Source organism: Deinococcus sonorensis KR-87 (assembly GCF_040256395.1).
Classification (GTDB): Bacteria; Deinococcota; Deinococci; order Deinococcales; family Deinococcaceae; genus Deinococcus; species Deinococcus sonorensis.
Genome location: NZ_CP158299.1, coordinates 2,705,001 through 2,759,307, shown reverse-complemented (window position 1 = coordinate 2,759,307; position 54,307 = coordinate 2,705,001). Strand labels below are relative to the sequence as shown.

Annotated in this window: 58 protein-coding genes and 1 pseudogene (2 of these 59 only partly in view); 28 read left to right on the top strand and 31 right to left on the bottom strand. The window is 69.4% G+C overall.

Features of this window, described 5'->3' with window-relative positions; genetic code table 11:
* The 4 genes from ABOD76_RS18805 to ABOD76_RS18790 all read right to left on the bottom strand — a co-directional run.
* On the bottom strand, positions 1 to 588 hold the beginning of the coding sequence (locus ABOD76_RS18805) for a (Fe-S)-binding protein (protein ID WP_350243486.1). Its footprint begins 2,331 nt before the window's first position; the window shows 588 of its 2,919 coding nt (coding positions 1-588); its start codon is at positions 586 to 588; its stop codon lies off the left edge, out of view.
* Between the two features lie 111 nt (positions 589 to 699).
* Complete coding sequence (locus tag ABOD76_RS18800) at positions 700 to 1,158, bottom strand: hypothetical protein (RefSeq protein ID WP_350243485.1); 459 nt, start codon at positions 1,156 to 1,158, stop codon at positions 700 to 702.
* Between the two features lie 20 nt (positions 1,159 to 1,178).
* Complete coding sequence (locus ABOD76_RS18795) at positions 1,179 to 1,601, bottom strand: hypothetical protein (protein WP_350243484.1); 423 nt, start codon at positions 1,599 to 1,601, stop codon at positions 1,179 to 1,181.
* Between the two features lie 47 nt (positions 1,602 to 1,648).
* Positions 1,649 to 4,768: a DEAD/DEAH box helicase gene (locus ABOD76_RS18790; protein ID WP_350243483.1), complete on the bottom strand. Its 3,120-nt coding sequence runs from the start codon at positions 4,766 to 4,768 to the stop codon at positions 1,649 to 1,651.
* A 131-nt stretch (positions 4,769 to 4,899) separates the two neighbouring features.
* Here ABOD76_RS18790 and rpe point away from each other — a divergent pair, with 131 nt between their 5' ends.
* Both rpe and ABOD76_RS18780 read left to right on the top strand, forming a co-directional pair.
* Positions 4,900 to 5,574 (top strand): ribulose-phosphate 3-epimerase, encoded by a 675-nt coding sequence (rpe, locus tag ABOD76_RS18785; protein WP_350243482.1) that lies wholly within the window; start codon positions 4,900 to 4,902, stop codon positions 5,572 to 5,574.
* The gene (locus ABOD76_RS18780) at positions 5,571 to 6,317 is read left to right on the top strand and encodes a 2-phosphosulfolactate phosphatase (RefSeq protein ID WP_350243481.1); all 747 of its coding nucleotides are present in this window, start codon (positions 5,571 to 5,573) and stop codon (positions 6,315 to 6,317) included. The genes rpe and ABOD76_RS18780 overlap by 4 nt, the downstream gene beginning before the upstream one ends.
* 41 nt (positions 6,318 to 6,358) lie before the next feature.
* Here ABOD76_RS18780 and ABOD76_RS18775 read toward each other — a convergent pair whose 3' ends face one another.
* The 4 genes from ABOD76_RS18775 to ABOD76_RS18760 all read right to left on the bottom strand — a co-directional run bounded on the left by ABOD76_RS18775 (position 6,359) and on the right by ABOD76_RS18760 (position 9,771).
* Positions 6,359 to 7,027 carry a DUF1648 domain-containing protein gene (locus tag ABOD76_RS18775; RefSeq protein ID WP_350243480.1) on the bottom strand — a complete coding sequence of 223 codons (669 nt, stop codon included), beginning with the start codon at positions 7,025 to 7,027 and terminating at the stop codon, positions 6,359 to 6,361.
* Complete coding sequence (locus tag ABOD76_RS18770) at positions 7,024 to 7,323, bottom strand: autorepressor SdpR family transcription factor (RefSeq protein WP_350243479.1); 300 nt, start codon at positions 7,321 to 7,323, stop codon at positions 7,024 to 7,026. Before ABOD76_RS18770 ends, ABOD76_RS18775 begins: the two co-directional genes overlap by 4 nt.
* A gap of 1 nt (position 7,324) precedes the next feature.
* The gene (locus ABOD76_RS18765) at positions 7,325 to 8,293 is read right to left on the bottom strand and encodes an alpha/beta hydrolase (RefSeq protein WP_350243478.1); all 969 of its coding nucleotides are present in this window, start codon (positions 8,291 to 8,293) and stop codon (positions 7,325 to 7,327) included.
* Between the two features lie 188 nt (positions 8,294 to 8,481).
* Entirely contained in the window at positions 8,482 to 9,771 is a 1,290-nt protein-coding gene (locus ABOD76_RS18760) for a glutamate-5-semialdehyde dehydrogenase (RefSeq protein WP_350243477.1), read from the bottom strand.
* 88 nt (positions 9,772 to 9,859) lie between these two features.
* Between ABOD76_RS18760 and ABOD76_RS18755 the strand changes: the two genes are divergently transcribed.
* On the top strand, positions 9,860 to 11,212 hold the full coding sequence (locus ABOD76_RS18755) for a glycogen synthase (protein ID WP_350243476.1): 1,353 nt from the start codon (positions 9,860 to 9,862) through the stop codon (positions 11,210 to 11,212).
* A gap of 15 nt (positions 11,213 to 11,227) precedes the next feature.
* On the opposite strand, the gene ABOD76_RS18750 is transcribed toward ABOD76_RS18755, so the two are convergent.
* Positions 11,228 to 11,863: a uracil-DNA glycosylase gene (locus ABOD76_RS18750; RefSeq protein WP_350243475.1), complete on the bottom strand. Its 636-nt coding sequence runs from the start codon at positions 11,861 to 11,863 to the stop codon at positions 11,228 to 11,230.
* Positions 11,864 to 11,883: 20 nt separating this feature from the next.
* Positions 11,884 to 12,252: a hypothetical protein gene (locus ABOD76_RS18745; protein ID WP_350243474.1), complete on the bottom strand. Its 369-nt coding sequence runs from the start codon at positions 12,250 to 12,252 to the stop codon at positions 11,884 to 11,886.
* 435 nt (positions 12,253 to 12,687) lie between these two features.
* On the opposite strand from ABOD76_RS18745, the gene ABOD76_RS18740 reads away from it, so the two are divergent.
* Positions 12,688 to 13,335: a C40 family peptidase gene (locus tag ABOD76_RS18740; protein WP_350243473.1), complete on the top strand. Its 648-nt coding sequence runs from the start codon at positions 12,688 to 12,690 to the stop codon at positions 13,333 to 13,335.
* Between the two features lie 59 nt (positions 13,336 to 13,394).
* On the opposite strand, the gene ABOD76_RS18735 is transcribed toward ABOD76_RS18740, so the two are convergent.
* Entirely contained in the window at positions 13,395 to 14,072 is a 678-nt protein-coding gene (locus tag ABOD76_RS18735; RefSeq protein WP_350243472.1) for an outer membrane lipoprotein carrier protein LolA, read from the bottom strand.
* A gap of 189 nt (positions 14,073 to 14,261) precedes the next feature.
* Entirely contained in the window at positions 14,262 to 15,167 is a 906-nt protein-coding gene (locus tag ABOD76_RS18730; protein WP_350243471.1) for a hypothetical protein, read from the bottom strand.
* An 84-nt stretch (positions 15,168 to 15,251) separates the two neighbouring features.
* Here ABOD76_RS18730 and ABOD76_RS18725 point away from each other — a divergent pair, with 84 nt between their 5' ends.
* Together ABOD76_RS18725 and ABOD76_RS18720 are read left to right on the top strand one after the other, a co-directional pair.
* Positions 15,252 to 15,743: an LEA type 2 family protein gene (locus ABOD76_RS18725; protein WP_350243470.1), complete on the top strand. Its 492-nt coding sequence runs from the start codon at positions 15,252 to 15,254 to the stop codon at positions 15,741 to 15,743.
* The gene (locus tag ABOD76_RS18720) at positions 15,740 to 16,900 is read left to right on the top strand and encodes an amidase (protein WP_350243469.1); all 1,161 of its coding nucleotides are present in this window, start codon (positions 15,740 to 15,742) and stop codon (positions 16,898 to 16,900) included. Before ABOD76_RS18725 ends, ABOD76_RS18720 begins: the two co-directional genes overlap by 4 nt.
* Positions 16,901 to 16,906: 6 nt before the next feature.
* Here the strand turns inward: ABOD76_RS18720 and ABOD76_RS18715 are convergent, their stop codons facing one another.
* A complete protein-coding gene (locus tag ABOD76_RS18715; protein WP_350243468.1) occupies positions 16,907 to 17,605 on the bottom strand; it encodes a FadR/GntR family transcriptional regulator in 699 nt (232 codons plus the stop codon).
* A 114-nt stretch (positions 17,606 to 17,719) separates the two neighbouring features.
* Between ABOD76_RS18715 and ABOD76_RS18710 the strand changes: the two genes are divergently transcribed.
* Complete coding sequence (locus ABOD76_RS18710; protein WP_350243467.1) at positions 17,720 to 18,289, top strand: SMI1/KNR4 family protein; 570 nt, start codon at positions 17,720 to 17,722, stop codon at positions 18,287 to 18,289.
* A gap of 165 nt (positions 18,290 to 18,454) precedes the next feature.
* Positions 18,455 to 20,578, top strand: a complete 2,124-nt coding sequence (gene recQ / locus ABOD76_RS18705) for a DNA helicase RecQ (protein WP_380130071.1) — start codon at positions 18,455 to 18,457, stop codon at positions 20,576 to 20,578.
* A 50-nt stretch (positions 20,579 to 20,628) separates the two neighbouring features.
* Here the strand turns inward: recQ and ABOD76_RS18700 are convergent, their stop codons facing one another.
* The 4 genes from ABOD76_RS18700 to ABOD76_RS18685 all read right to left on the bottom strand — a co-directional run bounded on the left by ABOD76_RS18700 (position 20,629) and on the right by ABOD76_RS18685 (position 24,843).
* A complete protein-coding gene (locus ABOD76_RS18700) occupies positions 20,629 to 20,826 on the bottom strand; it encodes a hypothetical protein (protein ID WP_350243466.1) in 198 nt (65 codons plus the stop codon).
* Positions 20,827 to 20,849: 23 nt separating this feature from the next.
* Positions 20,850 to 22,619: an SLC13 family permease gene (locus tag ABOD76_RS18695; protein WP_350243465.1), complete on the bottom strand. Its 1,770-nt coding sequence runs from the start codon at positions 22,617 to 22,619 to the stop codon at positions 20,850 to 20,852.
* Between the two features lie 114 nt (positions 22,620 to 22,733).
* Complete coding sequence (locus ABOD76_RS18690; RefSeq protein ID WP_350243464.1) at positions 22,734 to 23,834, bottom strand: [LysW]-lysine hydrolase; 1,101 nt, start codon at positions 23,832 to 23,834, stop codon at positions 22,734 to 22,736.
* Positions 23,812 to 24,843, bottom strand: a complete 1,032-nt coding sequence (locus ABOD76_RS18685) for a hypothetical protein (protein WP_350243463.1) — start codon at positions 24,841 to 24,843, stop codon at positions 23,812 to 23,814. The genes ABOD76_RS18690 and ABOD76_RS18685 overlap by 23 nt, the downstream gene beginning before the upstream one ends.
* 131 nt (positions 24,844 to 24,974) lie before the next feature.
* Here ABOD76_RS18685 and ABOD76_RS18680 point away from each other — a divergent pair, with 131 nt between their 5' ends.
* Genes ABOD76_RS18680 through ABOD76_RS18665 form a run of 4 tightly spaced genes read left to right on the top strand, consistent with a single transcriptional unit; the run spans position 24,975 to position 26,298 of the window.
* On the top strand, positions 24,975 to 25,244 hold the full coding sequence (locus ABOD76_RS18680) for a hypothetical protein (protein ID WP_350243462.1): 270 nt from the start codon (positions 24,975 to 24,977) through the stop codon (positions 25,242 to 25,244).
* A gap of 30 nt (positions 25,245 to 25,274) precedes the next feature.
* On the top strand, positions 25,275 to 25,664 hold the full coding sequence (locus ABOD76_RS18675) for a hypothetical protein (protein WP_350243461.1): 390 nt from the start codon (positions 25,275 to 25,277) through the stop codon (positions 25,662 to 25,664).
* The gene (locus ABOD76_RS18670) at positions 25,661 to 26,050 is read left to right on the top strand and encodes a hypothetical protein (protein ID WP_350243460.1); all 390 of its coding nucleotides are present in this window, start codon (positions 25,661 to 25,663) and stop codon (positions 26,048 to 26,050) included. The genes ABOD76_RS18675 and ABOD76_RS18670 overlap by 4 nt, the downstream gene beginning before the upstream one ends.
* A gap of 2 nt (positions 26,051 to 26,052) precedes the next feature.
* Complete coding sequence (locus ABOD76_RS18665; protein ID WP_350243459.1) at positions 26,053 to 26,298, top strand: hypothetical protein; 246 nt, start codon at positions 26,053 to 26,055, stop codon at positions 26,296 to 26,298.
* A 6-nt stretch (positions 26,299 to 26,304) separates the two neighbouring features.
* On the opposite strand, the gene hisD is transcribed toward ABOD76_RS18665, so the two are convergent.
* From hisD to ABOD76_RS18650, 3 genes are read right to left on the bottom strand one after another with little or no spacing between them, the layout of a single operon-like run.
* A complete protein-coding gene (gene hisD / locus ABOD76_RS18660) occupies positions 26,305 to 27,615 on the bottom strand; it encodes a histidinol dehydrogenase (RefSeq protein WP_350243458.1) in 1,311 nt (436 codons plus the stop codon).
* 29 nt (positions 27,616 to 27,644) lie between these two features.
* A complete protein-coding gene (locus ABOD76_RS18655; RefSeq protein ID WP_350243457.1) occupies positions 27,645 to 28,292 on the bottom strand; it encodes a hypothetical protein in 648 nt (215 codons plus the stop codon).
* Between the two features lie 13 nt (positions 28,293 to 28,305).
* Complete coding sequence (locus tag ABOD76_RS18650) at positions 28,306 to 29,478, bottom strand: phosphopentomutase (RefSeq protein WP_350243456.1); 1,173 nt, start codon at positions 29,476 to 29,478, stop codon at positions 28,306 to 28,308.
* Positions 29,479 to 29,542: 64 nt separating this feature from the next.
* Between ABOD76_RS18650 and lptB the strand changes: the two genes are divergently transcribed.
* From lptB to treS, 3 genes and pseudogenes are all read left to right on the top strand, one after another.
* A complete protein-coding gene (gene lptB / locus ABOD76_RS18645) occupies positions 29,543 to 30,319 on the top strand; it encodes an LPS export ABC transporter ATP-binding protein (RefSeq protein ID WP_350243455.1) in 777 nt (258 codons plus the stop codon).
* 86 nt (positions 30,320 to 30,405) lie between these two features.
* On the top strand, positions 30,406 to 30,846 hold the full coding sequence (locus ABOD76_RS18640; RefSeq protein ID WP_350243454.1) for an OsmC family protein: 441 nt from the start codon (positions 30,406 to 30,408) through the stop codon (positions 30,844 to 30,846).
* 130 nt (positions 30,847 to 30,976) lie between these two features.
* Positions 30,977 to 32,642 (top strand): annotated as a pseudogene (gene treS / locus ABOD76_RS18635) (maltose alpha-D-glucosyltransferase).
* A gap of 143 nt (positions 32,643 to 32,785) precedes the next feature.
* Here treS and ABOD76_RS18630 read toward each other — a convergent pair.
* From ABOD76_RS18630 to ABOD76_RS18620, 3 genes are all read right to left on the bottom strand, one after another.
* Entirely contained in the window at positions 32,786 to 33,112 is a 327-nt protein-coding gene (locus tag ABOD76_RS18630) for a barstar family protein (protein WP_350243453.1), read from the bottom strand.
* Between the two features lie 124 nt (positions 33,113 to 33,236).
* The gene (locus ABOD76_RS18625) at positions 33,237 to 34,322 is read right to left on the bottom strand and encodes an enolase C-terminal domain-like protein (protein ID WP_350243452.1); all 1,086 of its coding nucleotides are present in this window, start codon (positions 34,320 to 34,322) and stop codon (positions 33,237 to 33,239) included.
* Positions 34,319 to 35,086 (bottom strand): ATPase, encoded by a 768-nt coding sequence (locus ABOD76_RS18620; protein ID WP_350243451.1) that lies wholly within the window; start codon positions 35,084 to 35,086, stop codon positions 34,319 to 34,321. Before ABOD76_RS18620 ends, ABOD76_RS18625 begins: the two co-directional genes overlap by 4 nt.
* A gap of 112 nt (positions 35,087 to 35,198) precedes the next feature.
* Between ABOD76_RS18620 and ABOD76_RS18615 the strand changes: the two genes are divergently transcribed.
* From ABOD76_RS18615 to ABOD76_RS18605, 3 genes are all read left to right on the top strand, one after another.
* A complete protein-coding gene (locus ABOD76_RS18615) occupies positions 35,199 to 36,392 on the top strand; it encodes an acyl-CoA dehydrogenase family protein (protein ID WP_350243450.1) in 1,194 nt (397 codons plus the stop codon).
* A 61-nt stretch (positions 36,393 to 36,453) separates the two neighbouring features.
* A complete protein-coding gene (locus tag ABOD76_RS18610) occupies positions 36,454 to 37,404 on the top strand; it encodes a DUF58 domain-containing protein (RefSeq protein WP_350243449.1) in 951 nt (316 codons plus the stop codon).
* A complete protein-coding gene (locus ABOD76_RS18605) occupies positions 37,401 to 39,377 on the top strand; it encodes a transglutaminase TgpA family protein (RefSeq protein ID WP_350243448.1) in 1,977 nt (658 codons plus the stop codon). Before ABOD76_RS18610 ends, ABOD76_RS18605 begins: the two co-directional genes overlap by 4 nt.
* Position 39,378: 1 nt before the next feature.
* Here ABOD76_RS18605 and ABOD76_RS18600 read toward each other — a convergent pair whose 3' ends face one another.
* Together ABOD76_RS18600 and ABOD76_RS18595 are read right to left on the bottom strand one after the other, a co-directional pair.
* On the bottom strand, positions 39,379 to 40,074 hold the full coding sequence (locus tag ABOD76_RS18600) for an amino acid ABC transporter permease (protein WP_350243447.1): 696 nt from the start codon (positions 40,072 to 40,074) through the stop codon (positions 39,379 to 39,381).
* 4 nt (positions 40,075 to 40,078) lie between these two features.
* Positions 40,079 to 40,843 (bottom strand): ABC transporter substrate-binding protein, encoded by a 765-nt coding sequence (locus tag ABOD76_RS18595; RefSeq protein WP_350243446.1) that lies wholly within the window; start codon positions 40,841 to 40,843, stop codon positions 40,079 to 40,081.
* Positions 40,844 to 40,864: 21 nt separating this feature from the next.
* Here ABOD76_RS18595 and ABOD76_RS18590 point away from each other — a divergent pair, with 21 nt between their 5' ends.
* The 4 genes from ABOD76_RS18590 to ABOD76_RS18575 all read left to right on the top strand — a co-directional run bounded on the left by ABOD76_RS18590 (position 40,865) and on the right by ABOD76_RS18575 (position 44,654).
* Positions 40,865 to 41,317 carry a TlpA family protein disulfide reductase gene (locus ABOD76_RS18590; RefSeq protein ID WP_350243445.1) on the top strand — a complete coding sequence of 151 codons (453 nt, stop codon included), beginning with the start codon at positions 40,865 to 40,867 and terminating at the stop codon, positions 41,315 to 41,317.
* 163 nt (positions 41,318 to 41,480) lie between these two features.
* Positions 41,481 to 42,764 (top strand): ABC transporter substrate-binding protein, encoded by a 1,284-nt coding sequence (locus ABOD76_RS18585; RefSeq protein ID WP_380130079.1) that lies wholly within the window; start codon positions 41,481 to 41,483, stop codon positions 42,762 to 42,764.
* Positions 42,765 to 42,862: 98 nt separating this feature from the next.
* Complete coding sequence (locus ABOD76_RS18580; protein WP_350243443.1) at positions 42,863 to 43,852, top strand: carbohydrate ABC transporter permease; 990 nt, start codon at positions 42,863 to 42,865, stop codon at positions 43,850 to 43,852.
* Entirely contained in the window at positions 43,842 to 44,654 is an 813-nt protein-coding gene (locus tag ABOD76_RS18575) for a carbohydrate ABC transporter permease (protein ID WP_350243442.1), read from the top strand. Before ABOD76_RS18580 ends, ABOD76_RS18575 begins: the two co-directional genes overlap by 11 nt.
* A 44-nt stretch (positions 44,655 to 44,698) precedes the next feature.
* Here the strand turns inward: ABOD76_RS18575 and argR are convergent, their stop codons facing one another.
* The 5 genes from argR to ABOD76_RS18550 form a co-directional block, all read right to left on the bottom strand.
* A complete protein-coding gene (gene argR, locus ABOD76_RS18570) occupies positions 44,699 to 45,160 on the bottom strand; it encodes an arginine repressor (RefSeq protein WP_350243441.1) in 462 nt (153 codons plus the stop codon).
* Positions 45,161 to 45,215: 55 nt separating this feature from the next.
* Positions 45,216 to 46,454: a bifunctional phosphopantothenoylcysteine decarboxylase/phosphopantothenate--cysteine ligase CoaBC gene (gene coaBC / locus ABOD76_RS18565; RefSeq protein WP_350243440.1), complete on the bottom strand. Its 1,239-nt coding sequence runs from the start codon at positions 46,452 to 46,454 to the stop codon at positions 45,216 to 45,218.
* Between the two features lie 86 nt (positions 46,455 to 46,540).
* Positions 46,541 to 46,840 carry a DNA-directed RNA polymerase subunit omega gene (locus ABOD76_RS18560; RefSeq protein ID WP_350243439.1) on the bottom strand — a complete coding sequence of 100 codons (300 nt, stop codon included), beginning with the start codon at positions 46,838 to 46,840 and terminating at the stop codon, positions 46,541 to 46,543.
* A 130-nt stretch (positions 46,841 to 46,970) separates the two neighbouring features.
* A protein-coding gene (gene prfB, locus ABOD76_RS18555; protein WP_350243438.1) for a peptide chain release factor 2 occupies positions 46,971 to 48,066 on the bottom strand; the annotation gives its coding sequence in 2 pieces (ribosomal slippage) (positions 46,971 to 48,020 and positions 48,022 to 48,066; 1,095 coding nt in all).
* A gap of 80 nt (positions 48,067 to 48,146) precedes the next feature.
* Positions 48,147 to 48,953 carry a VC0807 family protein gene (locus ABOD76_RS18550; protein ID WP_350243437.1) on the bottom strand — a complete coding sequence of 269 codons (807 nt, stop codon included), beginning with the start codon at positions 48,951 to 48,953 and terminating at the stop codon, positions 48,147 to 48,149.
* Positions 48,954 to 49,053: 100 nt separating this feature from the next.
* Here ABOD76_RS18550 and glyA point away from each other — a divergent pair, with 100 nt between their 5' ends.
* The 5 genes from glyA to ABOD76_RS18525 all read left to right on the top strand — a co-directional run bounded on the left by glyA (position 49,054) and on the right by ABOD76_RS18525 (position 53,098).
* Positions 49,054 to 50,289, top strand: coding sequence for a serine hydroxymethyltransferase (glyA, locus tag ABOD76_RS18545; RefSeq protein WP_350243436.1), 1,236 nt, complete (start codon positions 49,054 to 49,056; stop codon positions 50,287 to 50,289).
* A 181-nt stretch (positions 50,290 to 50,470) separates the two neighbouring features.
* Positions 50,471 to 51,409 carry a transaldolase gene (gene tal / locus ABOD76_RS18540; RefSeq protein WP_350243435.1) on the top strand — a complete coding sequence of 313 codons (939 nt, stop codon included), beginning with the start codon at positions 50,471 to 50,473 and terminating at the stop codon, positions 51,407 to 51,409.
* Positions 51,410 to 51,473: 64 nt separating this feature from the next.
* On the top strand, positions 51,474 to 51,962 hold the full coding sequence (locus ABOD76_RS18535; protein ID WP_350243434.1) for a GNAT family N-acetyltransferase: 489 nt from the start codon (positions 51,474 to 51,476) through the stop codon (positions 51,960 to 51,962).
* A gap of 9 nt (positions 51,963 to 51,971) precedes the next feature.
* Complete coding sequence (locus ABOD76_RS18530; protein ID WP_350243433.1) at positions 51,972 to 52,766, top strand: DNA/RNA non-specific endonuclease; 795 nt, start codon at positions 51,972 to 51,974, stop codon at positions 52,764 to 52,766.
* On the top strand, positions 52,766 to 53,098 hold the full coding sequence (locus ABOD76_RS18525) for a YkgJ family cysteine cluster protein (protein WP_350243432.1): 333 nt from the start codon (positions 52,766 to 52,768) through the stop codon (positions 53,096 to 53,098). Before ABOD76_RS18530 ends, ABOD76_RS18525 begins: the two co-directional genes overlap by 1 nt.
* Here the strand turns inward: ABOD76_RS18525 and ABOD76_RS18520 are convergent.
* A complete protein-coding gene (locus tag ABOD76_RS18520) occupies positions 53,053 to 53,361 on the bottom strand; it encodes a hypothetical protein (protein ID WP_350243431.1) in 309 nt (102 codons plus the stop codon). The genes ABOD76_RS18525 and ABOD76_RS18520 overlap by 46 nt on opposite strands.
* A gap of 127 nt (positions 53,362 to 53,488) precedes the next feature.
* On the opposite strand from ABOD76_RS18520, the gene ABOD76_RS18515 reads away from it, so the two are divergent.
* Positions 53,489 to 54,307 carry the 5' portion of a LysR family transcriptional regulator gene (locus tag ABOD76_RS18515; RefSeq protein ID WP_350243430.1) on the top strand. Its footprint extends 135 nt past the window's final position, so 819 of the gene's 954 nt are visible here — the first part of the coding sequence; it begins with the start codon at positions 53,489 to 53,491; its stop codon lies off the right edge, out of view.

Sequence of the window (54,307 nt, the reverse complement as noted above, 5' to 3'; positions counted from 1 at the left end):
GAACGGCTGCCAGCGGTCGCTGCCCTCCTCGGCCAGCTTGGCGGCCTGTCCGATGATGCGGCTGCCGACGTGGAAGGTAATGAACGCCGACACGATCAGGCTGTCGCGCAGGATGAACTGCTGCTTGACCAGCGGGTGCAGCAGCGTGCGGGCGTTGAACACGAAGTCGCGGCGGGCCGGCAGGAACAGCCGGCGCACCACCAGGCTCAGCACGCCTAGCAGCACCAGGAAGCTCAGGATGTCCGAGAGCAGGTTGTAGAGGGCGCCCAGCGGGTTGCCCGAGGTGATGCTGAAGGCGAAGTAGCCCTCCAGCCCGTCAATGACGTTCACCAGCAGGTAGTACACGAAGCCGTAGAAGATAAAGCTGTGCAGCACGCTGATGGCCGTGCGGCGGCGGAAGGTGCGCTCCTGGGTCAGGGTGGTGCGCAGGGCGTACAGCAGGCGGGCGCCGGGCCGGTCCACGCGGGTTTCCTCGGCAGGGCGACCACGCCGGATTCGCAGGTACAGCCGGTAGAAGCCCCACACGCCGATGACGCCCGTCACCAGGGCGAACACAAAGAACAGAATCTTGGAACTGAGCGGCAGCACGCGGGGTCCTCCAGGGGTGGGAACAGAATATTTGAACTGAGTTCAAGTATAGCCGGATGGTGGAGCGGTCGCCAGGGACAGGCCGGCCAGGAGTGTACTCGTGGATGCAGCCTAAACGTTATAGCCGTAGATCACGCGGACTTCGTCCGGAGCGCCGAGTGGGATGAGGCGTTCCAGGACGTGCCTGCGCAGATCCTGCAGCGTCATATGCGACTCTAATGCGGCCAATGTTCGTGGATCGTGCCATGCGGCCAACCAGTCCGTTTCGATCAGGCTGCTCAATGGAATCATGCCGCCCGCCTCCGGCTCTGCCCAGGCGATCAGGAAACTCCGTGTTTCAGCACTGATGTCCTGAGGAACTGGGAAGTGCTCAGACCACTCGATGCTGATGAGCCACTTTTCTCGGGCGTGGTCGAAGGACCAGTGCTCGTGGGCATACTCCGCGCATTCCAGTTCGCATCCTGGCTCATCAAACCAGTCGGCAACGGGGTTGGGAACCACTGGTTCGGCCCGCTTCCACACGCCGTCCAGCCCCCTTCGCTCAACGGCGAACACGATGTCTAGCCCCATGACCCTAGTGTAGGCTTCGCTCAGTTCGTCACGGTTCGGCTTGCCCCTGAATCCCCCAGTTCCTGTGCCAGGGCGCGCATCAGGCTGCGGGCCAGCGCCAGCAGGTCGTCCTCGCTGATGCCACTCTGCCGGAAGCGGCCCTGCTGACCGTACTCGCCCACGAACTGCCCAGCCTGCCGCTGCACCCGCACGTACACCTCGCACAGCCCCAGCCTGAACCATGCGGCGTGCCAGCTGCCCTGCGGCAGGGGCCGCAGCCGCACTGTGCGGTCCTCCGCCGGCTCGATCGACACGTTGTTGAGTGGCAGCCCTGGCCCGCTGGCATGCCGCAGGGCGTGGTACAGGGCGTTCAGAAATGCCTCGCAGGCACGCTGCTCGGCCAGCCGTGGGCCGCTGGTGGCCTGGATCGAGGCCTGCAGGGCGTCAAAGTCAGTCGGCATCATGAACGCTCACGGGTGCATTAGTACCATGCGGCGCGGGCCGGGAGGCCTCAGCCGAAGTAGCCCAGCACGTCAATCAAGAGCCGGGCATAGTCGTCCGGCTTCACGCCGCGCTTCTCGATCTTGATGGCCGGCGGGAACTGCGTCACCTCGGTGCGGTGCGGGAAGCGCCGCAGCGCCGAGGCGTCGTAGTCCAGGCCCTTGTAGCTGAAGGTGATCTGCAGGTCGGTCATGGTCTCCCCGATGCTGATGACCCGCCGGGCCAGCGCGGTGAGCCGCAGCTTGGCCAGGTCGATGAAGTTCTGGATCTCGGCGGGTGGCGGCCCGAAGCGCTTGCGCAGGTCACGCTCGATGCGCGAGATCGCCTGGAGCGTCCTGGCCTCCGAGAGTTTGCCGTAGGTGGCGATGCGTTCCTCCTCGCCGTTCTTGAACTCGCTGGCGAAGTATTCGGGCGTGAGCCGCGCGTTGATCGGCAGGTCGATGCTGACGGTCGGGGGCGCCGTGAGCGGCTCGCCTTTGAGCCGCGCGACCGCCTCCGCGAGCAGCTCGGTGTACACCTCAATACTGACCGCCTGCACGTGGCCGTGCTGCTCCTCACCCAGAATGTTGCCCACGCCGCGAATCTCCATGTCCTTCTCGGCCAGCAGGTGGCCGCTGCCCAGGTCCTGCAGGTCCGCGATGGCCCACAGCCGGCGGGCGGCGTTCTCGGTCATGCGCGGCGGGTAGAACAGGTAGGCGTAGGCATCCAGCGAGCGGCGGCCCACCCGTCCGCGCAGCTGGTACAGCTGGGCCAGCCCCAGCCGGTCCGAGCGCTCGATCAGGATGGTGTTGGCCTCCGGGATGTCCAGGCCGGTCTCGACGATGGTGGTGCTCATCAGCACGTCGAAAGCGCCCTCCTCGAAGCCGAGCATGATCTCTTCCAGCTCGTCCTCGTCCATGCGGCCGTGCGCCACCCCGATGCGCGCCTCCGGAATCAGGTTGCGCAGGTACAGGCTGCGCGAGCCGATGCTGGCGATCCGGTCGTGGATGTAGAACACCTTGCCGCCGCGCTCGATCTCGGACATCACGGCCCCGCGCACGGTGGTGGGGTCGAAGGGCGCCAGGATGGTCTGAATCGGGCGGCGACCCTTCGGCGGCGTCTGGATGCTGCTCATATCGCGCAGGCCCACCATGCTCATGTACAGGGTGCGCGGAATCGGGGTGGCCGACAGGCTCAGGACATCCACGGCTGTGGCGCCCTCCGGCAGTTCGATCTTGCCGTTCTGCATCTGCGGCAGCCCCGAGAGCGCGCGCAGCTTCTCCTTCTGACCCACGCCGAAGCGGTGCTCCTCGTCCACGATGATCAGGCCCAGCTGTTTGAAGCGCACGTCGTCGCTGAGCAGCCGGTGGGTGCCGATGACGATGTCCACCCGGCCCGCCGCGAGGTCCGCCAGGATGGCGCGGGCCTGCTTGTCGCCGGTGAAGCGCGACAGACCCTCCACCCGCACCGGCAGGTTCTTGAAGCGCTCCATGAAGGTGGTGGCGTGCTGTTCGGCCAGCAGGGTGGTGGGCACCAGTACCGCCACCTGCCGCCCGTGCCCCACCACCCGGTGGGCGGCCCGCAGCGCCACCTCGGTCTTGCCGAAGCCCACGTCTCCGCTCACCAGCCGGTCCATCGGGTGCGGCTGCTCCAGGTCGTGCAGCGTGTCCTTCAGCGCACTCTTCTGGTCCGCCGTCAGCTCGAACCCGAAGTTCTGCTCGATCTGCTCGTCCCACTCGGGAATCGGTGGGAAGGCGGTGCCGGGCGTGACCTGCCGGGCGGCGTACTGCACCAGCAGCCGGCCCGCCACCTCCTCGGCGTTCTTGCGGGCACGTTCCTTGGCGCGCGTCCAGTCGCGCTTGTCGAAGTTGGACAGGGCCGGCGGGTCGTCAGTGGTGCCAGGGTGGCGGCGCAGCACCGGCAGCTGTTCAATCGGCACGCTCAGCCGGGCGTCGTTCTTGTACTCGATGTTCAGGTAGTCGCGGGTGACGCCCAGCACCGTGCGCGTCTCCAGCCCCTGGAAGCGGCCCACGCCGTGTTCCGGGTGAATCAGGAAGTCGCCTACCGCCAGCCCCAGCGCGTCGGTGACGGGCCGGCCCGCCAGCCGCTTGCCACGCAGGGCGCTGCCGCCCTGGAAGCCGTAGATCAGGTCCTCGGTCAGCACCACCGTCCGCTGCTGCTCCAGCGCGAAGCCGCCCTCGCCGCCGGCCTTCAGGAAGCCGAGCTCGCCCGGTTTCAGGCGCGGCAGCTTGAGCCACGGAATGTCCGGGGTGTCCAGCAGCTTCTCGGCGAGGTAACGGGCGGTGCGTTCGTGCCGCACCAGCAGCAGCACCCGGTAGCCGCCGGTGCGCCAGTCCTGCACGTCGCGGGCCAGATCCGACAGCCGGGCACGGTAGAACGGCAGCGCCTTCAGGTCCACGTCGGCGTCCGGCAGGTCCAGCGGCGCGCGGCCGAAACTGGTCACTTCGCGCGCCTGAAGCTGCTTCCAGAGCAAGTCCGTCAGCGGCCCCAGGCTGCTGGCGAAGAACTCCGGCGAGTCCAGAAATACCCGGCCCGGCAGCAGTTCCAGCCGGGTGGCGTCCCAGCGCACCTCGCTGAGGTACTCGGCGGCGGGGGCCAGGGTGTAGCGCGTGAGCCGCTGGGTGTCCTGCCCCTCCACCCGGCGCAGCGCATCCAGCTCGTCGCCGAAGAACTCGGCCCGGATCTGGTACGGCCCGCCCCCGCCATTCAGCCGCAGCTCCAGCGTGTCGCCGCGGAACACGTAGCCCGGTTCCTCCACGTCCTCGGAGCGCTCGTAGCCCAGCCGTTCCAGCTTCTCGGTCAGCGCGTCCCGGGGCAGGCTGGCGCCGACCTGAAAGCTGATGGCGTGCTCCTCCGGCCGCGACGGAAACAGGTCCATGGCCGTCTGGATGTCGAGCAGCACGTGCTCGTGGCGGTCCTGCCACCCTTCCAGGCCGGGGTTGACGCTGAGCGGGGCGCCCAGCATGTCGGCGGAGCGGTACACGTCCAGCCGCTCCGGTGTGGTCAGCAGGACACACGGTCCCTGATAGCCGGCGAACAGCGCGGCGCGGCCCACCTGCGGCAGCTGCGTCACGGTGCCGGCAGGGGCCTGGGGCAGCAGTTTGCTCAGTGAGGGTTCGGCCAGGGTCACGGGGGCGATTGTACCGGAGGGCGGGCCCGGAGGGGTGCGTGCGCCCGTGACCGTTCCTTGACCGAGATGGCTGCGGCACCCCCGCTGGCTTCACCCGGCGTCGAGATGAAGACTGTTAGAATCGCTGCATTGTGCCGCCCACACCGATCAAGCTCGCGCCCAGCATCCTGGCCAGTGATTTCACCCGGCTGGCCGACGAACTGCGGGCCATCCGCAGCGCCGACTACATCCACGTGGACGTGATGGACGGGCAGTTCGTCCCGAACATCAGCTTCGGCTTCCCGCTGCTGGAGGCGGTGCGGCGGGTGCGCGACGCCGACCAGACCGGGCAGTTTATTGACGTGCATCTGATGGTGCAGGCCCCGGAACGCTATCTGGAGCAGTTCGCGGCGGCCGGGGCCGACGGCCTGACCATCCACGTGGAGGCCACACCTCACATCCACCGCGCCGTGCAGATGATCCGCGACCTGGGAAAGCAGCCGGGCGTGGTCCTGAACCCCGGCACGCCGCTGGAGGCGCTGCGTCCGGTGTTGCCGGACGTGGGGCTGGTGCTGATCATGAGCGTGAATCCTGGCTTCGGGGGCCAGCGCTTCATTCCGCAGACCTACGAGCGGGTCCGCACCGTGCGCCGCTGGCTGGATGAACTGGGCAGCAATGCGGAACTGCAGGTGGACGGGGGCGTGAACGCCGAGACTGCCCGCCTGCTGGCCGAGGCTGGAGCCAGCTGTCTGGTGGCCGGGTCCAGCGTGTACGGACCGGACGGGGCTGAGGCGGGGCTGGCCCGGCTGCGCGGGGCGCTGGCATGAAGCTGCGGGTGGATCTGCTGCCACACGGCGGCTACTCGGACACGGTGCTGGTGGTGGACATCCTGCGCGCCACCACCACCGCCGTGGCCTACCTGGAGCGCGGGGCAGAGGGGCTGCTGCTCACCGCCAGCCCGGAGCGGGCGCTGGCCCTGCGCGACCATCCGGGCCCGGATGGCGAGCCGGTCCGGGATGAGCGGTACCTGCTGGGCGGCGAGCGCGGCGGTCTCCCGATTCCCGGGTTCGACTTCGGCAACAGCCCGGTGGAGGCCTCGGGGCGCAACTTCACCGGCAGAACGGTCGTGATGAACACGACGAACGGCACCGGCGCGGCCCACGTAGCGGCGCAAAGCGGCAAGCACGTGCTGCTGGCGGCCCTCACCAACGCGCATGCGGCGGCCCGGCGTGCCCGGGCGCGCGCAGTGGAGGAGATCGCCATCGTGTGCAGCGGCACCGACGAGCGGGTCAGCCTGGAGGACGCCTACGCGGCGGGGGTGCTGGCCGAGTACCTGCTGGCAATGGGCGACTTCACCGTGGACGACGGCGCCCGCATCGCGCTGACGGTGAGGCGCAACCTGGGCAACCCGCTGGAGGCGCTGTCCAGCAGCGGCCACGGGGTGCATCTGGACCGGCTGGGGCTGGGCGAGGACGTGCGTTACGCCGCCCGCATCTCCGAGAGCACGGTGGTGCCGACTTTAGCCGAGTTGCAGGACGTGGAGGGCGCGCTGAGGTTCGTGGCCGGCTGAGCGGCGGGGCGGGCAAGAATGGCCCGCCCCGCTGCTCAGCCTTATGTGTTCTGAAACGGCGAGCGCGGGTCCGGGTCGGCCCGGTAGTCCTGATAGGAGCGCCACACCAGCCACCCTATCCCGCCCAGCAGCAGGGTTAGGAAGCCCAGCGGCATCACCCACGGCACCAGCGCGGCGGCCGGCACCACGGCGGCGGTCAGCAGGACCAGCACCCCCACGCTCACCAGAAACACACCGCTGCGGCGCTGCCCGCGCTGCCACGCCAGCCGGCTGCGGGCGGTCCAGGGGGTGCGGAAGCCCACGTACCGGTTCGGCTGAGCTTTACCCATCACGTTGCCCAGCAGGGTGAACAGCAGCCCGACGCCCAGCAGGGCGCTGCGGCCCGGCGTCCAGCCGAAGGCGGCGTGCGCGGTCAGACTCAGGCTCAACAGCGCCAGCCCGAAGCGCGTCACCCGGAACAGCAGCGCGTTGCGGGCGGGGCCATTCACCTGCAGCGCCCAGGTCAGGAGCATCGGCAGCAGCAGCACCAGCGGCACCGCCACCAGCGCCTCGAAGCGGCCACCGTAGCGGTCCGGCTGGCCCAGCAGGTTCCAGTGAACCGGCACCTGAAGCGGCTGGCGGGGCCAGCTCCAGGCGATCAGGGCGGCGTTGGCGGCCAGGGCCAGCAGGGTGGGCCACTCGCGGCGCAGCAGGGAAGTGGGGGAGGTCATGGTTGGTCCTTTCGGGAGGGGTCCGGTGTGGCCTGCTCCTGCGGTCCGAACAGGTCCAGCAGGCCGCTCAGCACGTCCTGAAACACGGTGGTGTTCAGCCGGTAGAGGATGGTGGTGCCGCGCCGCTCGCTTTCCACCAGGTCGGCGGCCTTGAGCACCAGGAAGTGACCGCTGAGCGTGCTCTTGCTGATGGGAAACAGCTCGCTCAGCTCGCCGGCGCTGCGCTCCCCGGCCCGCAGTTCCTTGAGGATGGCCCGGCGAGTGGGGTCGGAGAGCGCCTTGAACACCTCATTCACGTCATTTCAGCGCTCCCTTCAGAAAGCCCGTCAGGCCGTCCGCCAGCCCTTCGCTGATCGGCAGGTCGGCCCGGGCGTAGGTGGCGAGGTTGCCCTGCGGGTCGGCGGGCGCGTCCACCAGCACATGATTCATCCCCGGCACGAGCAGCAGCGTGGCGGTCGGCTGCGCCCGGGCCAGCGCCTGGGCGTCTGATACACCCACCTGCAGGTCATGGTCGCCCTGGGCGATCAGGATGGGCAGCTTCAGGGCACCGATCAGGGCGGGCGGGTCCGCCCGGAACTCGCTGATCAGGTACGGCTGCACGCTGGGCCGGAAGATCGGGGCCAGCAGCGGGCTGACCTGGGCCACCGTCTCGCCCTTGAGCAGCTGGTCCAGAATCCGGTCGCTCTCCTGCACCAGGGCCGCCGGGTTGGCCGGATTGCTGTGCAGCTGACGCCGGAGGGTGGTGGCCAGGTTCTCACCTGGGCCGGCCAGGCTCACGAAGGCGGCCACCGGCACCGGCGGCTGTTGCAGCGCCGCCAGCCCGATCAAGGACCCCTCGCTGTGCCCGATCAGGACCAGCGGACCAAAGGTGCGGGTTCCGCCGGACTGCTGCTGGCTCAGCCACGTCAGCCAGGCCCGGGCATCCGTCACGTAGTCGGTGAAGCGCAGGGCGGCCTCGCTGGGGTTGTCGGCCCGGCTGGCCCCGATCCCCCGCTTGTCCGGGCGCAGCGTGGCGATCCCGGCCGCCTCCAGGACACTGGCGAGCTTGCGGTAGCTGGCTGCCGTCACGCCCGCCGGACTGTTGCCGTCACGGTCGGTGGGGCCGCTTCCGGCCAGGATCAGCGCTACCGGCGGCTGGACCGTGCCTTCCGGCACTTGCAGGGTGGCGTGCAGCTCCGCGCCCGGCACCTGCAAAGTCACCTCCTGAGAGGTGGCGAACGCGGGGCTGGCGAGCAGGGCGGTGGTCAGGGACAGGGTTTTGAGCATACGCGGGTCCTCATTTCGGTAATTCGCTAACTACCGAAATAGTAGAACTGGAAGCGGCAGCTGTCAACCGGGCACCACCAAGTGTGTTCCGGAGACTTTGCCTCTGGCTGGGCGACTGGACCTAATGGGTTCACCGCAGAGTTGCCGCCGTCTCGATGAACGCTGGCGAGTATCTCTGCCCTTTCTCCCTACGCCCGCACCTGATCGTCGCCGCGCACCACCCACTTCAGGGTGGTCAATTCCTCCAGCGCCATCGGGCCGCGCGCATGCAGCTTCTGGGTGCTCACCGCCACCTCGGCGCCCAGGCCCAGCTGCGCGCCGTCGTTGAAGCGTGTGCTGGCGTTCACCATCACGGCGGCGCTGTCCACCTCGGCCACAAAACGCTGGGCCTGCCGCTCGTCGCGGGTCAGGATCGCCTCGGTATGGCCACCATGCGCGGCGATGTGGTCCAGCGCCTCGTCGAGCGTCTGCACCGTGCGGATGCTGAGCGTCAACGCCAGAAACTCCTGCCCGAAATCATCCAGGGTGGCGGGCTGGGCATCCACCCTGGCCTCCTGAAGTGCCCCTAGAGCAGCTGGGTCGGCGCGAAGCTGCACGCCTGCCTCCGTCAGGTCGCGCCCAATGGCCGGCAGTGCGCCCAGCGCCTCCTGCTGGATCAGCAGGGTGTCCAGGGCATTGCAGGCGCTGGGCTTCTGCACCTTGCTGTTGTGGATCACCCGCACCGCCGCCTGCACGTCTGCCTCGCTCGCCGTATGCGAAGGGTCCAGATATATGTGGACCACGCCCACCCCACCCACGATCACCGGCACCGTGGCGTGCTCCACGCAGTAGCGGTGCAGGCCCGCCCCGCCGCGCGGGATGATCGCGTCCACCAGATCGTCCAGCCGCAGCAGTTCCAGCATCCGCTCGCGGGCCGGGTCCTGAATCACCTGCACCGCCGCCTCCGGAATGCCGCAGGCCGCCAGCGCCTCCCCGATCAGCTGGGCCAGCACCCGGTTGCTGTGCACCGTCTCCTTGCCGCCGCGCAGCAGCACCGCATTGCCGGACTTGAGCGCCAGCGTGGCCACGTCCACCGTCACGTTGGGCCGCGACTCGTAGATCACACCCAGCACCCCCAGCGGCACCCGCACGCGCCCCACCTGCAGCCCGCTGTCCAGGGTGCGCTCGCCCACTCGCAGACCTACCGGGTCCGGCAGCCGGATCACGTTCCGCACGTCCGACACGATGCCCTCCAGCCGCGCCGGGGTCAGCAGCAGCCGGTCAATCAGCGCGTCGTTCAGGCCGGCGTCCCGGGCGGCGGCCACGTCCTGCGCGTTGGCCGCCAGAATCTGCGCCTGCCCGGCTTCCAGTCGGGCCGCAATGGCCTCCAGGGCGGCGTTCTTGGCCTCGGTGGAGAGGATGCCCAGGCGGCGGGCGGCGGCCCGGGCGGCCTGGGCCAGCTGCCGGACGCTGACGGTGGATGCGGGAGCGGCGGTCATCCCTCCAGGGTAACAGCCGGACCGCCCTGGCGGCTGACCCTGGTCCAGACGGGCCTGCCGGGGCCGATGCTGGGCTAGAGTGGGCGGTATGCAGCTGCTTCTGGTGGCCTCTGAAGTGTTTCCCTACTCGCGCACGGGCGGTCTGGCGGACGTGATGGCCGCGCTGCCCGAGGCGCTGAGCCGGCTGGGCGTCTCGGTCACGGTGGTGTCGCCGTGGTGGCAGGACCTGAACGGTGAGCCGCAGGAGATCTGGCGGGCCAGCGAACCGCGCAACGGCCGGTTGCAGCCGGGACCGGTCCGGGTGGGGGAGATCGTGGACGGGGACGTGCGTTACCTGTTTTACGGCACCCCGGACTTTGACCGACCCGGCCTGTACGCCGAGGACGACGTGGAGCGCTTCTGCCGCTGGGGCCGCACCCTGCTGCCGACCCTGGCGAGCATGGGCCTGACCTTCGACGTACTGCACGGCCACGACTGGGCGGCCGGACTGGTGGTCGCCCACGCCCGCCTGATGGGCCTGCGCAGCGTCTATACCGTGCACAACCTGCAGTACCAGGGCCGCTGGAACGCCCAGGAGGGCTTCGGCTGGACCGGGCTGCCCCCGCAGAACTTCGCTAACGTGGAGTTCCACGGCGACATCAACCTGATGAAGGCCGGGCTGGTGTATGCCGACCACCTGACCACCGTCAGCCCGACCTATGCCCACGAGATCACCACCGCCGAGTACGGCGAGGGCCTGCAGGGTGTGCTGCAGGTGCGCGAGTCGGCCGGGCAGCTGAGCGGCATCCTGAACGGCCTGGATCTGGAGCGCTGGGACCCGGCCGCCGACCCGGACATCCAGCCGTTTCACACGCCGGCCGGGCGTCAGGCCAACGTGGAACTGCTGCGTCAGGAATTCGGGCTGGACGACGCGCCGATCCTGGCGGCCGTGACCCGGCTGGTGTCGCAGAAGGGCATGGACCTGCTGATCGAGGCGCTGCCGGAAGTGACCCAGGACTGGAACGTGGTGGTGCTGGGGAGCGGGGAGGCGCTGCTGGAGGCCGCCCTGAAGGGCTGGTCTCAGCACTCGCGGGTGCGCTACGTGTCCGGCATGAACGAGCCGCTGGCCCACCGGCTGTACGCCGGATCGGACGCCTTCTGCATGCCCAGCCGCTTTGAGCCGTGCGGGCTGTCGCAGATGATCGCCATGCGTTACGGCTCGCTGCCGGTGGTGCGCGAGACCGGCGGGCTGGTGGACAGCGTGCCGACCGACGTGGGCTTCCGCTTCGGCCCGGCGGACGACGAGGCGCTGGTGGCGTGCCTGCAACAGGCGCGCGCCCAGGTCGAGCAGCCGGAGAAGTGGCAGACCCGGATGCGCCGGGGCATGGCGCTGGACTTCTCCTGGGACGCCTCCGCGCGGCAGTATCAGGCCCTGTACCGCTCGCTGGACCGCGGTCAGTAACTCAGGCGGGCGCGTTCAGAACAGGCCCCCGGCTGGCCGGTCATCCAGACCCTGGGGAGACGCGCCATCCAGCACCCGGCGCACCTCCTGGATGTCCCGCCACGTCAGGCTCTTGGGGCCGCCGGGGGCGCGGGTATCGTTACGCAGCAGATACGCCGGGTGGAACATCGGCATCAGCGGCGCGCTCCAGAGGCCGTCGCGCTGGGTGTAACGCTGCCAGCGGCCACGCAGCCGGGTGATGCCCTGGCGCGTCTGCAGCAGGTACTGGGTCGGGGTGTTGCCCAGCGCGATGATGGCGCGGGGCCGCAGCAGCTGCAGCTGCGGTTCGAGCCACAGCGACGTGCAGGTCTCGATCTCGCCGGGTTCAGGGGTGCGGTTGGCAGGCGGGCGGCACTTCACGATGTTGGTGATGTAGGCGTCCTGCCGGTCCAGCTGCACGGCAGCCAGAATGCGGTCCAGCAGCTGTCCGCCCCGGCCGACGAAGGGGCGGCCCACCCGGTCCTCGTCGCCGCCGGGTCCCTCACCCACGATCAGCAGGCCGCCCTGTGGGTTGCCGTCCGACACCACCACCTGCAGGCAGCCGGGGCGCAGGTCGCAGGCGGTGCAGGCCCGGTTGCGCTCGCTCAGCTGCTCCAGGCGGCTGGGGTCCACGGGCGGGTGGGCCGGACGGCTCAGACGGTCGCCAGCCGGGGCCGGGCGCTGCGCGCTTCCCGGCGCAGCTTGGGATCCAGTCCCACCATCAGAAAGAAGTTCTCCAGGGCGTTCTCGCGCCCCTTCAGTTCTGGATGCTCGTGCTCGGCGGTGCCGGTGGTAAACGGCAGCGTGCGGTACGTCTGGACCGCGAAATCGATGACTTCCTGCGCCCCACCCTGACTGGCCTGCTCCTCCAGGGCGGCATACACGCTGCGCCGCGCCTCGGCGTGAATGCGGAAGGCGTCCGGGTGCGGCGTTTCCGGCGCACGCAACAGGTCCTGCCGGGCGATGCGCCGGTAATGTTTCAGGCCCTGCAAGAGCTGCTCCGTGGTCATCAGTTCCTTCATGCCTACCTCCGGGTGAGTGGGCGGCCGGCAGCGGGCCGCGCTGTCTGCCCGAGTATAGGCGTCAGTTTCCCCCTTTCGGCAGGGGTGGAGGGGAACCTCTCCATGAGAAGATGAGTCAGAAATATATAGAAAATAAGTTATACACTTTCTCACAGCCGGTACATGGGGACGGCAACTGGTGAAGTTGTGAACCCGGAAGTGCCCTTCTGGAGGGCAAATTTGAGTTTTTCCATCTCTGGCCTGCCCTCATCTGTCAAACCGGCGGCCCTACGTCAGAAATGAGTCATCTGGTGAGAAGCTTGAGCTTTATTTTGTATTCATCTGTGTATTCATCGGCCAAAAACCCGCATAAAGCGCGTATAGCTGCATAAATCCCTGCCACTCGCCCAAGAATAAATGCTGAATAAATAAACCTCTGGTAAACTCCCCGCATTCATGTCCATCCTTCGCGCTTTTCTCCTGACCGCCGCCGCCATGAGCATGGGCAGTGCAGCACTGGCAGCGAGTTACACCGTCAAGGCTGGCGATACCCTTTACAGCATCGCCCGGAAGGCCAATATGGAGCCGGCCGACCTGATGCAGCTCAATCATCTGAGCAGCAGCACGATCCAGCTGGGGCAGCATCTCAACCTCGGGGGCACGGCCGCTCCTGCATCCAAGCCCCAGACCACCGCCAAGCCTCAGACCGCCGCCGCACCGGCTCACGCCAGCGGCGGCGCCTACATTCGGACCGTCGCCAGCCGGCTGCTGAACATTCGCTACCTGCTGGGCGGAACCGGAGGTAACGGCATTGACTGCAGCGCATACACTCGCGCCGTGTTTCAGCAGCTCGGGGTGAACCTGCCGCGCACAGCCCGCGCGCAGTTCGGAGTGGGTTCTCCGGTGTCGCGCGGAAACATCCAGGCGGGCGATCTGGTGTTCTTCAACACCGCCGGTGGCGGCGTGTCGCACGTAGGTATCTACCTGGGCAACGGCGAATTCGCCAACGCCAACAGCTACAACGGCCGCACCATGATCGAGAGCATGACCACCACGTACTGGTCTCAGCGGTACGTGGGCGCTCGCCGCGTGCTGCGCAGCTGATCCGTCTCTGAGACAAACCGGCCCCCACACCATGTGGGGGCCGGTTTGTTTCAGAAGGATTACTGGCGCACGACTTCAGCGTTCTTGGGGAGCATGCGCAGCGTGGTGGCGCTCAGCCCCGCGTTGGTCTTGTAGTTGTTGAAGCTGAGGTCCGCCACCACCTTGTTGCCACTGTCCAGCCACTGCACGCGGGTGGGCCGCCAGCCGGCCTCGCTGATCCAGACGCGCGCCTTGCCATCATTGACGCCGGCGGCCTTGGCGGTGCCCTCCAGCTGGAACACCCGGTTGCCGGCCGCCCCGCTGCTGCCCAGCAGGCGCACGTCGTAGTTCTTCAGCAGCGCGCTGAGGTTGCTGATCTGGCTGAAGTCCAAGCCGCTCAGGCCCGCCTGCCCGGTGGCCTTGGTCAGCGGCGTCACCGTCACCTGGTTGGTGAGGTACAGGTAGTTGCGGATCTCGGCCTTGTCCACCACGACGATGTTGTCGGCCAGTGAGTCGGGCGCGTTGAATACGATGCGCGCCAGATTCGCGGCGGGGATGCTCTGGATGTTCAGGTCAATCTTCTGGTTGCTGCCCTGCACGCTGGCCGTGCCGCTCAGCCGGAAGCTGATGTCCTTGGCGCCGCGCTGGCTGGCGTCCACGCGGCTGATGATGTCCGTGGCCGTCTGGGCCTGGCTGGTGGCGAAGGTCGTCAGGCCGGTCAGCGCGAGGCCCAGGGCCAGGAGGGGAGAAGTCTGCATGCCGCCAGTCTAGCGGCCCGCCTCATGAGAAGCCGTCCCTCTGCCTGACGCCGGTTTAAAGCAGATGGCGAACACAGGAACGGCGGCAAGGCGCTCTGGGTGCGCATTTTCTGACTGGGATCTGATGCTTCTGAAATTAGTAAAAAACAAAGAAGCGGGGCTAAATTCTAGGAATAGCAGACCAGTGTCTCAGGGCTGCTCGGCGTCCTCGCCCAGGGGCAGGGTGTATTGGACCCGCCCCCCAAATCCTGACTGCCCGCTGACCGACTGGCCGCCCCGCAGTTCCAGCAGCAGCGTGCCGGGGCCGGTGGACAGGTTTGCCTGGACGCCATACCGCAGCGGTTCGCTCACCGTGCGCCAGGGCTCGTACGCCACGTACAGCCGCAGGTCGCTGCCGTCTCCCAGCCGGTCCGGGAGCTCCAGACTGCCGCTCAGGCCCAGGGTGCCCGAGCCGTACAGGGCGTCGGCCACCACGGTCAGGCCACTCTCGGCCACGTAGCTCACCCCGGCGCTCACAGCCAGCACCTGCTGACCCACCCGCGCGCCCAGCCGGTAGCTCAGCGCGTCCCGGCGGAATTCTGCGCCCACCAGCACGCTGCTCTGGCCGCCCAGGGTGCTGTCCAGATTCAGCAGCAGATCGCGCCGCAGCCGGTAGCGGGCCGTGACGCCGGCACTGAAGCCGCGGCTGCGCAGGTCCGGGGCCGCCTCCGCCCAGCGGGCCAGCGGATCAAAGCGTTCCAGGGCCGCCGTCCAGCTGTTGAGCCCCAGCGTCAGGGCCACCGGGCCGGCGGTGCCACTCAGGTTGAGCGCGCCGCGCAGGCCACCGCTCCACAGCACCCCCGCGCTGGCCTGCGCCCGCGCCGTGCCCACGCCGGGCAGCACCAGCGCCCGGGTGGCGCTCAGGTCCGCCCCGGAGGTGCTCAGGCCGGCGCCCAGGGTGAAGCTGCCCGCCTGATACTCCCTGACCCCGAAGCGCAGCTGTGCGGAAGCGGCGGAGGAGGCCGTGGCCGCGATGTCCAGCTGAATGGCCCCGGCGCCGCTGACCGTGCCCAGGAGGCCGAGCGTCAGGGCCAGCCGGCGTGAAAGGTGCGTCATGCTTCGACCATAACAAAGCCCGGCGGCCGCCGGCCTGCCAGCTTTCTTCACCCGCAGGGGGCTCCGGACCCTTACACTCGGCGCATGCGCCTGCTGCCCCGACTGCTGCTGCCCTCCCTAGCCCTTACCCTGGCGGCGTGTGCGCCCCGGCAGGTCATCCAGGTGCCGACCTTCCAGGTGCAGAGCGTGCGCCTGACCGGACTGGACCTGCCGCTGGGTGGCCGTCCGGCCACCGCGTACCTGACGCTGAACCTGCGGGTGCAGAACCCCAACCCGCTGCCGCTGCGGATGGCCAACATCGCCGGCACCTTCGTGCTGGACGGGCAGGAGGTGGGACGCGTCAACCTGCCGGATGTGGCGCTGCCGGCGCGCGGCGAGGCCCTGCAGCGGGCCGACGTGTCGCTGCCGCTGACCCTCAACAGCCTGTCCAGTTTCCTGCGGGTGGCGCGTGGCCAGCAGGTCAGCTACCGGTTGGACGGCAGCTTCACCGCCGATCTCGGTCTGCTGGGCCGCCCCACCTTCGGCCCCTTCACGCTGGTGCAGGGGCTGCTCCAGCAGCCGGCCATCCTGCCGTGAGCGGCCCTGCCGATCCGGTCTGGGCCTACCGGCCAGCGGAGCCGCTGCCGGGCCGGGCGGGCGGCCCGCTGTCGGGGCTGACCTTCAGCGTCAAGGACCTGTACGGGGTGGACGGCTGGCCGCTGCGGGCCAGCACCCTGGCGCCGCTGCCGGAGGTGGCGCCCAGCCCGCTGGTGCCGCGCCTGCTGGACCTGGGCGCCACCCTGGTCGGCAAAACCCAGCTGCACGAGATCGCGCTGGGCATCACCGGGGACAATCCGTTCGGCGGCACGCCCAACCCGCTGAACCCGGCCCACGTGGCGGGCGGCAGCAGCAGCGGCGCGGCGGCCAGCGTGGCGAGCGGCGAGGTGGAGTTCGCGCTCGGCACCGACACCGGGGGCAGCATCCGGGTGCCGGCGGCGTGGTGCGGCGTGGTGGGCTTCAAGCCCGGCAAGGGCAGCGCCGTGTGGCCCACCGAGGGGGTGCTTCCGCTGTCGGTGACCTGCGACCACGCCGGACCGCTGGCGCGCGACCTGAGTACCATCGTGCGGGTGCACTCGGCCCTGCAGGGGCGACCGGTGGCCCCGCAGTCGTGGAAGGGGGTGCGGGTGGGGCTGTGGCACCCGCGCGGCTGGATCGACGAGGCGGCGCACGCGGCGTTGCTGGACCAGTGCGCGCAGCTTCAGCGGCTGGGCGCCGAGGTGCAGGAGGTGACGTTGCCGGACATGCTCGACGCCTACTCGGACATCGTGCAGAGCGAGGCAGCCACGGTTCATGCGGCGGCCCTGTCCCTGCCGGAACCGGGGTTCTCGCCGGGGACGCTGGCGCTGCTGCGGCGGGGTCAGGGGCTGAGCGCGGAGGTGGTGGAGGCCGCCCGCACCCGCCGTCAGGGGTACCGTAGCCTGCTGAACAGCGTGTTTCAGGCGGTGGACGTGCTGCTGGCCCCGGCCGTCCCAACGGCCGCCCCGCTGGCGGGCCAGAGCAGCGTGACGCTGGGCGGGCAGGACGTGCCGCTGCGGGTGGCGGTGCTGCGGTTGACCGTGCCGTTCTCGCTGTTGGGCGTGCCGGCGCTGATGCTGCCCCGGCGCACCGACGACGGCCTGAGCGTCGGGGTGCAGCTGGCGGCCAACCGGGGCGACGGCGAGCGGCTGCTGGGGCTGGCGACGGCCCTCGGCTGAGCGGGCCTAGCGCTGCCGGGTGCCGGTGAGTTCACGCAGGCCCACATTGAGGTGGGCCCGCATTGCCCGCTTGGCCGCGCTCGCGTCCTGCGACTGCAGCGCCTCCACAATGCGCTGGTGGTCGCTCAGGCACTGGCTGCGCAGCTGCGGCAGGGCGCTCAGCCGGTCATCGAGGCTGGGCGGGAGCGACTGGGTCCGCTCGGTCCACAGCGTCCGCACGATGTCCGCGAGCGCCTGATTGCCACACTGCGCGGCGATCTCCTCGTGAAACTCGCGGTCCAGCCGGTGATTCCACTCGCCACGGCCCACCGTCGCGCGCAGGTCGCGCACATTCTGCTGCAGCCGGGCCAGCGCCTCGGCACTCAGCCGGGTGGCCGCCAGTGCGGCCAGTTCCGGCTCGATCAGCAGCCGGGCCTGCTGGATTTCAGCCGGTGTGTGGCGGGCGTCTGCCGTGGGCGCGTCGCTGCCGACCGGGTGATGCCGCACGAACAGGCCCGCGCCCACCCGCACCTCCACCAGCCCCGCCACCTCCAGCGCGATGATCGCCTCCCGGATGGTTGGCCGGCTGACGCCCAGTTGTACGCTCAGGTCGCGTTCGGAGGGCAGCTGCTGGCCGGGCGCATACTCGCCCTCCCGGATCATCCGGGCGATCTGGGCCGAGACGCGGGTATAGAGTCTGTGGAATTCCACGGTCTGCAGCGGCATAAGCTCTTTCCTCCGTATGACGGTCGGGACGCGTCGGGTTCAGGGTAGCACCAGCGCCGCGCACCGAGCAGGACAGACCGTGGCGTCAGCCACTACCATGAAGCGGGAGCCGACATGACCGAACAGACCAGCGATACACAGCGGCAGGCGGGTGAGCCGGACCTGCAGGCCGCCTGGGCCCGCATCGAGGCGTGGTATGCCCGGCAGGCGGGTGCGCCGCCGCTGCCCGACGGAGCTTCGGAGGCCGCCATTGCCCGCCTGGAACGTCACCTGCGGCTGCGGCTGCCGGACCCCTTCCGGAGGTCACTTGCCCGCCACGACGGGGTGCCAGAAGGCCACTGGCCGCATGGGGAACTGCTGTCGGTACACCGCATCCGGGAAGAGTGGGACATCTGGGACGGGCTGCAGAAGGACGGCGGCTTCGCGGACATGGAGGCCACGCTTCACCCAGACGCCCGGCTTCAGCCGCGTTGGTGGGACGCCGGGTGGGTGCCGGTGGACGCGGATGGGGGCGGCAACAGCACCTGCCTGGACCTCAACCCGGGTCCGAAAGGTCAGCTGGGCCAGCTGATCAAGATAGACCATGAGCGGGGACCAGGCGGACCGAAGTACCCGGATTTCGTGGCCTATCTGCACGCCGCCGCCGAGCTGCTGGAAGCGGGGAAGCAGAACCTGAGCGGTTGAGGGGTGGGCGACGCTCGGGCGAGAGAGTTCCATGAAGGAGGGCCATATCTGCCCCCAGTATCTGGATGACGGCACGCACTTCAGGGGCGGCTTTCCACCGAACCCCTTCCGTCCCCAGCTACGCTCCTAACAGAATTCTCCTCCGGGGTGCGCTAGACTGCCGGTGTGACCGTGACCGCTGACGTTTCCGCCCAGAGTCTGCAGGTACTGCAGACCGTCTTCGGCTACGACCGCTTCCGGCATGGGCAGGCGGAGATCGTGCAGACACTGGCCAGCGGTGGCAACGCGCTGGTCCTGATGCCCACCGGCGGCGGCAAGAGCCTGTGTTACCAGATTCCGTCGCTGGTGCGGCCCGGCACCGGCATCGTGGTCAGCCCGCTGATCGCGCTGATGAAGGATCAGGTGGACGCCCTGCGCGAGAACGGTGTGCGGGCCGCCTACCTCAACAGCACCCTCTCACCGCAGGAGGCCCGGGACGTCGAGACGGCGCTGCTGGCCGGCGAGCTGGACCTGCTGTATGTGGCCCCGGAGCGGCTGCTGCTGCCGCGCACCATTCAGCTGCTGGACCGCACGCCGCTGGCGCTGATCGCCATTGACGAGGCGCACTGCGTGTCGCAGTGGGGCCACGATTTCCGGCCGGAGTACCAGGGCCTGAGCGTGCTGCCCGGCTACTTTCCGCAGGTGCCGAGGGTGGCGCTCACCGCCACCGCCGACGACCGCACCCGCGCCGACATCGTGCGGGTGCTGGAGCTGGAGGGCGCCCCGCAGTTCGTGGCCAGTTTTGACCGGCCCAACCTGCAGTACCGGGTGGCCCAGAAGGCCAGCCCCAAGACGCAGTTGCTGGAGTTCATTCGCAGCGAGCATCCCGGCGACGCCGGCATCGTGTACTGCCTGAGCCGCAACTCGGTGGAGCAGACCGCCCAGTGGCTGGCCGCGCAGGGGGTCCCGGCGCTGGCCTACCACGCCGGCCTGAGCGTCCGCGAACGCAATGCGGTGCAGGAGCGCTTCATCCGTGAGGAGGGGCTGGTGGTGGTGGCCACCGTGGCGTTCGGCATGGGCATCGACAAGCCGAATGTGCGCTTCGTGGCGCACCTGGACCTGCCCAAGAGCATCGAGGGCTACTACCAGGAGACTGGCCGTGCCGGGCGCGACGGCCTGCCCGGCACCGCCTGGATGGTGTACGGCCTGCAGGACGTGGTCAACATGCGCCGGATGCTGGCCCAGAGCGCGGCCCCGCCGGAGATCCAGCGCCAGGAGTCGGCCAAGCTGGACGCGCTCCTGGCGTACTGCGAAACGGCGAAGTGCCGACGCTCGGTGCTGCTGTCGTACTTCGGGGAGGCGCGCGAGGGCGGGTGTGGCAACTGTGACACCTGCCTGACCCCCCCCACCATCTGGGACGCCACCCGTCCGGCGCAGATGGCGCTGTCGGCGGCGGTCCGAACCGGCAACCGCTTCGGGGCGGGGCACCTGATCGACGTGCTGCGCGGCAACGCCACCGAGCGCCTGACGACCCTGGGCCACGACCGTCTGCCGACCTTCGGGGTAGGCAAGACGCTCAGCGAGACCGAGTGGCGCAGCGTGTTCCGGCAGCTGACGGCGCTCGGCTACCTGACCACCGACGCCGAGGGCCACGGCTCGCTGGTGGCCACCGGCCGGGCGCGGGGGGTGCTGAAGGGCGAGGAGCCGGTATCGCTGCGGGCCGAGGCGGCGCTGCCCACCCGTGACGAGCGGCGCCGGGCCGCCCGTGGCCAGCCGCACGGGGCCGATCCCCTGTTCGACGCGCTGCGGACGCTGCGCCTCTCGCTGGCCCGCGAGCACGGCGTGCCCCCCTACGTCATCTTCCACGACGCCACCCTGCGGGCCATGATCGAGGCGGCCCCCCGCACCCTGGCTCAGCTGGGCGCGGTGAGCGGGGTGGGCCAGCGCAAGCTGGACAGCTACGGCGAGCAGTTTCTGGCGGTGCTGACCGGGGCGGAGCTCGGTGCGGCCCCGGACCCGGCCGAGCGCGGAATGGCCAGCAACCGGGCGGTGCTGGACGTGCTGAAGGGTGGCGCGGGCAAAGCCTCTGGTGCCGGCGAACTGGTGAGCGCCCTGAAGGCCTGGCGCACGGCCACCGCCCAGGAAACCGGCCGCCCCAGCTTTACGGTGATGAACAACGCCACGCTGGAGGCCATCGCGGCGCGGCGTCCCCGCACCGAGGCGGACCTGCTGGCCGTGCCGGGCATGGGACCGGGCCGGGCCGAGCACTACGGCGAGGCGCTGCTGCGGCTGGTCCGCGAGCACGCCTGAACAAGAACGGCCGCCGCCCCACTCTGGGGCAGCGGCCTGGGTGTTGCCGTTCAGATGAACAGCGGGGCTTCGGGGTCATCGGCGCCGACGCGGTCCAGGGGCGGGCGTGACATCACCCAGGCCGAGATGGCCACCCCGATCACCACCCCCACCGCCACCAGAATGGCGGTGGTGGTCTGGTGTTCGCGGATGGCGGCTTCCAGATCCAGGTCGCGCCGCCGGCGGGAGGAGAGAGGCTGTCTGCTCATGGCAGGCAGTCTAGCAGGCGACTTCACGGCTGGAACGGCCACACCAGCGGAATGATCATCACCGAGGCCGCCAGCGTCACCAGGGTCAGCCCGCTGCCGACCCGCACGAAATCGAAGAAGCGGTAGCGCCCCGGTCCGAACACCAGCATGCAGCTCGGCTCCAGCGGCGTGATGAACGAGTTGGAGGCGGCCACCGTGATGCCGATGATGAACGGGCGCGGATCATAGCCGAGCTGCGCCGAGATGCCGATGGCGAGCGGCAGCATCACCAGCGCCGCCGCCTGGTTGGACATCGGCTGGGTCAGCGCCACCGTCACCACGAACAGGGCGGTGAGCAGACCGTATGCCCCCAGCGGTTTGACCACGCCGGCCACCACCCCGATGATCACCTTGGCCGCGCCCGAAGCCTCGAACGCTCCGCCGAAGGTGAGCATGCACGCCACCAGCACCAGTACCGGCCATTCGATGGCCTGGTAGCCTTCTTCCGGCGTCAGCACCTGAAAGGCGAAGGTCAGCGCCACCGCCACCAGCACGCTGACCCCCAGCGGCAGCAGGCCGCTGGCCCCAATCACCACGGCCCCCAGGAACAGCAGCAGTGCCAGCCGGGCCTTGCGACGGTCCGGGTGGCGCTCGGTCAGGTCGTCCAGCACCGTTAGGTCCTCGCCCAGGGAGGACAGCCGGTCGGCCGGGCCCTGCAACAGCAGCACGTCGCCCACCTGCACGCGGGTGCGGGCCAGCCGCTCGCTGACTCGGTTGCGTCGGTGCAGCGCCAGCACCGACGCTCCATAGCGCTCGCGGAAGCGTGACTCGCGCAGCGTGCGGCCCAGCAGCCGAGAGCGTGGCAGCACCACCGCCTCCACCAGCCGCACGTCGCCGGGCCGCTCGGAGGTGCCGCTCAGCACCTGCCGGAGCTTCTGTTCCGGCTTGCTCACCAGTCCCAGCGTGTCCTTGCCGGCCAGCAGCCGCTCGCTGCTGCCCTCCAGCACCAGCACGTCGCCCGAGTGCAGCTGCCGGCCGGCGTCTGGCCCGTGCAGCAGCTGTTCCCCCTGCCGGATCGCCACCACCGTCAGGCCGTGGTCGCGGCCCAGCCCGCTGTCCCGCAGCGTCTGACCGGCCAGCACCGATTCCGGCTGGACCGTCAGCTCCGCCAGGTACGGGCGCTGGCTGCCCTCCGCCAGTTCGGCTTCGCGCTCCGGCAGCAGCCGGGGGGCCACGAAAAACAGGTACGCCAGCCCGATCAACGCCACCGGGAGGCCCACCCAGGCCAGCTCGAAGAAGCCGAGCGGCCGGATGTGGTAGCGCGGCAGCGCGCCCGACACCACCAGGTTGGTGGTGGTGCCGATCACCGTGATGGTGCCGCCCAGGATGGACGCGTAGGCGAGCGGCATCAGCAGGCGCGAGGGCGGCAGCTGGGCCCGGCGGCTCAGCCCCACCACCAGCGGCAGAAACACGGCGGTGGTGGCGGTATTGCTGGTGAAGGCGCTCAGCCCGGCCACCACGCTCAGGAGGCCGCGGGCCATGCCGCCGGCGTTGCGGGCCCGGCGGGCCAGCGCGTTGCCCATGTCCTCAATCACGCCGGTCCGCAGCAGCGCCCGCGTCAGGATGAACAGGCTGGCGATGGTCAACACTGTGTCGGACCCGAAGTTGGCGAACGCGTCCTTGGGCGTGGTCAGGCCGAACAGCAGCAGCGCTGAAAGGAGCAGCAGCGCGGTCACGTCCACCCGCAGCCACTCGGTGGCGAACAGCACCAGCGCGGCCACGAACAGAATCAGGACGACGGTTACCGGGTCCATGTCGCCCCGTCTTGAAGGTCAGGCATCCGGCTGATGATGCGGTGTGGGGCCAGGGGCGGGATGTGCGCGGCGTGATGGGACAGGCAGGGTCGGCTTGAGCGACGGCCCGCCGCTTCAGGCCTGGGGACCCAGCGCCTGACTCACCCGCACCAGCGCGTCCTGCAGCACCGCCACGGCCCGGTCATACTCGGCCAGCGGCAGCCGCTCCTCAGGGGTATGGTCCAGCCGGCTGTCGCCGGGGCCGTAGGCCAGGGTGGGCACCGGCCAGTGCGGGGCCACCACGTTCATGTCGCTGGTGCCGGTCTTGAGCTTGTAGACCGGCGTGCCGCCCGCCTGCCGGATCGCGAGGCGAAGAGCGCGCGCCAGCACGCTGTCCTTGGGGTGCCGCACCGCCACCTCGTCGCCCACGAACTGCACGTCCAAACCCAGGTCGCTGAGCCGGTCGCCCAGTTCGGCGCGGGCCTGTGCCGGCGTGACCTCCGGCGGCAGCCGCAGCCCGAACACCCCGCTGGCGGTCTGCTGCAGGCCGTCCGCCGCGCTCTCCAGCCCCTGCACGGTCGCCTGCACCTGCCCGAAAATGCCGCTGCCGCTGCGCTGCTGGGCCCAGTCGCGCACCCGGAACCAGCCCTCGGTCAGGTCGTCGCCGGCGCTGGTGCCCTCGCCGGCCGTATGAAAGTTGTCCTTGCGCGCCGTCACCTTCACGATCAGCCGGCCCTTGTAGCCGAGTGTGATGCCCTCCCAGCCGCTCGGTTCCCCGATCAGGACCGCGTCCGGGCGATACTGGGTGAGGGCGTGGCGGGCGCCCTTGCTGCTGGGCGCCTCCTCCTCGGTGGCCCCCACACACACGAAACGCGCCTGGGCCAGGGTCTCCGCCGGCAGCTGCGCGACGGCGGCCACGAAGGTGCAGAAGGAGCCTTTGGCGTCCACGCTGCCGCGTCCGTGCAGCACCTCCTCGTGGTCCACCCGCACCGGAATCTCGCCCGGCACCGTGTCGATGTGGCCCAGCAGCACGATGGTGTGCGGCCCGCTGCCGCGCTCGCCGACCGCGTTGCCGGCCTCATCGATGTGCGCCTGGAAGCCGTGCCGCTGCATCCACTCCACCAGAAACCCGGCGCAGGCCTGCTCCTGCCCCGACACCGAGGCGTGCTGCACCGCCCCCACGATCAGCTCGCGGGCGGCCGTGTGGTGCGCTTCAGCCCCGCTCACGGCCGGCATGCAGTTCCTGCGCCACCGAGGCCAGCAGCCCCAGTGCCTGCGCGAAGGCGAGCAGCGCCACGGTGCCCACGCCGCCGGTCAGGACGGTCCAGATGGCGCTCAGGGCGTTGCCGTTCAGGTACTGCAGCACCGCCAGCGCCACGGCGGCCAGCCCCAGCACCACGGCCAGCAGCCGCAGCGTGCGCCCGAAGCCCTGCACGGCGTCGGCATGGTCCAGCAGCGCCTCGGCCGGGCCATTCAGCCGGGCGGGCAGGGGGGCGGGTGCGCTCACCGCCGGCCGGACGCTGGCCTCTTCCAGCTCGCTGGCTGCGCTGGGGGCGGTGTTCCCGATGCGGATGGTGCGTGGAGCCGGGGTGGGCTTGGGGGCCGCCGGCGCCTCGGTCAGGCTGGGCGCGCTGGAGATGACCACCGGTTCCGGCCGCGCCGGGATAGACACCGGCGTGGAGATCGGCTCCGGGGCTATGCTGCGCGGCGCGGGGGAGACAGCGGGTGCAGGCGCCGCGGCGGCCGGAGGGGGCGTGGCCTCGGCCGGTTTGGGGGTGGCCGGGGGCGCTGACTCGGCGGCGGTGACCGGGGCCGGAGGCGTGGAGATCGGCTGCACCTTCGGCATCGGGGCCGGCTGGAAGTGCGGCGTGGTGGGGGCCGGCGTGGTGGCGGACGCGGGCGGCGTCACGCTCTTGGGGGTGGCCAGCGGGGCCACCGGCAGCTGCTTGGCGCGGGCGGTGCTGTCGCGCACCGTCTGGAAGAAGCGCTGCACCCGGCCCGGATCGTAGCCGAGCAGGCTGGCGGTCACGGCGGTGCGCCCAGCAGTCTCGACCCGCAGCATTCCCTCGCGGTCGCTGTGGATGCGCGTCACGTCCCGCAGCGGCACCCGCGACAGCAGCGCACCTTCCTGATACACCAGCTCATCGGGGAAGAGGGCGAAGAAAGCCTGCTCGTGATCCAGCGTGGCGAGCGGCGATGTGCCGAGCCCGGCCTGGAGCAGCGCGGAGTGGATGCGGTCGTTCATATCCCGTGCAGAATACCGGATGCTGCCGCTCCAGCCCCGCCGCCTGGGCATGAAGGTGCAGGTAAGCCCGTCTAAAGCCGGCTCAAGCGGCCCCTCACCGGGCTGGGCCTTCTGCAGCCGACAGTGAGATCATGACCAAGGACCTGGGCGACATCGAGATTGTCGGCAAGAGTGTCGAGGAGATTGATCAGGACACCGAGAACCGTGTCAATTCATCGGTGCCCAACGAGCAGCGAGGCGACGAAACCGGCGTGCCGGTGATCTTCCCCGGCGTCAACCAGTCGTCGCCCGGCACCCCGATCATGGGGGCGGTGCCGGTGGCCCCACTGCTGGCCACCCAGACCCTGCGCGACGAGACGCGCGAGCAGAACCGCGATTCTGCGGACAGCAGCGAAGAATAGCCGGTCCGCCGCCGTTGCTAGACTGAGGCCATGAGCTGGCTTCGTATGGTGGTGGCGTGGGTGGCCGGTCTGTCCGGCGCCCTGATCGGTTATGGCGTGGTGTATAACCACGGCCAGCCCCGCAACCCGCACCCGGACCCGCAGCTGGCGCTGACGCTGGCCCCGCTGGAACTGGGTGTGGGCCTGCTGTTTGGGCTGTGGATCTACCGGCTGTTCGGCCGTCAGCAGCAGCGGGAGCCCCGAGCCGACGCGCAGGAGCGGATGGTGTTGCGCTTTGCCCAGCGGCGGGGCGGGCGCTTCACCCTGGAGGAACTGGAAGCCGGGTCGCCGCTGCCGGCCGGGCAGGCGGGGGCGGTGGTGGCGCGACTGGTGGAGGCGGGCCGGCTGCAGGGCCACGGCCAGGACTACCGGCTGCCATGACCGGCGAGGACCTGGCCCTGCTGCTGGACGAGTCGGCGCGTGACGACGAAGCGTCGCTGGGGGCGGCGCTGCACCGGGCCGAGGGGCAGGTGCCGCCCCGGGTGGCGTGGCTGGTCACGCACCTGAGCGTGGTCAAGCGCGAGTACTGGACGGCGCTGCACGCGGTGCTGGACACGCCGCTGCCGGCACCGGAGCTGAACCTGTCGGCGCTGTGTGAATGGGAAGGGCGGACGGTCCGGACGCTGAGTGCGGCCCAGCTGGAGCAGACGCTGAGCCATGCGGGCCGCACCCTCACCGTGGCGGCCCTGCTGCGGCTGAACGCCCGGCATACCGTCTGGCACGCCGGACAGATTGCCGCGCTCAGCAACGGCCCGCGCTGGGCCTGAGGGTGAGCGCTCCGGACGCCCTCTTCGACCTGGCGATCAACCGGGCGGCCACCACGCTGCGCGGCCTGCGGACAGCCGACCCGCACGCAGCGCTGGCCGAGTGGCACGCCCGGACCCGCTTTGCTCGGCGGGTGCCGCTGGCCGAGGTGTGGCGCTGTCTGGAGCAGCGACCGCAGGCGGACGGCGAGTGGCACTGGCAGGGTGGCCCCACGGGCGGCTGGCAGCCGGGCCGGGCGCGGTTTCCCTGAGCCGGGTCAGTCGAGCCGGGACTCGATGGCCCGGGCGTGCGCTTCCAGCCCCTCCACCCGCGCCAGCAGGGCCGCCGCCGGGCCGATGCGCTGCAGCTCGGCCCGGTTGACGCCCACCACCGAGATGATGTTCTGGAAGTCGCGGACATTGACCGGGCTCATGAACCGGGCGGTGCCGCCGGTGGGCATCACGTGGCTGGGTCCGGCCAGATAGTCGCCCAGCGCCTCCATGCTGTCCTCGCCCACGAACACGCCGCCGGCCCGCTGCACCCGGCCCAGCAGCGCCCAGGGGTCGCGGGTCAGCAGGCACAGGTGCTCCGGCGCGTACAGGTTAGCCAGATCCAGCGCCTCGTCCAGCGACTCGGCCAGCACGATCTTCATGCGGCTGTCCACACTGTCGCGCGCCCAGCTGCGGTTCGGTTCCGGCAGCCGTTCCAGCTGGCCGCCCAGCTCGGCCTGCACCGCGACGAGCAGCTCGCGGCTGGTGCTGACCAGCACCGGCTCGGCGCCCAGGTGCTCGGCCTGGGCCAGCAGGTCGGCGGCCACGAAGCGGGCGTCGGCGGCGTCGTCGGCCAGCACCAGCGTCTCGGTCGGTCCCGGCAGGCTCTCGATGCCCACCTGCCCGAAGACCATCCGTTTGGCGATCACCACGAACAGGTTGCCGGGGCCGGCGATCTTGTCCACGCCCGGCACCTGCCCGGTGCCGTAGGCGAGCGCCGCGATCGCCTGCGCCCCGCCCAGCCGGAACACCCGCCGGATGCCCAGCTCACGGGCGGCCACCAGGATCGCCGGGTGAATCTGCCCGGAGCGGTCTGGCGGCGTGGTCACGATGATCTCCGGCACGCCCGCCACCTGCGCCGGCACCGCCACATGGATCAGGGTGCTGACCAGCGGGGCCAGGCCGCCCGGCACGTAGATGCCCACCCGGGAGAGCGGCCGCACCAGCTGACCCAGCGCGCCGCCCTCGCCGTGCTCCAGAAAGCCGTGGGCCGGCTGCCGCTGATAGAAGTCGCGGACCCGCTGAATTGCCAGCCTCAGGGCAGCGTGCAGCTCCGGGTCCACCGTGGCGGCGGCCAGCTCGTCGGCGCCGACCTCCAGCCGCTCGGGCCGGCTGCCGTCCAGCCGCTCGGTCCAGTCGAGCAAAGCCGCGTCGCCGCGCTGCTGCACGTCCTTCAGGATGCGTTCCACCACCTGCTCGGGCGTCAGGCGCTCGCCGTACAGCTGCTCGTTGCGCTCCAGCACGCTCTCGGGAACGGAAATTTCGGAAAACCGCCGGGTCAGGGCGGCGCGGGCATCGGGGCCGTGCAGGATGTTCATGGAGGGTCCTTGGTGGGGGAGATCGGGGCCTATTTGCGCGGGCGCCGCCGGGGCTGGCCGCGCTGTTCGCGGGCTGGCTGCTCGCGCCGGGGACGGGCGGACTGACTCTGCAGGTCCAGCGTGGTCTCCACGCTGCCGTAATCGGTGGGCTGCACCAGGCGCAGCAGCCGGTATGGGGGCGCCTGCTCCACGTACACGTGGCTGCCACCGGGGCGCAGCAGGTAGCTCCACACCGGCACGCCCTGCACCTCGGTCTCGGGCAGCGCCTGCACATGCACCACGCCGCCCACCATCTGGGCCGCGCCGCCGCTGGCCCGGGCCGGGTCACGCAGCCACAGCAGCAGTGACAGTGGATCGTGGTGGTCAGTGACCAGCGGCTTGTGGGCCTCGTCCTTGCCCTGGCGCAGGGTGATCAGGCCGCTGCGTTCGTCGAAGACGGTCTCGAAGCCGGGGCGCTTGGTGTGGCCGTCGGCCTCGGCGTAGGCGAGGCTGGCCCCGCTGCGCGCGTGCATCCGAGATTCCTGGATGCGGCGCACCACCGGCAGCACCCCGCCGAAATCGGTCTGTACCCGCGCCACCAGCGAGCCGCGGTCCGGGCGGATCACCCACTCCTGGGTGCCGGCAAAGCGGCCTCCCAGCGTGAGCGTGTAGCTGGCCTGTTCCGGCTGGGCGTTCACCGGTCGCCCCCGGTCATTGCAGCAGGCTCCAGAAGCTGGTGCCAGGGCCGTTCCAGCTCGCACCCAGCGCCTCGGCCACCGTGGCGCCCAGGTCGGCGAAGGTGCTGCGCTCGCCCAGCGGCACCGCGCCAATCCCCGGCCGGTAGCCGAGCAGCAGGCCATACTCGCGGGTGTGGTCGGTGCCGGTCCAGGTCGGGTCGTTGCCGTGGTCCGAGACGATCAGCAGCGCTCCGTCCTCCGGAACGGCGGCCAGCAGGTCCGGCAGCGCCGCGTCGAAGGCCGCCAGCGCCGCCGAGTAGCCGGCCGGGTCGCGGCGGTGGCCGTACTTCGCATCGAAATCCACAAGGTTGGTGAACAGCAGGCCGTCGTAGTCCTGCTGCATGCGGGCGAGCGTCTTGCGGATGCCGTCGGCGTTGTTGTCGGTGTGGATCTCCTCGCTGAAGCCCCGGTGGGCGTAGATGTCCGGAATCTTGCCGATGCCGATCACCTCGCGTCCGGCCTCCCGCAGGCTGTCCAGCACGGTGGGTGGCGGCACCAGCGAGTAGTCGCGCCGCAGCTCTCCGGCGCGCTCGTAGGGGCGCTGGCCCCGGAATGGCCGCGCGATCACGCGGGCCACCGCGTACTGGCCCTGCAGGATCTCGCGGGCCGCCTCGCACCAGCGGTACAGCGTCTCGATCGGCACCACGTCCAGGTGGGCGGCGATCTGGAACACGCTGTCGGCGCTGGTGTATACGATCGGCAGGCCGGTCTGGAGGTGCTGCTCGCCGTAGTCCAGCAGCACCTCGGTGCCGCTGTAGGGCCGGTTGCACAGGTAGCCCTGGCCCTGCCCGGTGGTGCCGATGGCGGCCGTGAAGCGGTCCATCACCTCCGGCGGGAAGCCGTCCGGGAACACCTGAAAGGCGTGCTCCAGCTGCACCCCCATGAACTCCCAGTGGCCGGTGCTGGTGTCCTTGCCGGGGCTCACCTCGCGCATGCGGCCGTAGGCGCCGTGCACCTCCACCGTGCCGGCGCCCTCCAGCTGTACGCCCGGCAGGTTGGCCAGCCCCAGCCGCGCCAGGTTCGGCAGCCGGGCGGGGGCCGCCTGCAGCGTGTGGTTGAGGGTGTGGGCGCCCACGTCGCCGAACTGCGCGGCGTCCGGCAGCTCACCCACGCCCACCGAATCCAGAACGATGATGCTGAACTTCATGCGGCCAGTGTAGAGCGCGGGAGGGGACGCGGGGCGTCTCATGGCCCCCTGCTATGCTGCCGGCATGACCGTGCCGTCCCCTGACGCCGCCTTCGCCGATTCGCGCCCGGACCGCCTGCCGGAACTGACTGCGGCCCGCCTCTCCAAAACGTATGGCCGCCGCCGGGTGGTCAAGGGGGTGGACCTGCGGGTGGCGCGCGGCGAGATCGTGGCGCTGTTCGGGCCGAATGGCGCCGGCAAGACCACCACCTTCTACATGATGGTGGGGTTCATCCGCCCCGGCGGCGGCCGCATCCGGCTGCGCGGGCAGGACATCTCCAACCTCCCGATGCACCAGCGCGCCCGGCTGGGCGTAGGGTACCTGCCGCAGGAACCCAGCGCCTTTCGCAAGATGAGCGCCCGCGACAACCTGCTGGCGATCCTGGAGTTCCAGCCGATCAGCCGCGCCGAGCAGGAGGCTCGCGCCGATCAGCTGCTGGCCGAGTTCAACCTCTCGGCCCTGGCGAACAGCATGGCCGACCAGCTGTCCGGCGGCGAGCGGCGACGGCTGGAGCTGGCCCGGGCCCTGACCACCTACCCGGACTTTCTGCTGCTGGACGAGCCGTTCACTGGCGTGGATCCCAAGAGCATCCGCGAGATTCAGCGCCTGATCCTGGACCTGCGGGATCGGCGCGGCATCGGCGTCTTCATCACTGACCACAACGTGCGCGAAACGATTGCCCTGACCGACCGGGTGTACCTGATGTACGACGGCGAGGTCAAGTTCGAGGGCACCCCCCAGGAGTTCGCCACCGACGAGGACGCGCGCCGGCACTACCTGGGCGACGATTTCGTGCTGTAACGGAGCTGAACCTCAAGAACGTCATAAGTCAGGCGGCTCGGCGCAGCTCAGGCCAGCATGCTCTGATGATGGGCGGAGGTTCCACCATGGCAGACATTGCACGACAGGCGAGTGCCCACTGGACCGGAGACCTGCGCAGCGGCCAGGGCGAGGTCAGCACCGGCAGCGGCACCCTCAAGGACGCCCAGTACAGCTTCAAGACCCGCTTTGAGCAGGGCGTCGGCACCAACCCTGAAGAATTGCTGGCCGCCGCGCACGCCGGCTGCTTCACCATGCAGCTCTCAGCGCTGCTGGCCGGTGACGGCCACGATCCTCAGGATCTGCGCACCGAGGCGACCTGCGAGATGGTCAAGGACGGCCCCGGCTTCCGGATCAGCACCATGCGCCTGAAGATCACCGGGCGGGTCGGCAACATCGATCAGGCTGAGTTCGAGCGGCACGTGGCCGAGGCGGCCGACATGTGTCCGCTCAGCCGGGTGATGAAAGGCAACGTGGAGATCGTCCACGAGGCGACGCTGACCCAGTAACGGAGGCAGAAGTGGCCGCTGCCCTGAGCGATCCGGGCGGCGGCCACTTCCATGTGGACCCTGAGCCGGCGCTCTGGACGTCCCGCTGTCCCTTCATCCGGGTCCGGCACAATTGATTACACTCTTGCTCATGACCCAGGCCGCCCCCGCCCATGTGGAATGGTACAAGACCGCCGTGTTCTACGAACTCTCCGTCCGCACGTTCCGCGATGGCAATGGCGACGGCAAGGGAGACTTTCCCGGCCTGACCAGCAAGCTGGACTACCTCAAGGCGCTGGGCGTGGACTGCCTGTGGCTGCTGCCGTTCTACCCCAGCCCGCTGCGCGACGACGGCTATGACGTGGCCGACTATGTGGGCATCCATCCGGACCTGGGCACCCTCGACGACTTCAAGGTGTTCCTGCGCGAGGCGCACGCCCGTGGCCTGCGCGTGATCAGCGACTTCGTGACCAACCACACCTCCAGCGATCACCACTGGTTTCAGGAGGCCCGCAAGGGACCAGTGCTGGAGAACGGCGAGCCGAATCCGTACTTCGACTACTACGTCTGGAGCGACACCGGCACCGAGTACAGCGGCGCGCGCATCATCTTCACCGATACCGAGACCAGCAACTGGACGCTGGACCCGGAGGTGGGCAAGTACTACTGGCACCGCTTCTTCAGCAACCAGCCGGACCTGAACTTCGACAACCCGCAGGTAGTGGAGGAGCTGCTCGCCGCGGCGCGTTTCTGGCTGGACCTGGGCGTGGATGGATTCCGGGTGGACGTCGGTGCCGTACCTGATCGAGCGCGAAGGCACCAACTGCGAGAACCTGCCGGAAACGCACGACATCCTCAGGCGCTTCCGGCGGCTGGTGGATCAGGAATACCCGGGCCGCCTGCTGCTGGCCGAGGCCAACCAGTGGCCCGAGGACGTGGTGGAGTATTTCGGCCACGACGACGCTCCGGAGTTCCACATGTGCTTCAACTTCCCGGTGATGCCGCGGCTGTACATGAGCCTCAAGCGTGAGGACGCCAGCAGCATCCGCGACATCATGGGCCGCCTGCCGGAGATCCCCAGCTACGGCCAGTGGGCCACCTTCCTGCGCAACCACGACGAGCTGACGCTGGAGATGGTGACCGACGACGAGCGCGCCTTCATGTACGCCGCCTATGCCCCGGACCCGCGCATGAAGATCAACGTGGGCATCCGGCGCCGGCTGGCCCCGCTGCTCGACAATGACCGCCGCCGCATGGAACTGCTGAACGCCGTGCTGCTGAGCCTGCCGGGCAGCCCGATCCTGTACTACGGCGACGAGATCGGCATGGGAGACGACCTGTCGCTGGCGGACCGCAACGGCGTCCGGACCCCGATGCAGTGGCACGCCGGCAGCAACGCCGGCTTCTCCACCGCCGACCCTGCCGACCTGTTCTTCCCGGTGATCGGGGACAGCGTCTACGGCTTCCACCGCGTCAATGTGGAGAGCGAGGAGCGCGACCCCGGCAGCCTGCTGCAATTCAACCGCCGGCTGCTGGAACTGCGTCGGCAGAACCCGGCCTTCGCGCTGGGCGGCCTGCATTTCGTGGACACCGACAACCCGGCGGTGCTGGCTTACACCCGCGAGCATGACGGCAACACGCTAATGGTGGTGGCCAACTTCTCAGCCAACGCACAGGCGGCCCATCTGAAGCTGGAGCATCTGCAGGGCAAGACGCCGGTGACGCTGACCGGCGGCGCGGCGTTCCCGGCCATCACGGACGGCGGCTACTCGCTGAGCATCGGGCGCTACGACTGGTACTGGCTGAAGCTGATCTGAGCAGGAGAATAAACGCGGTGCAGAGGCTGAGATAATCCCCCTCTGCACTTGTTGTCTATAGACATGTGATCATGATTTCCAAGAGGAATAACGATTGAGTGAAGTTGTGAATCGCTCAGTCCAATTTTCGTAAAGGGCATTATCTATTCGAGAATGACACTCAGCCGCGGAAACACCTCCCGTTCGATGTAGCGTCGATTGGTAAAAGCAACGCAGGAGAGGAATTCGTTCCAGACGTCAGGCAATGCAGACGAAAATTCCGCGGAATGTAGCAGATGAATGTGGAGCAGCTCGTCCGGGCCTAAATTGATGTTCGACATGCCGTCCCCTTCATCCAGGTAGGTCAGACCGTCGCCCCAGGCATTCATGTTGCGGCCATAGAAATCGGGAGAGCCGAAGGTAGACTTTGACACTTCATGGAAAGAGTCCCAGTCGTGAATACCCGACGTGTCCAGAGTGACGTGGGCCATGGAGCCATTTTGACTCGGCGGGCAGGGCTGTCAGGCTTTCGTAGCTTTCACTGGCCTCGCCAAGGAGGTTCAGGTCATCGAAGAATTGGAGCGGACTCAACGGTGCAGCCGTCGAGTGCCTGCCTTACATCCGGTACCGCTCCAGCTTCCCTTCATCAAGGCGGTGCTCACGCAGTGCCGCCACGTCCAGCCAGCCGTCATCAAACACGATCGGCCGGTCCAGCAGGTCATCCTGCAGCTTCAGGACGAAGCTGAGCTCGCTCGGTTCGGTCACGCCCGCCTGACTGGCCATCAGGGCGGCGTGCAGGGTCCCCAGGCCGGTGCTGGCCTGCGAGCCGATCATCACGCCCAGGCCTGCCTGCTGAGCGCGCGTCAGCATTTGCAGGCTGTCGGTGAAGCCGTTGCGGGCGGTTTTGATATTCAGAATGTCGATGGTGCCGAAGTCCAGCTCGCGTTCCAGGTCGGCGGGCGTGAAGCAGCTGTCATCCCCAATGATCGGCAGTAGCGCCTGTGCCCTCAGCGCCTGACGCTGGCGCAGCAGCCGCACCGGCAGCGGTTCCTCCACATAGGTCAGGCCCGCCTCGCGCATGGCCCGCAGCGCCGCCGGCGCCAGTTCGGGGGTTAGCGTCTCGTTGCTGTCGGCGTAGAGCTGCACCGCGTCGCCGTGTTCCTGCCGCAGTGTCCTGATCAGCTCCAGGTCGCGGGCGTGGTCGCGGCCCACCTTGACCTTCAGCACCCGCACCCCGGCGGCCACCACCCGGCGGGCCTCCTCCAGCATCTCCTCCGGGGCCGCGATGCCCAGGATGAAGCCGGGCTGCACCCGGATCTGTGGGCCCAGGAAGCGGTCGAAGAGCGTCTGACCGGCCGCCTGCGCCGCCGCGTCGTGCAGGGCCATGTCCAGCGCGCCCCGGGCGGTATGGTTGTTGACCACGCTGCCCAGCACCCGCCGCCAGCCCGCCTTATCGGTGATCTCCAGGCCCTTGAGCCCTCCTTCCAGCAGGGCCAGCACACTCTGCACGGAGCCGACCGTTTCGCCGTAGATGGTCGGGCGAGGGGGCGCCTCCGCCTGGCCCAGCGAGCCGTCGTCAAGCCGCACCCGCACCAGCACGTGCTCGGCCACGCTCAGGCTGGAGCCCTTGCCCCAGGCGAGCGTCCCGTGCAGGGGCAGCCGGTACGGCACAGCCTCCACCGCCACGATCCGCGCGGTCATCGCCACGCCTCCAGCCGCGCGGCCACCTCGGCGGGGGAGAGCGCCACGGTGTCCAGGTCCAGCACGCGCTCGGGCGGTAGCGCACTCAGCGCCGCCCGGGCCGCCGCCGGGTCGTAGTTGAGGCGCTCGCTCAGCACGATGCGGGTCTTGGCCAGGATGTCGTCCGGGCGGTGCCCTTCCTGGGCCAGGGCGGCCAGCTGCTGCAGGTCGTCGGGCCAGAACACCGCCGCGCTGCCGGTCAGGGCCTGGAGCTGCTGAAGCAGGGGGGCCGCGTCCAGCTGCACCTCCACCCGGTCGAAGTGATCGGCCCGGCCCAACAGCCGCCGCACCCGCACCACGTCCGGCGCGTGCAGCGACACGAAACGCCAGCTGGGGTAGTGCTGCGCCGCGTATTGCACCTCGTCCAGCCCGCGCAGGCCGTCGAAGATCAGCGGCCCCGGCCACACCTGCGGGTCGGCGGCCAGCCCGCCCAGCGCCTGCGCCATGCCGCCCGGATGCTGCTCCCGGTAGCGGGCGGTCAGGCGGAAGCGTTCCTCGCGGTCGGTCACGGGGCCGGCGCTGAGCGACCGGATCATCACGGCGTCGGTGACCTCACGCCGGTCCGGCAGCACCTGTCCCGCCGGACCGCCTAGCGTAGCCAGGGCGGTGCTCTTGCCCACGCCCGTCACGCCCACCAGCACCAGCAGGGGGGAGAGGGCCAGCGCAGTCCAGCCGGGAGGAGCAGCGTCTGAGGGCAGCAGTCCGGGAAGCAGAACCTGTGTCACGGGCTTCAGTCTAGCGGCCCGGGGTGCCCGCTTTCCCGGCCCGTCTACCCACCCGGAACAAACGAACGCCCGTTTGGTCTGCTACACTCCGGGCATCATTTCTGGAGGCCCCATGACCCACCTGCCCTATGAACCGACCGCCGATCAGCGCAGCATGCTGCAGAGTCTCAAGAGCTTCCTGACGAGCCGGGTGGCCCCTGGCGCCGCCGAGCGTGACCAGACCGGCGAGTTTCCGCTGGAGATCACCCGCGCGCTGGGCGAACTGGGCGTGATGGGTGCGCAGACGCCCGAGGAGTACGGCGGCAGCGGCCTGGATACCGTTACCTTCGCCATGCTGATTGAGGAGATCGCGGCGGTGGACGGCTCGCTGTGCCTGACGGTCGCCAGCCACAACTCGCTGTGCCAGGGCCACATCCTGGTGGCCGGCACCGAGGAACAGAAAATGCGCTACCTGCCGGCCCTGGCGTCCGGTCAGCTGCTCGGCGCTTGGGGCCTGACCGAGCCGGGCAGCGGCAGCGACAGCGGCGGCCTGCAGACCCGGGCCGAGGCGCAGCCGGACGGCAGCTGGCTGCTGAACGGCAGCAAGAACTTCATCACCCAGGGCTCGGTGGGCGGCACCTACGTGGTGCTGGCGCGCACCGACGCGGCCCGGCCCGGGCGCAGCAAAACCGACGGCATCAGCGCCTTCGTGTTCAACCGCGCGGAGGTGCAGGGCTTCTCGGTGGGCCGCAAGGAGGACAAGCTGGGGCTACGCAGCAGCGACACCGCCCAGCTGATCTTCGAGGACCTGCGGCTGCCCGCCGACGCCCTGCTGGGCGAGCGGGGGCGCGCCTTCCGCGACGTGATGCGGGTGCTGGATGGCGGTCGCATCGGCATCGGGGCCATGGGCCTGGGGCTGGGCCGCGCCGCCTTCGAGTTCGCGGCCCGCTACACCTCGGAGCGCGAGCAGTTCGGCCGCCCGATCGCGGCCAATCAGGCGGTCGCCTTTAAGCTGGCCGACATGGACGTGCAGCTGGAGGCCGCGCGCCTGCTGATCCGCAAGGCAGCCGAGTTGAAGGACGCCGGCGCCGACTTCAGCCTGGCGGCCGCCCGCGCCAAGCTGTACGCCAGCGAGGTGGGCGTGGCCGCCTGCGACGAGGCGATTCAGCTGCTGGGCGGCTACGGCTACATCAAGGACTACCCGGTGGAGCGGTACTGGCGCGACAACCGCCTGACCCGCATCGGTGAGGGCACCAGTGAGGTGCAGCGGCTGGTGATCAGCCGGCAGGTGCTGAGCCGCTATGCCCAGGAGCCCTCGCTGGCCTGACCCCCAGACGGGTGTGCACCGGCGTGCATCGCTGCACGCCGGTGCGTGCTATCAGTGAGGTGTGACCGCCGCCGCGTCTGCCCCGCCGCCCCGCATCTATGTGCTGCCCACCCGCTTCGGTGCGGCCTTCGCGGTGATGGGGCTGCTGACGTTGATCGGCTGCGTCAATTACCTGCTGAGCCTGGGCTACGCGGTGGCCTTCCTGATGCTGAGCATCTGGATCATGAGCGCGGCGCACGCCTCGCATGCGCTGACCGGGGTGGCCCTGGGCCTGAAGCCGCCGGACCGCGCCCACGCCGGAGGGCTGGCCAGCTACACCGTGACGCTGCACAACAGCCGCGCGGAGCCCAGGCCCGGCGTGCGGGTCCGGTCCGGTCAGGCGGAGCTGCGGCTCAACCTGGAGGCGGGTGGCCAGCAGAGCGGGGTGCTGGGCCTGCCGATGACGGCGCGTGGGCCGTTCGTGATGCCGGACCTGCGGATCGAGGCGCATGATCCGCTGGGGTTGTGGCGCTCGTGGGGGGACGTGCCGCAGGGAGTGCTGACGACGGCGGAACTGCTGGTGGCGCCGGACCCGGAACCGCAGCCGCCCACGCCGGAACGCGGGGTGGAGCACGCCCAGGGCCAGCGTCGCCGCGCGGCGACCGGACAGGACGACCTGAGCGGGCTGCGCCCCTACCGCGACGGCGACCCGCTGCGTTCGGTGGCGTGGCGGCACGCGGCCCGCACCGGCGACCTGCTGACCCGCGAGTACGACTCGCCCACCGCCCAGGTGGTGCAGCTGGACTGGGACGCCACCCGGACGCTTCTGCACACCGAGCAGCGGCTGTCCCGGCTGACCGCCTGGGTGCTGGAGGCCGAGCGGCAGGGGTTGCGCTTCGGGCTGCGGCTGCCGGGGCAGCGGCTGGAGCCGGGCGCGGGTGAGAGCCAGCTGCGCCGGGCCCTGGCCCTGCTGGCCGTCCACGACCTGCCGGTGCCGGGCCCAGTCCGTTCGCGCCGCTGGAGGCGGCCTTGACGCTGATCGCGCGGCTGCAGCGCCCGGTGGGACGGGGCCGCCCGCTGCCCGCCCATGATCGGGTGCCGGCCCAGCCGCTGCTGCTGACCCTGGCGGTGCTGGCCTTCACGATGCTGCCCTACGTGACGCGGCTGCCCATCTGGCTCAGCGTGCTGGTGGCGCTGCTGCTGGGCGGGCGCGCGCTGATTGCGCTGCGCGGGTGGCGTCAGCCGCCGGTCTGGGCGCTGTTGCTGGTGGCAGCGATTGGGATGTGGGGCATCAGCTCGGCCTTCGAGACGCTGGCCGGGCGCGACGGCGGCACCGCCGCCCTGGTGCTGCTGGTGGCGCTCAAGACGCTGGAAACCTCGCGTCGGCGTGACGCCACGCTGCTGGCCCTGCTCGGCTACTTCGTCACGGTGTCGCACTTCTTCTTCGATCAGAACACGCTGGTGGCGCTGCATGCCCTGGTCAGCGTGCTGCTGCTGACCACCTGCCTCGCGCTGCTGCGCGGGTACGCCGCCGATCTGCGCTGGAGTCCACAGCTGCGCCGCTCGGGCGTGCTGCTGCTGCAGGCGGCGCCGCTGACGATTGCGCTGTTTCTGCTGTTCCCGCGCCCGGACGGCCCGCTGTGGCAGATGCCGGTCAGCAGCCACTCGGCGCAGTCGGGGCTCTCGGACCGGGTTACGCCCGGCTCGGTCAGCAACCTCGCCCAGAGCGACGCGCTGGCCTTCCGGGCCAGTTTTGAGGGGGCCATGCCGCCGCCGGAGGAGCGCTACTGGCGCGGGCCGGTGCTGGAAGACTTCGACGGTCGCCAGTGGACCGAGGCGCGGGTGCCGGTGGAACCGTGGGACATGCAGGTGGGCGGCGTGCCCTACCACTACCAGCTGACGCTGGAACCGACCTCACAGCCGTGGGCGCTCGCGCTGGACGTGCCGGAGACGCAGCCGGACGGCACCGTGCTGACCACCCTGGCACAGCTGCTCCGCACCGACGGCGGAGCGACGCGTCGTCAGCTGCGGCTGAACGCCTACACGCAGTTCCGCTATGGCCTGGACGCCAGCCCCCTGCGGCTGCAGGTGAACCTGTTCCTGCCCGCCGGCGGCAACCCGCGCGCCCGTGCCCTGGCCGCGGGCTGGCGGGGGCTGCCGCCGCTGCAGCGCGTTCAGGCGGCCTACCGCTTTCTGCAGCAGGGCGGCTTTCAGTACACCCTCCAGCCCCCGCTGCTGGACGGCCCGGACCCGATGGATCAGCTGCTGTTCCAGACCCGGCGGGGCTTCTGCGAGCACTTTGCGGGTGCCTTCGCGTACCTGATGCGCGCTGCGGGCGTGCCGGCTCGGCTGGTCACCGGTTATCAGGGCGGTCAGCAGAACCGGGCCACCGATGGAAGCAGCTACCTGCTGGTGCGCCAGGCCGACGCGCACGCCTGGGTGGAGGTGTGGCTGGCCGGCCAGGGCTGGCGGCGGGTGGACCCCACCGCCGCCGTGTCCCCGGCCCGCATTCAGGACGGCCTGACCGCCGCGCTGCCCGAAGATCAGGTGCCGGCCCTGCTGCGCGGCGGCAGCCTGTTGAGCCGCCTGAGCCTGCGGCTGGACGCGCTTCAGAACGCCTGGAACACCTGGGTGGTCGGCTATGACGCCGCGCAGCAGGGGCTGCTGCTCAGCCGCCTGGGGCTGGGCGAACTGGGCAGCCTGCGCTACGGGCTGGCGCTGCTGGCGGCGTTGGCCCTGGCAGCCATCCCCGCCCTGCTGCTGGCCCGGCGGCGGCAGACGGCCGACCCGCTGCTGCTGGCCTACCAGCGCCATGCCCGTCGGCTGGGCCTGCCGCTGGATGTGGGCGAGACGCCCGCCGAGTATGCCCACCGGGTGGCTGCCGCCCGCCCGGATCATGCGGAGCGCATTCAGACGCTGACCCACGACTACCTGACGTTGCGTTATGGTCCGCGCGTGGAGCCGGAGCAGGTGCGGGCCTTCCTTCGGCGCGCCCGCCAGCGCTGACCTACAGCACCCGCCGCGACTCCAGCCGCTCTCCGCGCGCCAGCCGCCGCTCCAGCAACAGCACCAGCCGCGACAGAGTGAAGGTCAGCAGGAAGTACACCAGGGCCAGCACCGCGTACACCTCGAACTGGCGGTAGGTGGCGTTGGTGATGTACTTGCCCTGCGCGAACAGCTCCTGAATGGTCACGGCGCTCGCCAGACTGCTGCCCAGAATCAGGCTGATGAACTCGTTGCCCAGGGCCGGCAGCGCCACCCGCCACGCCTGCGGCAGCACGACGTACTGCAGCGCCTGCAGGTGGCTGAGGCCCAGGCTGCGCGCCGCCTCGCGCTGGCCGGGCGGCACGCTGCTCAGCCCGCCACGCACGATCTCGGAGGTGTAGGCGGCCGAGTACAGGCCCAGCGCCAGCACCGCCGCCGGAAAGCTCCCGAGCGTGAGGCCCAACGCCGGCAGCCCGTAGTACACCACGCTCAGCAGCACGATCAGCGGAATGCCGCGCACCAGCGTCACGTAGCCGTCGCAGATCGGGGCCAGGACGGCCGGGCGGAAGGTTCGCACCACGCCCAGCACGGTGCCGACCAGCACGCTGACCAGCAGGGCGGCGGCGCTCACCGCCAGCGTCAGGCGCAGCCCGGCCCACAGCAGCGCCGGATACTCTCCGGTCAGAATCGTCCGGAAGCCTTCGAGCAGGTCGGTCACTGCCCTACTTCTGAACGATCCACTTGTCCAGCAGCCGCTGATAGGCCCCGCTGGCCTTCAGGCGGGCCAGGGTGCGGTTGGCCGCGGCGGCCAGGTCGCTGCCCTTGCTGAAGACCATGCCGTAGTCCTCGGCCACCAGCGGGCTGCCCGCCTGGGCGAACTGGCCGGGCAGCCGCTGCTTGAGGCTGGTGACGGTCGGTGCGTCTCCGATCAGCGCGTCAATGCGGCCGGCCCGCACGTCGGCCAGCCCGGCCGCGAAGTCGTCGTAGACCTTGAGCGTGGCGCCCTTGGGCTTCAGGGCGTCGTTGGCGGCGTACTGCCCGGTGGTGTCGGCCTGTACGCCAATGGTGCGGCCCTTCACGCTGGCCGGCCACGCGAAGCCCTTGGGGTTGCCGCCCCTCACGATGAACACCTGGGCGCTGCGGTAGTAGGGGGCGCTGAAGGCCACCACCTTGGCACGCTCCGGGGTTATGGTGATGCCGCTCATGGCCATGTCCACTCGGCCGCTGGTCACGGCCTGTGGCATCAGCGCCCCGAAGCCCACGCTCTGCACCTGCAGCCGCACGCCCAGGTCCCTGGCCACCTCGCGTGCAATATCGATGTCGAAGCCCTGGACCGTGCCGTCTGGCCCCTTGAACTCGAACGGCTGGAAGGTGGGGTCGGTGCCGAGCACCAGCACGCCCTTCTGCTTGACCTGCGCCACCGAGGTGGCCAGCGCGGAGGGAGCGGTGAGCAGCAGGGCAGACAGCAGCAGGGCAATGCGCTTCATAGGGGAGAGGATACTCGGTTCATGAACTGGCCTGCTGCCGATGCCTTCGTGTGGGGAGACGCCGTGCCGTCCCCGGAAGTGTGGACCCGTCCGGGTCTGGTGATGTTCTTCAACCTGGAGTGTCCGGCGTGCATCTCCAGGGGCATTCCGTTCCTGAAGCGGCTGCACGCCGAGGCTGGAGGTCGGGTGCAGATGCTGGCCATTCACACCAGCCGGGGCCACCGCCTGCTGCCGCAGGAGGATGTGGTGCCCACGCTGCGCCGCTTTGCCGAGCGCTACGCGCGGCTGCCGTTTCCGGTGGCCCTGGACCTGGACGGCTCGGTGGCGGCGCACTGGCAGACCGAGGGCACGCCTCACACCCTGGCCTTTGCGGCCGGCGGTGAGCTGCTGCGGAGCGTCTATGGCAGCCAGGACAACGCCCAGACCCGGCTGGAATACCTGGTCCAGGAGTGGACCGGAGAGGAACACGGCTGACTCATGAGCGTTCTGCGACCCTGACCGGCGGCTGACTATCGGCTCTTAATGTGCCCTCAGCGCAGGACGACAGGGTCATGGACCTCCAGCCGGCGGCCGTTCGGGGTCGGGGCTGGCATGGGCTGTCGCTGCCCGTTTCACCCCGGAGGAAGCCATGAAGAAAATGCTGCTGATCGCTGCCGTTCTGTCTGCTGTGGGTGTGGCCCAGGCCCAGACCACCGTGGAGTTCTGGCACAGCTTCGGAGACGCCAAGCGCGGCGACTGGATCAAGGCCCGCGCCGCCGAGTTCAACAAGCTGCACCCCGGCATCATGGTGGTGCCCAGCTACAAGGGCAGTTACAACGACTCGTTGCAGGCCACCATCCTGGCAGCGCGCCAGAACAAGGCCCCGGCGCTGGTGCAGATCTTCGAGGTGGGCAGTCAGCTCGCGCTCGACAGCGGCATCTTCCAGCCGGTGGGCGGCATCAAGAACGTGGACTTCAGCGATTACATCAAGCCGGTGGTCAACTACTACACCATTGGCGGCAAGGTGAACAGCCTGCCGTTCAACAGCAGCAGCCCGGTGCTGTACTACAACAAGACCCTGATGCAGAAGGCCGGCGTGAACCCCAACCAGCCGCCCACCACCTTCGGCGCGATGCAGAAGGCCTGCGCCCAGATTGAGGCGGCCAAACTGGACGCCAAGTGCTTCGGGATGAGCCTCAACGGCTGGTTCGTGGAGCAGTGGATGTCCGAGCAGAACGCCGAGCTGCTCAACAACGGCAACGGCCGTCAGGCGCGCGCCACCAGCACCAACCTCGACAGCGTGGCCGGGCGCAAGATCTTCAGCTTCTTCAAGACCATGCAGGACAAGGGCTGGTTCACCTACACCGGCAAGCTGGAAGACTGGGACGGCTCGGACGCCATCTTTACCGGCGGCAAGGCGGTCTTTCACATCACCAGCACGGCCGATATTGGCAACATCCGTGACGCGGCCACCCAGAACGGCTCCCAGATCGGCGTGGGCGTGCTGCCGATTCCCGACGGCGTCAAGCGCAACGGCGTGGTGATCGGCGGGGCCAGCCTATGGGTGCCCAAGAGCGTGAGCAAGGCCCAGGCGGAGGCGGCGCTGGACTTCGCGCTGTACATGACCAACACCGCCAACATGACCAGCTGGCACAAGCTGACCGGCTACTACCCGGTGCGCCAGAGCAGCGTGACGCAGCTGCGCGGCCAGGGCTGGTTCACCAGCAGCCCGCTGCAGATCACGGCCTTCAACCAGCTGCTCAACACCAAACCCAATGCCGCCAGCGCCGGCGCGCTGAACGGGGTGGCCATCCAGACGCGCACCCTGATCGAGCAGGGGCTGCAGAAGGTGCTGGGCGGCGCGAGTGTGGACAGCGCCCTCAAGGACACCAGCGCCCAGATCAACGCGGCGCTGGCCGAGTACAACCAGAACTTCAAGTGAGCGGAAGCGGCGCGCGTCCCGCCTGACCCACAGAGCGCCGCACCGGCGGCTGCCCCCTGCGGTACCGGGGGGCAGCCGCCGTGACAGGAGGAGCACCCTTGAGACTCACCCGTTCATCCCGCCCGCTGGGGTTCTGGACGCGCTGGCGCGCCGGACAGGCGGCGCGGCCAGCTGTACCGCACGCCGCGGACGAGCACGCCACCTTCCGGGGCGTGGGGCTGCCGTGGCTGTTCCTGGCGCCCACCCTGGCAATTCTGGCGGTGTTTCTATATTACCCAGCGCTGCGCACCCTGCGCCTGAGCCTGTACCGTGCCAACATCATCCTGGGCAACGAGCAGTTCGTGGGCCTGCGGCAGTTCGCGGACCTGCTCACCAGCCCGGTCTACCGGCAGGTCACGGTCCAGACACTGATCTTCGTGGGGCTGGTGACGGTGCTGGGGCTGCTGCTGGCGCTGGGCCTGGCGTGGCTGGCGAGCCGCCCCATCCGGGGCGCGCGGGTGTACCGCCTGCTGCTGATCTACCCGTACGCCCTGAGCCCGGCCATCGCCGGGACCATCTGGCTGTTCCTGTTCAACCCGGAGATCGGGCTGGTCAACACCCTGCTGGGCAGCACCATCGGCGTGAGGCCACGCTGGCTGGACAGCCCGCTAATGGCCTTCTCGCTGGTCACGCTGGCGGCCATCTGGAAGGGGGTGGGCTACAACGTGGTGTTCTATCTGGCGGCCATCCAGAACGTGCCGGGCGAGGTGACCGAAGCGGCCCAGATCGACGGGGCCAGCCCGTGGCAGAGCTTCTGGCAGGTGGTGTTTCCGCTGCTGTCGCCCATGACCTTCTTTCTGGTGTTCACCAACATCGTCTCGGCGCTGTTCGACAGCTTCGGGCTGGTGGACATCCTGACGCGCGGCGGCCCCTTCTACGGCAGGGCGGGCATCACCACCTTCCTGATCTACCAGCTGTACGAGGACGGCTTCCGCAACTTCCGCACCGGCGCTGCCGCCACCCAGGCGGTGCTGATGCTGCTGCTGGTGGGGGTCATCACGCTGCTGCAGTTCCGCTATGGCAACCGGCGGGTGCACTATGGCGCGTAAGGCGTGGCCGGTGCACCTGATCCTGAGTGTGGCGGCCCTGCTGATCGCCTCCCCGCTGCTGTTCGCGCTGATCAAGGCCACCCAGGCGGGACAGCAGGTGGTGGGGCCCAGCCTGCTGCCCGGCACCGCCTTCTTCCAGAACCTGGGCAGCGTCTGGACCAGCGCCGGGCTGGGCCGCTACATGCTCAACAGCCTGCTGGTGACGGTCACCGTCACCTTCGGCAAGACGGTGCTGTCGGTGCTGGCGGCGCTGGCCTTCGTGTACTTCCGCTTTCCGCTCAAGGGTCTGGTCTTCGCGCTGGTGCTGTTCACGCTGATGCTGCCCACCGAACTGCTGATCATCGCGCTGTTTGATCTGGTGTCCGGGACCTTCAAATGGGCCGACAGTTCCGCGGCCATCATCGTGCCGTTCCTGGCCTCGGCCACCGGAGTATTTCTGTTCCGGCAGCACTTCATGAACATCCCGCATAGTCTGGCGGACGCCGCCCGGATGGATGGCGCGGGGCCGCTGACCTTCCTGACCCGCGTGCTGGTGCCGATGAGCTGGAACACCATCGGGGCCATGGCGGTCATTCAGTTCGTGTACGTCTGGGACCAGTACCTGTGGCCGCTGGTCATCATGCAGTCGGACGACAAGCAGGTGGTCCAGGTGGGGCTGCGCCGCCTGATTGACGTGGGCGGCCAGACAGACTGGGGCGCGGTGATGGCCGGAGCGATCGTCACGGTGGTGCCGCCGCTGGTGGTGTTCACGGTGCTGCAGGAGCAGTTCTCCAGGGGCTTTGCACTGGGGCAGGACAAATAACAGGAGGGGCGGCCCGCGCATGGCCGCCCCTCGCGTCACTTCATTTAGCCGAGCATCATCGAATGGAATTCCTCCATGATGTTCTCGCCCTCGTCTACGGTGCGAGCCACCACGAAGATGGTGTCCTCGCCCGCGATGGTCCCCACGATGTCGTCGCGGCGCAGACGGTCGAGCAGCAGCGCCACCCCTGAAGCGTGGCCCTCGGACGTGCGGATCACCAGCACGTTCTCACCCCGGTCCACGTCCGAGACAAAGTTCTGGAACAGCCGTTCCAGCTCGATCTGTACGTTGTCGTGGGTGCTGACCTGCGCCAGCGAGTAGCGGTGCCGGCCCTTCCCGACCGGCAGCCGCACCAGCCGCAGTTCGTTGATGTCGCGGCTGACCGTCGCCTGCGTGACCTGAACGCCGTCGGACTGAAGCCGGGACACCAGTTCGGCCTGCGTGGCGATGCTTTCCGAAGCGATGATCTCCTGAATTCGCTTCTGTCGCTGTTCCTTGCTGAGCATAGGCACTCATTATGCATAGTTATGCTGAGTATGCAAACGAGCCCGGCAGCAGCCCCTAGCTCGGTGCGGCGGACAGGCGGTCCGGGTGACGCTCGGCATGAACCCTCAGCGCCTCGGTCAGGAGCCGCTCGGCCACTTCCCGCTTGCTCAGGCGCGGCCATGCCTCGTGCCCGCCGTCCGGGCGAACCAGCGTCACCTGATTGTCGTCGCCGCCAAAGGCGGTCCCCTCCTGGGTCGGGTAGTTCAGCAGGATGAAGTCGGCGTTCTTGCGCTGCGCCTTGGCCGCCGCCCGCTCCACCCCCGCGTGGGTTTCCATGGCGAAGCCCACCAGCACCCGGCCTCCCTTGTGCTGCCCGAGTTCCGCCAGGATGTCCGGATTGGGCGTCAGCTGAATGCTCACCTCGCCCGCCACCTTCGCCTGCTTCTCTCCGGAGGGCTGGGCAGCCCGGTAATCGGCCACGGCGGCGGTCATGATCACCAGATCTGCCTGCTGGGCGGCCTCCAGCACGGCGTCCCGCAGTTCCAGGGCGCTGCCGATGTGCACGGTACTCAGGCCATGCGGGTCCGGCAGCGTGACCGGCCCACTCACCAGCGTGACCTGCGCGCCCCGGTCGCGCGCCGCCTCGGCCACCGCGAAGCCCATCTTGCCGCTGCTGGGGTTGCTGATGAAGCGCACCGGGTCCAGGTACTCGCGGGTCGGTCCGGCCGACACCACCACCCGCAGGCCCGCCAGGTCCTGCAGCGGGCGGAGCAGGCGCGTGACTTCCTCCGCGATCTGCTCCGGTTCGGCCATCCGGCCCAGCCCCATTCCCTCGCCGCTGCTGCCGAACGCGCCGTACACCGGCCCCAGGAAGTGGTGGCCCCAGCCGCGCAGCCGTTCCACATTCGCCTGCACCGCCGGGTGGGTCCACATCGCCTGATTCATGGCCGGCACCCACAGCACCGGCGCCCGGACGCTCAGCAGGGTGGCGCTGGCCAGGTCGTCGGCCCGGCCATGCGCGGCGCGGGCCAGCAGATCGGCGCTGGCGCCCACCACCACCGCCACGTCGCAGCGGGCCAGCGTCAGGTGCTGCGCCTGCGGCTGCGCGGCGAACCAGCTCTGGTCGGTGGCCGGCTCGTGGTCGGCGGCGGTCGCCAGACTCAGCGGCGTCACAAACTGCAGGGCGGCCCCGGTGGCGATCACGCGGGTCTGAACGCCGGCCTCACGCAGGCGGCGCAGCGCGGACGGCGCTTTCACGGCCGCCATGCTGCCCCCCACGATCACCAGGGCCGTCTGGACAGAAGGAATGGTCATGGTGCAGGCAGAATAGTGCCTGGGCAGGCTCAGGAGAGCGGCAATAAAAAAGGCGCCCGGAGGCGCCCTGTGAACAGCGTTGGGTGTCAGTCGCGCTCGCGGTCGCGCTCGGCGTTCAGCTGCGCCTGCAGCTGGGCCTGACGCTGACGCTGGTAGTCCTGCTGGAACCGGTCCTCGTCCATCATGTCCTGCCCGACCTTCAGCTTGCCGGTCGCCAGCTCGCGCATCGACTGGGTCACGAGGTTGCGGGTCTTGGCCCGGACGTCGCTGCTCAGCACGCTCGGCGCGCCGGAACGCAGCTGCACTGCACGCTTCGCCACCACCACCGACAGGCGATACTTGCTGTCGGTCAAGGAAAGCAACTTGTCAATATCTTTTTCAGCCATGCTGGAGTCTCCCTCTGCACCCATGGGACTGTCCCCGGCGCACTCAGCCTTTAACAGTAGCGTATCAATCGGGCAATTTCGAGCTGTCCGCTCACGGTGGCGGGCTGGAGGGCCCACCTGTTCCGGCCCCTTACTCGTCCTCGACCAGTTCCTCGGCGCTGCGCTTGCCGGCCATCCACTCCAGCCCGGCCCACATGAACTCGTCCAGGTCGCCGTCCAGGATGTTGGACGAGTCGTGGCGCATCACGCCGGTGCGGTGGTCCTTGACGTACTGCTTGTCCAGCACGTAGCTGCGGATCTGGTTGCCCCACTCGATCTTCTTCTGCTCGCCGCGCGCCGCCAGTTCCTCAGCCTCGCGCTTGCGCATCTCGATGTCGTAGAGCCGCTGCTTCAGGATCTGCAGCGCGATCTCGTGGTTCTTGATCTGGCTGCGCGTGACCTGGGAGGCCACCGCGATGCCGGTCGGCAGGTGGGTCAGGCGCACCGCGCTGTCGGTGGTGTTGACGCCCTGACCACCCGCGCCCTGCGAACGGAACACGTCGCGGCGCAGGTCGCTGTCCGGAATGTGGATGTTGATCTCCTCCTCCGGCACCTCCGGCACCACGTCCACGCTGGCGAAGCTGGTGTGGCGGCGGTTGTTGCTGTCGAACGGCGAGACCCGCACCAGCCGGTGGACGCCGTGTTCCGGGGCCATCATGCCGAAGGCGCGCTCGCCCCGGATGATGAATTCCGCCCCCACGATGCCCGCCTGATCGCCGTCCTGCTGGTCCAGCAGTTCGACCTTGTAGCCGCGCCGCTCGGCCCAGCGCATGTACATGCGCTGCAGCATCCCGGCCCAGTCCATGCTCTCGGTGCCACCCGCGCCGCTCTTCACCTTCACGATGGCGGCCTCGTCGGCATGCTTCATGGTGAACAGCGTCTCGCGGTAGAGGTTGTCCACCTGGGCGCGCAGCGTCTCCTGCTCGTCCTGCAGCATGGCGCGCTCGTCCGCGTCGGCCATCTCCATCATTTCGTTCAGGCCGTCGGCCTCGGACTGCAGGCGGGTGTAGCTTTCCACCACCCGCCGCAGGCTGGTGGCTTCCTGGTTGACCTTGCGGGCGCGGTCCGGATCGTTCCAGAGGCCCGGATCTGAGAGGGTGTGATCCAGTTCGTTCAGGCGGCGCGTCTTGGCGGGAATGTCAAAGATACTCCCGGAGCGACGCCAATCTTTCCAGCAGGTCCTGCATTGGCACTCTCCCTTCCGCCCCGCTCGTGCGGGCGCGGGTTAGCCTGGGGAGTATAGCGCATGCCGGCACGTGGCCGCTGCTCAGGTTTCCGCCTGACCGGCTGGCGCAGCAGCGGGCGGGTGGTCCAGGCTGGAGAGCTCGCTCCAGAACCCCTCCTGCCACGGCCACGCCCGACCGCCGGTCAGGCGGCGGGTGGCCTGCAGGGTCAGCCACGCGGCCCAGCCGTAGAACAGGGCGTCCAGCAGCAGGGCCAGCGGGAAGGTGATGGCGTGGGCGGTTGCCACCTGGGCGTTGAAGCCCGGCACCCCGAACGGCAGCGTCACCAGCCGGATCGCCACCACGTAGCTGGCCAGCCCCAGCAGCAGCGCCTTCAGGGCCACCAGTACGGTGGCTCCGGCCAGCGCCCGGTACACGGCCGGCTGCGCCAGCGCCCGCCCCAGCAGGTGCGACCGCTCCGGAGTTTCCGGGGCCACCACTCCGTAGAAGAGGAACTCGAACAGCGGGCGCCGCGCTGCCAGCGAGATCAGGCACACCAGCATCAGCAGGCCCGAATGCAGCGCGTCTTTCAGCGCGAACGCCACCCCGTCCAGGCGCAGGAAGCTGACGACTGCGCCGCTCAGCGCGCCCGCCAGCAGGAACAGGGCAAACGGATTCAGCACCCGGTGGCGCAGGGTGTCCCACACGATGTAGAGGGTCGGCAGGATGCCGGCCAGCACGTACACGCCGTAGGTGCCGAGTCGGTGCGACAGGTCCGGCAGGTGGAACGGCTGAGGATTGAGCAGCGCGTACGGCAGCACGAAGGTGATCAGCACGTCCAGCAGCAGCTTGCCCAGCCGGGTCCATGCGACCCGCCTGCCTCCTGACCTGCCTGCTCCCGCTCCGCTCACCCGGGCATTCTAGTGGGCCGGGGGCGCCTCGGCCAGCCGGCGGACACGTTGCGTAGTCCGCACCTCAGCGGCGCTCCGGGCCGGGTGTTACCCTGGGGTCATGACTGCAACCCAGACCCAGACGGCCCAGACCCCAGACCGTGACACGGCGGTCTTCGACCTGATCCAGCAGGAGCAGGAGCGTCAGCTGAGCGGCCTGGAGCTGATCGCCTCCGAGAACTTCACGAGTGCCGCGGTGCGCGAGGCCCAGGGCAGCGTGCTGACCAACAAGTACGCCGAGGGCTACCCCGGCAAGCGCTGGTACGGCGGCTGCGAGGTGGTGGACGAGGTGGAACGCCTCGCCATCGAGCGCGTCAAACAGCTGTTCCAGGCCGAGTATGCCAACGTGCAGCCGCACAGCGGGTCGAGTGCCAACCTGGCCGTCTACAACGCGCTGATCCAGCCGGGCGACGTGGTGCTGGGCATGGACCTGTCGCACGGAGGCCACCTGACGCACGGCAACCCGGCCAACTTCAGCGGACTGCGGTACTCGGTGGTGGGCTATAAGGTCAACCCCGACACCGAGCTGATCGACATGGACGTGGTGCGTCAACTGGCGCGCGAGCACCAGCCGAAGATGATCATTGCCGGCGCCAGCGCCTACAGCCGCATTATCGACTTCGCCGCGTTCCGGGAAATCGCGGACGAGGTGGGCGCCCTGCTGTTCGCGGACGTGGCGCACATCGCCGGCCTGATCGCGGCCGGGCAGCACCCCAACGCGCTGCCGCACGCCCACGTGGTCGCCAGCACCACCCACAAGACCCTGCGTGGCCCGCGCGGCGGCATCATCCTGACCAACGACGCCGAGATCGCCACCAAGATCGACCGGGCCGTGTTCCCCGGCTACCAGGGCGGGCCGCTGGAGCACGTGATCGCGGCCAAGGCGGTGGCGTTCGGGGAAGCGCTGCGGCCCGAGTTCCGCGAGTACGCGGCCCAGGTGATTCGCAACGCCCAGGCCTTCGCGTCGGCCATGCAGAACCTCGGGTACCGCATCGTGTCGGGCGGCACCGACAACCACCTGTTTATCGTGGACCTGCGGCCTCAGGGCCTCAACGGCAGCAAGGCCACCCGTCTGCTGGACGCCAACCACATCACCATCTCCAAGAGCACCCTGCCCTACGACACCGAGAAGCTGATGCACGGGGGCGGCATCCGCATCGGCACGCCGGCCGTCACCACCCGCGGCATGGTGGAAAGCGACATGCCGGTGATCGCCGGGCTGATTGACCGGGCGCTCAAGGGCGAAGCGGTGAAGGATGAGGTTCACGCCTTCGCCCGCCGCTTCCCGCTGCCGTAAAGCGCAGGGAAGTCCCAGGGCAGCCGGGCCGTTCCCATGTGGGGCGGCCCGGCTGCCTCCAGTTCAGGTGAGCGCCAGATGACCGCTTCAGAAGCATGCCGCCGTCACGTGTGACCCTGAGTGCCGGTGCTACGCTGACAGGGTTGAAGCGGCCGTTCAGGCCGCACAGAAGGAGGAGCGCATGAACAAGCTTGAACAGCTGAAGGCGATGTCGGTGGTGGTGGCCGATACCGGAGACATCGAGGCGATCCGCAAGTATCAGCCGCAGGACTGCACCACCAACCCCTCGCTGATCCTGAAGGCCGCTCAGCTGACCGGCTATGCCCAGCTGCTGAGCGACACCCAGCGTGAGGTGGATCAGGCGGGCGGCGACATCGACACCCTGATCGACCGGTTGACGGTGCGGATCGGGGGCGAGCTGACGCGCATCGTGCCCGGATACGTCAGCACCGAGGTGGACGCCCGGCTGTCGTTCGACACCGACAAGATGATCGCCAAGGCCCGCCACCTGATCGAGCTCTACGAGCAGGACGGCATCAGCCGCGACCGCATCCTGATCAAGGTGGCGGCCACCTGGGAGGGCATCCAGGCGGCGCGGGCGCTGAAGGAGGACGGCATCCGCTGCAACCTCACGCTGATCTTCAGCCTGGAGCAGGCCATCGCGTGCGCGCAGGCCGGCGTCTACCTGATCTCGCCGTTCGTGGGCCGCATCACCGACTGGTACAAGAAGTCTCAGGGCGTGGAGGGCTTCGCGGTGGATCAGGACCCCGGCATTCAGTCGGTGCGGACCATCTACCGGCACTTCAAGGCCCACGGCTACGACACGGTGGTGATGGGCGCCTCGTTCCGCAGCGCGGCGCAGGTGGAGGCGCTGGCCGGCTGTGACCGCCTGACCGTCAGCCCGCAGCTGCTCGCGGAGCTGGCGGCCGACGAGGGCAAGCTGGAGCGGGTGCTGACCCCGGAGGCCGGCAGCGAGACCGAGGCCCCGCTGACCGAGGCCGACTTCCGCTGGGCGCTGGCCGCCAACCCGATGGCCAACGACAAGCTGGCCGAGGGCATCCGGCAGTTCCACGAGGACACCGACAAGCTCCGCAAGCTGCTGACCCGTCAGATCGCCTGAGGACGGTTGTGGCCGGCCCGGTTTGGCCTTGTGGCCGACCGGGCCGTTCTTCTAGCATCGGACCATGACGACGGCCCCCACGATCGTTGCTGTCCAGCCCAGCGACCCCCGCGCCGTGTTCCTGATGAACGCCCAGCAGCAGGAACTGCGAGGGATGTATCAGGACAACATCACCGAGCCCTTTGACCCGGCGGTGCTGCTGGGAGACGGCTCACTGCTGCTGGCCGCCGAGCAGAACGGCGATCTGCTGGCCTGTGGCGCCCTCAAGCGCTGGGACGCCACGACGGCCGAACTCAAGCGGATGTACACCCGGCCCGAGGTGCGAGGGCAGGGGCTGGCCTGGGCGCTGCTTGAGCGGCTGCTGGACGCCGGTCGGGCCCTCGGCTATGCCCGCCTGGTGCTGGAGACCGGGGTGCTGCAGGTGGAGGCGATCCGGCTGTACCAGCGGGCCGGGTTCGTCCGGATTCCCAACTACGGGTATTACGCGGGCGTGGAGGGCAGCCTGTGTTTCGAGCTGCGGCTGGGTGCCCCGGCCACGCTGGATTCCCGCTAGATTGGGGGCATGAACTCGCGCCAGCTCCGCAACCTCATCTCCCTGCTGGTGGTCATTCTCGTCGCGGTGGTGGGCTATTTTCAGTCGCGCCAGGGTGGAGGCGGCGGGGGCCGCACCGATGCCTGCCAGGATGAGTTCCGCGCCGGGCAGCCCACCAGCAGCGTGGCGGGCGTGCGCGTGCTGTGCCGGGTGGAATATGTCAGCCTCTACGACCCGGCCCGCAAGGTGCCGCTGGTGGTGGGCGAATACCTGCGTCCCGACGAATTCCAGGGCGATGTGGAGCGCAACGACGCGTTTCAGCCGGACCCGGAGCTGCCGGCCGGGCAGCGGGCCGAGCTGAGCGACTACCAGGGCAGCGGCCTGGACCGTGGGCACATGGCGCCCGCCGCCGACTTCAGCAGCTCAGAAACATCCATGACCGAGTCGTTCTATCTCTCGAACATGGTGCCGCAGAACAGCACCCTCAACCGGGGCCTGTGGGCCTCGCTGGAGGCGGCTGCCCGCAGCTGTGCCCGCCAGCAGAACGGGGTATACGTGCTGACCGGCCCGGTATTTCAGGGCCGCACGCGCGCCATCGGCCCGGACAAGGTGGCAGTGCCGTCGTCGGTCTACAAGATCGTGGTGTCCGGCAACGAGGCGCGCGCGTGGCTGGTGCCGAATAAGGCGGTGTCGCGCAGCGGGCTGAGCCGCTACGCCACCACGGTGGATCAGCTGCAGCAGCTCAGCGGCCTGACCTTCTTCCCCCAGGGCGGCGTCACCACCTCGGCCCAGGGCACCTTCTGCGCCCAGGCGTTCGGCAGCTGATGCCTGATCTGTTCATCGCGCCGCCGGACCAGGCGCCGCGCAGCGCCTGGCGGCGGGAGTGCAGTGCCTGCGGGGCGTGTTGCAGCGCTCCGGACATTGCCGCGCTGGCCAAGCCGCTGGGCGTGCCGTGTGTCCATCTGGCACCGGAGCAGCCGGGGGTGGGGTGCCTGTGCCGCCAGTATCACGAACGGCCCCAGGTCTGCCGCAACTACCGCCCGGACTGGGTGTGCGGCGAGGTGTCTCCGCTCCCGACGCTGACCCAGCGCACCCAGCGCTTCTTGGAACTCTATGGCCTGGAGATCCTAGAGCGGAGCGGCCCCAGCGGGGTGTAACCCAGACGCTGCAGGTCGCATAGCAGGGCCGGCAGGTCCGGCGTGCCGCGGCCGGCCTCGGCCTGCAGTTCCAGGGTCGCGTCGCCCAGGCGGGCCTGGGGCCACAGCCGCAGCCGCCAGCCGTCCAACTGCAGCGGGCCGGCCTGTCCAGACACCACCACCTCCACCACATGGCTTCCGTACAGCTCACTGGTCAACTGAACTTCCTGCTGCTGCGGGTGGGGCAGATGCGCGGCTGCCGGACGGGAAGTGTAGATCGTCATGGTCATGCCTCCTGCGCTTCATGCTGCGCCTCCTGTGTTCTGCACGCCATCGGGCGCGGCTGGGAGGGCCACGACCCGGCATCGGACTTCCCGATGGGTGTAGCGGCGGGGGGCAGTACACTGGCGTATGACGACCCGCACATCCCCGGTCCGGCCCACCCTGGCTCAGCTGCGCGTGTTTGTGGCGGTGGCCCAGGCGGGCGCGTTCAGCGAAGCGGCGGCCGAACTGGGCATGTCCCAGAGCACCCTCAGCGAGGGGGTGGCCAGCCTGGAACGCACCCTGGGGGTCCAGCTGTTCCGGCGCGGCGCGGGCGGCGCTACCCTGACTGGCGCGGGGGAACAGGCGCTGGCGCACGCCGTGCGGGCAGTGCAGGCCAGCGAGGACCTCTCGATCAGCCTGCAGACCGGCTCGGCACTCAGCGGGACCCTGACGGTCGCGGCATACCGCAGCCTGGGCGTGCATGTGCTGCCCCCGGTGCTGGCCGCGCTTCACCGGCAGCATCCCGGCCTGAACGTGCGGGTCCTGAACGCCCAGATGGACAGTGAGGGCGGGCAGCGCCTGATCCTCTCGGGTCAGGCCGACGTGGGCTTGATGAGCGTCGCGGAAGACACCGCCCTGCTGGTCTACCCGCTGGCGCAGGACGAATACGTGGCAGTCCAGCCGGTTCAGAACGGTGCGCAGCCGCTCTCGTGGACAGATCTTGAGGGCCAGACGCTGCTGCTGCCGCCCGCCACTGACTCCTGCCACCGGCTGGTGATGCGGCACCTGCAGCAGCATGGGGTGGTGCCGGGCATGGTCATGGAGATCGCTGAGGACGACGTCATCTATTCGATGGTCGCGCACGGAGTCGGCATCGCCATCCAGCCGGGACTGGCCGTGTCGCCGCTGCCCGGCGGCCTGATGACCCTGCCGTTGCCGGTGCCGCTGTCGCGCTCGATGGGCGTG

Coding starts and splice junctions, on each gene's coding strand:
- ABOD76_RS18760 (WP_350243477.1), bottom strand. CDS start 9,771: ATGACCGCCGCTCCCGCATCCACCGTCAGCGTCCGGCAGCTGGCCCAG.
- ABOD76_RS18800 (WP_350243485.1), bottom strand. CDS start 1,158: ATGGGGCTAGACATCGTGTTCGCCGTTGAGCGAAGGGGGCTGGACGGC.
- ABOD76_RS18680 (WP_350243462.1), top strand. CDS start 24,975: ATGACCAAGGACCTGGGCGACATCGAGATTGTCGGCAAGAGTGTCGAG.
- ABOD76_RS18780 (WP_350243481.1), top strand. CDS start 5,571: ATGAAGCTGCGGGTGGATCTGCTGCCACACGGCGGCTACTCGGACACG.
- ABOD76_RS18695 (WP_350243465.1), bottom strand. CDS start 22,619: ATGGACCCGGTAACCGTCGTCCTGATTCTGTTCGTGGCCGCGCTGGTG.
- ABOD76_RS18700 (WP_350243466.1), bottom strand. CDS start 20,826: ATGAGCAGACAGCCTCTCTCCTCCCGCCGGCGGCGCGACCTGGATCTG.
- ABOD76_RS18585 (WP_380130079.1), top strand. CDS start 41,481: ATGCTGCTGATCGCTGCCGTTCTGTCTGCTGTGGGTGTGGCCCAGGCC.
- ABOD76_RS18735 (WP_350243472.1), bottom strand. CDS start 14,072: ATGCAGACTTCTCCCCTCCTGGCCCTGGGCCTCGCGCTGACCGGCCTG.
- ABOD76_RS18530 (WP_350243433.1), top strand. CDS start 51,972: ATGAACTCGCGCCAGCTCCGCAACCTCATCTCCCTGCTGGTGGTCATT.
- ABOD76_RS18795 (WP_350243484.1), bottom strand. CDS start 1,601: ATGATGCCGACTGACTTTGACGCCCTGCAGGCCTCGATCCAGGCCACC.
- tal (WP_350243435.1), top strand. CDS start 50,471: ATGAACAAGCTTGAACAGCTGAAGGCGATGTCGGTGGTGGTGGCCGAT.
- ABOD76_RS18630 (WP_350243453.1), bottom strand. CDS start 33,112: ATGGCCCACGTCACTCTGGACACGTCGGGTATTCACGACTGGGACTCT.
- glyA (WP_350243436.1), top strand. CDS start 49,054: ATGACTGCAACCCAGACCCAGACGGCCCAGACCCCAGACCGTGACACG.
- ABOD76_RS18730 (WP_350243471.1), bottom strand. CDS start 15,167: ATGACGCACCTTTCACGCCGGCTGGCCCTGACGCTCGGCCTCCTGGGC.
- hisD (WP_350243458.1), bottom strand. CDS start 27,615: ATGAACATCCTGCACGGCCCCGATGCCCGCGCCGCCCTGACCCGGCGG.
- ABOD76_RS18575 (WP_350243442.1), top strand. CDS start 43,842: ATGGCGCGTAAGGCGTGGCCGGTGCACCTGATCCTGAGTGTGGCGGCC.
- ABOD76_RS18520 (WP_350243431.1), bottom strand. CDS start 53,361: ATGACGATCTACACTTCCCGTCCGGCAGCCGCGCATCTGCCCCACCCG.
- lptB (WP_350243455.1), top strand. CDS start 29,543: ATGACCGTGCCGTCCCCTGACGCCGCCTTCGCCGATTCGCGCCCGGAC.
- ABOD76_RS18595 (WP_350243446.1), bottom strand. CDS start 40,843: ATGAAGCGCATTGCCCTGCTGCTGTCTGCCCTGCTGCTCACCGCTCCC.
- coaBC (WP_350243440.1), bottom strand. CDS start 46,454: ATGACCATTCCTTCTGTCCAGACGGCCCTGGTGATCGTGGGGGGCAGC.
- ABOD76_RS18775 (WP_350243480.1), bottom strand. CDS start 7,027: ATGACCTCCCCCACTTCCCTGCTGCGCCGCGAGTGGCCCACCCTGCTG.
- ABOD76_RS18725 (WP_350243470.1), top strand. CDS start 15,252: ATGCGCCTGCTGCCCCGACTGCTGCTGCCCTCCCTAGCCCTTACCCTG.
- ABOD76_RS18710 (WP_350243467.1), top strand. CDS start 17,720: ATGACCGAACAGACCAGCGATACACAGCGGCAGGCGGGTGAGCCGGAC.
- ABOD76_RS18560 (WP_350243439.1), bottom strand. CDS start 46,840: ATGGCTGAAAAAGATATTGACAAGTTGCTTTCCTTGACCGACAGCAAG.
- ABOD76_RS18590 (WP_350243445.1), top strand. CDS start 40,865: ATGAACTGGCCTGCTGCCGATGCCTTCGTGTGGGGAGACGCCGTGCCG.
- ABOD76_RS18685 (WP_350243463.1), bottom strand. CDS start 24,843: ATGAACGACCGCATCCACTCCGCGCTGCTCCAGGCCGGGCTCGGCACA.
- ABOD76_RS18670 (WP_350243460.1), top strand. CDS start 25,661: ATGACCGGCGAGGACCTGGCCCTGCTGCTGGACGAGTCGGCGCGTGAC.
- ABOD76_RS18675 (WP_350243461.1), top strand. CDS start 25,275: ATGAGCTGGCTTCGTATGGTGGTGGCGTGGGTGGCCGGTCTGTCCGGC.
- ABOD76_RS18745 (WP_350243474.1), bottom strand. CDS start 12,252: ATGAAGGAACTGATGACCACGGAGCAGCTCTTGCAGGGCCTGAAACAT.
- ABOD76_RS18535 (WP_350243434.1), top strand. CDS start 51,474: ATGACGACGGCCCCCACGATCGTTGCTGTCCAGCCCAGCGACCCCCGC.
- ABOD76_RS18640 (WP_350243454.1), top strand. CDS start 30,406: ATGGCAGACATTGCACGACAGGCGAGTGCCCACTGGACCGGAGACCTG.
- ABOD76_RS18625 (WP_350243452.1), bottom strand. CDS start 34,322: ATGACCGCGCGGATCGTGGCGGTGGAGGCTGTGCCGTACCGGCTGCCC.
- ABOD76_RS18525 (WP_350243432.1), top strand. CDS start 52,766: ATGCCTGATCTGTTCATCGCGCCGCCGGACCAGGCGCCGCGCAGCGCC.
- ABOD76_RS18690 (WP_350243464.1), bottom strand. CDS start 23,834: ATGCCGGCCGTGAGCGGGGCTGAAGCGCACCACACGGCCGCCCGCGAG.
- ABOD76_RS18715 (WP_350243468.1), bottom strand. CDS start 17,605: ATGCCGCTGCAGACCGTGGAATTCCACAGACTCTATACCCGCGTCTCG.
- argR (WP_350243441.1), bottom strand. CDS start 45,160: ATGCTCAGCAAGGAACAGCGACAGAAGCGAATTCAGGAGATCATCGCT.
- ABOD76_RS18615 (WP_350243450.1), top strand. CDS start 35,199: ATGACCCACCTGCCCTATGAACCGACCGCCGATCAGCGCAGCATGCTG.
- ABOD76_RS18765 (WP_350243478.1), bottom strand. CDS start 8,293: ATGCTCAAAACCCTGTCCCTGACCACCGCCCTGCTCGCCAGCCCCGCG.
- ABOD76_RS18740 (WP_350243473.1), top strand. CDS start 12,688: ATGTCCATCCTTCGCGCTTTTCTCCTGACCGCCGCCGCCATGAGCATG.
- ABOD76_RS18755 (WP_350243476.1), top strand. CDS start 9,860: ATGCAGCTGCTTCTGGTGGCCTCTGAAGTGTTTCCCTACTCGCGCACG.
- ABOD76_RS18650 (WP_350243456.1), bottom strand. CDS start 29,478: ATGAAGTTCAGCATCATCGTTCTGGATTCGGTGGGCGTGGGTGAGCTG.